The organism is Ruegeria sp. CDSA221 (genome assembly GCF_059611825.1).
Window position 1 is genome coordinate 286164 of sequence record NZ_JBXWPK010000001.1, and the last position, 57671, is coordinate 343834.

Here is a 57671-nt window from a genome sequence, read left to right on the forward strand (position 1 = left end):
TGTCGCCGGTGTCGATCAGGACAGGGCCGTCGAAACCGGTGTTCTTCATCATCAGCGATGCGTCGTGCTTGGCCCATTGGGCCGCGTCATCGCCCAGATATGCCTTCAGTTGTTTGCGGCCCCAATCGGCGCTTGTTGGGTTTGAAATCGGTGCAAATGCCGAAACCGATCGGAACCGGCCCGGTAGGTTCATTGCCAATGTCAGGGCGCCATGGCCGCCCATGGAATGGCCGGTAATGGCCTGGCGGTCTGCGTCGATTGCAAAGGTTTCAACCAGCAGAGCGGGCAATTCCTCGGCCACATAGTCCCACATGTTGAAGTGCGGTGCCCAGGGTGATTGCGTGGCATTCACATAAAACCCCGCGCCCTGGCCCAGATCGTAGTCCTCGTGATCGGCAACGCCTTCGCCGCGCGGGGATGTGTCAGGGAAAACAAGGGCGATACCCTGTTCCGCGGCCCAGGCCTGCGCCCCGGCCTTGGTCATGGCGTTTTCATGGGTACAGGTCAGACCAGACAGATACCATAGAACCGGAACCGGGCCGTCCTTTGCCTCGGCGGGCAGGAACAGTCCAAAAGTCATGTCGCATTGGCAGGCAGCCGAGGCGTGGCGGTAGACGCCCTGGACGCCTCCGAAACAAGCGTTTTCCGAAAGGGTTTCCATTTGGTTCCGTCCTTACGTTAGGTTCGCGCCATGGCTATCGTTACTCGGTCCGTGCGTAAAGTCTGTGTTCCTGCGGCCAGCGAGTATTTTCCCTATCTGTGGCTTAGAATGTTCCGGCTATGGCAATCACCAGCGGCAGTGTCAGGATGCTGACCACGGTAGACAAGAGAATTGCGGCCGAAGCCCGATGGGGTGCGACCCCGTAATAGGCCGCCAGCATATAGACATTCCCAGCGACAGGCAGTGCTGCCGCTGCAATGGCAACCGAAGCCGAGAAGCTTTCCGCCGGGATCAACCAGATTACGAAGACAGCAACGCAGAGCGGATGAATGATCAGCTTGCAAAAACTCAGCCAGGCAGCGATCTGAACACGCTCGGCGGATTTGCTGGCGAGCGATGCCCCTATCGCAAACAAGGCTCCCGGAGTGGCTGCCCCGCCCAGGATTGTCAGAAAATCGTTCAGTGGAACTGGCACGGGAATTTGGAAGGCTGACCACAAAAGCCCCGCTGAAATAGATACGATCATCGGGTTTTTGAGCAAACCGAGGCCAATCAACCGAAATGTTGCCGGCGTCAGCCGCCCATCGCGCCCGGCATTGATCAAAATCACAATCAGCGAGGAAAACACCACAAGGTCGACAGTCAATACCAGCATGACCGGGCCGATTGCTGCTTCGGTGAACAAAAGCGCAAGCATCGGCAGCCCCAGAAAGCCCACATTGCCGATCGCAGCGCATTGGGCCTCGACGGCAGAGGTTGGCATGTCAAGGCCGCGCATCCACGCGATCAGACTGGCCAGAGCATAAACCGTAAGCGTTCCCAGCAGATAGCCCGCGACCAATCTGCCGTCGAATATCTCGGCAAAGGGCAGGGTGGCGGCAAAGCGGAACAACATTGCCGAAAGTGCAAAATAGAACACGAATTTCGTCAGATAGGCCGTGGCTTCTTCCGAAAAGAACCGACTGCGCCCAGCCCAATACCCCAGGCCGATAATCGCAAAGAACGGCAGCGTACGCAGAAAAATATCAGCCATGGCCAGAGTGTTAGCACGGTTTTCTCTGGCGGCAACCCCTGGCCAATCAGGCCCCGCCGAACGACCTTCGCGGACTGACCTAACGGAAAAATTACCATAATCCCGCCTGCCCATGGCCGAAATCCTATGCGAATCGTTGTATCTGAACTGATCAGTTTATAGATTCGACGAATCCACCCCTGAAGGAGAGCGCATGTCCGAAGCAACTGCCATTTTGCGAACAGGCCGAAAATTTGATCAGGTCCTGCAAGGAGCCCGATCGGTGTTCATGGCAGATGGTTTCGAAGGAGCTAGCGTAGATGACATTGCGCGCGCGGCGGGTGTTTCCAAGGCGACATTGTACAGCTATTTCCCGGATAAGCGTCTTCTTTTCATGGAGGTCGCTCAGAACGAATGCTGCCGTATGGCCGAGAATGTCGTTTCGATGGTTGACGATACAAAACCCGCACGCGAGGTGCTGACCATCGCTGCGACCCAGCTGGCCGCATTTCTGGTGTCGGATTTTGCGCAGCAGGTGTTCCGCATCTGCGTGGCCGAGCAAGATCGGTTCCCCGAACTTGGCCGCGCCTTCTATGAGGCGGGGCCGCAAAATGGCACCCGGCAACTTGCAGAATATCTGCAAAAAGCGGTGAATAAAGGCGAATTGGTTATCGAGGACCTTCAATTTGCCGCTGAACAGTTTTCGGAATTGTGCAAGGTCCGCCTTTGGCCCCGATCCACATTCGGCATTCAAAGCAGCTTTTCAGAGGCTGAGATTGAAGAGGTCGCGCTGCAGGCTGTCGACATGTTCATGGCCCGTTACGGCGCCTGACATTTGGGTCGGATCGACTCGATTCAAGACATGGATGTGGAGGTCGATCCCTGAAGCCCGCGGCATTTAGGATTGATGGCATTCAAGAGTTCGGACGCTCCTGCCCGGTGGCTTCGCCACTGCTTGGCTCTAATCGCCAAAGAACCGAAATCAGTTAGAAAACAGGCTCGACCAGGCAAATCATAACGCTGTACCTGCCCTCTTTTTTACTTCCTGATCGCTGGGCGGTGAACTCAGTTGACAATGGATTTTGTATTTTGGATACATTGGGCAGGGATTTCGCGGCGGTGACAGTCATCAAAGATTGTTCTGACTAGAAATTAGAACAACGCGAAAATCTGAAGAAAAAACATTTCTGGGAGAAACTCATGAAACTTAGATTGATGGCCGCAACTGCAGCGATTGCGTTGTCCAGTGCTGCGGCCCAAGCAAATACTTTGGTATATTGCTCGGAAGGATCACCCGAAGGCTTTGACCCGGCGCTATTTACCGCAGGGACAACCTTTGATGCCTCGTCACACCCGATTTACAACCGTCTGCTCGAGTTTGAGACCGGTACTACCAATGTTATCCCCGGTCTGGCGGAAAGCGTTGAGGCCAGCGATGATGGTCTGGAATATACCTTCAAATTGCGTCAGGGCGTCAAATTCCATTCGAATGACGAATTCACGCCGACGCGTGATTTCAATGCTGATGACGTGATCTTCTCGTTCATGCGCCAGAAGGATGAAGGCCATGCCTATAATCAGGTATCTGGTGGTACCTGGGAATATTTCCAGGGCATGGGTATGCCGGACCTGGTCGAGTCGATTGAAAAAGTCGACGACTACACAGTGAAGTTCACCCTGTCCAAGCCTGAAGCGCCTTTTGTGGCCAACATGGCGATGGACTTCGCCTCGATCCTGTCTGCGGAATATGCGGATGCGATGATGGCCGCGGGTACGCCTGAGAAGCTGAACACAGCACCGATCGGGACTGGTCCGTTCTCGTTTGTAGCCTACCAGAAAGACGCGGTGATCCGCTATGCGCAGAATGCCGACTACTGGAAGGCCCCTGCGGATGTGGAGAACCTGATCTTCGCTATCACGCCGGATGCATCGGTTCGCTATCAAAAGCTGAAAGCGGGCGAATGTCATATCATGCCTTATCCGAACCCGGCCGACATTCAAGCGATGCAGGACGATGCAGATATCAACATGTTGGAGCAGGAAGGTCTGAACGTCGGCTACCTCGCCTACAACACCACCATGGCACCGTTCGACAATCCGAAGGTCCGCAAGGCGCTGAACATGGCGATCGACAAGAATGCGATCATCGACGTCGTGTTCCAGGGCTCGGGCCAAGTTGCCAAGAACCCGATCCCGCCAACCATGTGGGGCTATAACGACGCCATCACCGATGACGCGTATGATCCCGAAGCGGCCAAGGCGATGCTGGAAGCCGAAGGCGTATCCGACCTGTCGATGAAGGTTTGGGCTATGCCGGTACAGCGTCCCTATAACCCGAATGCACGCCGTATGGCCGAGCTGATCCAAGCGGATTTTGCCAAGGTTGGTGTCGACGTCGAAATCGTGTCCTATGAATGGGGTGAATACCTGTCGCGTTCGAAAGATCTGGACCGTGACGGAGCCGTTCTGCTGGGTTGGACCGGTGACAATGGCGATCCAGACAACTTCTTGGCGGTTCTGCTGGGTTGTGACGGACGCGAAGCCTCGAACCGGGCGCAGTGGTGCCACGAGCCCTTCGAAGAGCTGATCCTCAAGGCCAAGCAGTCCACCGATCAGGCCGAACGCACCAAGCTGTACGAAGACGCTCAGGTGGTCTTCAAAGAGCAGGCGCCTTGGGCAACGATCGCACACTCGGTGGTCTTTATGCCGATGCGCAACGAAGTGCAGGGCTATAAAGTGCACCCGCTGGGCGGCCACATCTTCTACGGTGTGAGCGTCGAATAATTCATCACTTACCGACCGGAGCCGCCCGCGTGGCGGCTCCGGTTTCTTATTGGAGGTCGGCCCTGATGCCGAATTTGTCCGAGTACCGTCAACTGGCAAAGGACATGTCAGTTGATGCCGTGGCCCTTGTGCCCGGCCCGAATTTCACCCGCGCATTGGGAAAACCTTTCATGAGCCACGAACGGCCCTTTGTGGTCGTGGTCCCCAGCGAAGGTTCTCCTGCGGCCATCGTTCCCAACCTTGAGCTCGGCAGTTGGGACCTGGTTGGATTTGAAGGCGCCGTTTTCGACTGGTTCGACCAGACCGGGTATGATGACGCCTTTGCAGCCCTCGCCAAGCATATGCCGCTGACATCGCTGGCTGTGGAAGGGCAGGTGATGCGAGTCTTTGTGTCGAAGGCGTTTACCAACGCGTTACCGGACCTGCAGATTGTCGATGCCGAGCGTGAAATTTCTGGCTTGCGCATTATCAAGACAGAAGACGATATCGCAGCGCTTCAAGCCGCGATCGACATCTCTGAGCGCGCGTTAGAGCGCGTGATTGCGGATGTGCGCGTCGGTCAGACCGAATTGCAGATTGAACAGGCCTTGATTCAGGCGCTGTTTGCGGAAGGCGCCGCCTCGCTGGCATTTTCGCCGATTGTTGCCGCCGGGGATAACTCGGCGCGGCCCCATGGTAAGGCGCGGGCGGATTACCAGATCAAACCGGGCGATGCGCTTTTGTTTGATTTCGGAGCCCGCAAACATGGGTTTGCCGCCGACATCACCCGGACATTCTTTGTCGAAGAGGTCTCGGACGAGGGCAGGGCGGTCTATGACACCGTTCTGCGCGCCAATCTGGCAGGGTTCAAAGCCTGCCGTCCCGGTGTCACGGCGCATGATATCGACGATGCCGTGATCAGCGTGCTCGAAGCGTCACCCTATGCCGATCGGATCCGCACTAAAACGGGCCACGGGCTGGGCCGCGACGTTCACGAAGCGCCGTATATCATGCGTGGAAACGACCAGAAAATCCTTCCGGGCATGGTTTGGACAAACGAGCCGGGCCTATACGCGCTGGACAATTTCGGCGTGCGCATAGAAGATGACGTGCTTGTTACAGGGGATGGCTGTCGGTCGCTGACCCACTTTCCCAAAGATCTCACAATCATAGGTCGCTGATGTTTGGCTACTTTCTTTCTCGTCTCGGTATGTTCATTCCGACATTCCTGGGTGTAACGCTTATCTCCTTCATGTTCATTCGGGTTTTGCCCGGTGATCCGATCATCGTCATGGCCGGTGAACGCGGAATGTCCGAGGAACGCTATCAGGAAATGGTGGTCAAACTGGGCTTCGACAAGCCGGTCCTCCAACAATATTGGGACTATCTGACCGGCGTTATGCAGGGCGATCTGGGCGAAAGCTTTGTCACCAAGAAACCGGTCTGGGACGAGTTTTTTGCCCTGTTCCCAGCGACGCTGGAATTGTCGATCTGCGCGATGATCTTCGCGGTGGCCCTTGGGTTGCCCGCCGGTGTCATTGCCGCAGTCAACCGGGGCAAATTCTTTGATCGGGCGCTGATGTCATCTGCGCTGGTGGGATATTCGATGCCGATCTTCTGGTGGGCGCTGCTGCTGATCATCGTGTTCTCGGGCAACCTGGGCTGGACGCCTGTTTCGGGTCGGATCGACCTTCTGTATTACTTCCCCAGCGTGACCGGCTTTATGCTGATCGACAGTCTTTTGTCGGGGCAACCCGGGGCATTCACGTCGGCTGTTCGGCATTTGATTCTGCCAACGATTGTTCTGGGGACGATCCCGCTGGCTGTCATTGCGCGTCAGACGCGCTCGGCGATGCTTGAGGTTTTGGGCGAGGACTACATTCGTACCGCGCGGGCAAAAGGCCTGTCACCCACTCGGATCAACGGGCTGCATGCTCTGCGTAATGCGTTGATCCCCGTGATTACGGTGATCGGCCTGTCGGTTGGAACTTTGCTGGCTGGTGCAATTCTGACCGAGACGATCTTTAGCTGGCCGGGCATCGGCAAGTGGATGGTCGACAGCATCTTCCGGCGCGATTACCCGGTGGTGCAGGGCGGTCTTCTGATGATCGCCGTGATCGTGATGCTGGTGAACCTACTGGTCGATGTCCTTTATGGCATCATCAATCCAAAAATCCGGAGGCGGTGATGGCTGAACTATCCGCAAACGCACCCAAAACCGAAGACCGCCCAAGCGCCTTGCGCGAATTCTGGTTTTATTTCAGTGAAAACCGCGGCGCGGTGATTGGCCTGTGGGTATTCGCCGCCTTTGTCTTTTGCGCTGCCTTCGCACCTTTGCTGGCCCCCTACGATCCAACCGAACAGTTCCGCGAGCATATCCTGCAGCCTCCGGCATGGCAGGAAGGCGGCAGTTGGGCCTTCCCGCTGGGGACTGATCCGCTGGGCCGGGATATGCTTTCGCGGCTGATTATGGGATCTCGCTATTCCTTCTTTGTCGGGATCGTCGTGGTTTGTGTGGCCGTGTCAGGCGGTGTGGTTCTTGGCCTGCTATCCGGGTTTGCACCCAAATGGGTCGATACGATGATCATGCGCGTGATGGATATTATCTTGTCCTTTCCGTCGCTGCTGCTGGCACTGGTTCTGGTCGCCATTCTGGGCCCGTCTCTGACCAATGCAATGATCGCCATCGCCATTGTGTTTCAACCACATTACGTGCGCCTCACCCGCGCCTCGGTTCTGGCCGAACGGCAAAAGGATTATGTGACCTCGGCTCGTGTGGCCGGTGCAAGCAAGGCACGCCTGATGTTCAAAACCGTGCTGCCGAACTGTCTGGCGCCGATCATTGTCCAGGCGGCGCTGTCCTTCTCGACCGCGATTCTGGATGCTGCGGCACTTGGCTTTCTGGGCATGGGGGCGCAGCCGCCAACGCCCGAATGGGGCACGATGCTGGCCGAAGCGCGCGAATTCATTCTGCGCGCCTGGTGGGTGGTAACTTTCCCGGGCCTGGCCATTCTGGTCACGGTGCTGGCAATCAACCTGATGGGCGACGGTCTGCGCGACGCGCTGGACCCCAAGCTGAAACGGAGCTGACGACATGAGCCTGTTGGAAATCCGAAATCTTTCGGTCGAGTTTGCTACTGCGTCGGGTGAGTTCCGCGCTGTGGATGGCGTTGATCTGTCTGTCAACAAGGGCGAGTTGATGGCCATTGTCGGGGAAAGCGGCTCGGGTAAATCCGTGTCAATGCTGGCGCTGATGGGGTTGCTGCCATGGACGGCGACAATCACTGCAGATGAAATGAGCTTTGAGGGTCGCGACCTGACCAAAATCTCGGCACGGGATCGGCGCAAGATCATCGGCAAAGATATTGCCATGATCTTTCAAGAGCCGATGTCTTCGCTAAACCCCTGTTTCACGGTCGGTTTCCAGATCAAGGAAGCACTGCGTATCCATTTGGGGCTAAATCGCAAAGACCGTCATCAGCGCGCGATTGAGCTGTTTGACCTGGTGGGGATCCCGGCACCCGAGAGCCGTCTGAATACATTCCCTCACCAGATGTCGGGCGGCATGAATCAGCGGGTCATGATCGCGATGGCGATTGCCTGCACCCCGAAACTTCTGATCGCGGATGAACCCACTACCGCGCTTGATGTAACGATTCAGGCGCAGATTCTGGATCTGTTGGTCCGATTGCGCGATGAGCAGGGGATGGGCCTTGTTCTGATTACCCATGACATGGGTGTTGTGGCAGAAACCGCCGAGCGGGTTCAGGTCCAATATGCCGGTCAAAAGGTCGAGGAACAGCCGGTACGCGATCTGTTCCGCACACCGCGCCATCCTTATACCTCAGCTTTGCTGAACGCTTTGCCTGAACGGGCAACTTCGAAATTGCTGCCGACGATTCCAGGTGTTGTTCCTGGTCAATTTGACCGTCCCAAAGGTTGCTTGTTCAGCCCGCGATGCCAATTCGCCGATGACTTGTGCCGGAACACACCACCCGCTCCGCATGGAGCAGATTTCGGCAAGGCCCGCTGTCACCACGTCAAGGAAATCACCGCTGGAGAATTGGCATGACCGCCCCGATCGTTCAGGCAAACGCGTTGGCCCGGCACTATGAGGTCAAAGGGGGATTGCTGTCGAAATCGGCAACGGTCAAAGCCCTTTCCGGTGTGGATTTTGCCCTAGAGCCTGGCAAGACGCTGGCCATTGTAGGAGAGTCCGGGTGCGGTAAATCCACCCTCGCTCGCGTCGTAACGATGATTGAAAAGCCCACTTCGGGAACGCTGACCATCGACGGCGTCGAAATCACCCCGTCAAAGTGGGCTGAGATGCGCAAAAACGTGCAGATCGTGTTTCAGGATCCCTATGGTTCGCTTAATCCGCGACAACGGATCGGTCAGATCCTGCAGGAACCTCTGATCATCAACCGGCCCGATATGACCGCTGCGGAACGGGAAACTCGCGCGCGCGAAATGATTGATCTTGTCGGTCTGCGCCCCGAGCATTATGATCGCTACCCCCACATGTTTTCGGGCGGCCAACGGCAGCGGATTGCGATTGCCCGAGCCCTGATGCTGAACCCCAAGGTTCTGGTTTTGGATGAACCGGTATCGGCGCTGGATGTTTCGATCCAGTCACAAATCCTGAACCTGCTGGTTGAACTGCAAGAGCGTCTGAACCTGGCCTACCTGTTCATCTCGCATGACCTGTCTGTGGTGAAGCATTTCGCTGATGACGTAATTGTCATGTATCTGGGACGCGCAGTCGAGAAAGCTCCGAAAGAACAGTTGTTCGCGGCGCCCCGGCATCCTTACTCCAAAGCGTTGTTGTCGACGACACCGCGTGCCGACCCCGAGGCGCGTAAGGAACGGATCAAGCTGGAAGGTGAGTTGCCCTCACCGATGAATATCCCCAAAGGATGTGCCTTTGCTCAGCGATGCTGGCTGGCAACTGACGAATGCCGTGCGGCACCACCCGATCTGCAAGGAACAACCCATCAGGCTGCGTGCCTGCATCCGCTGGGTTAGGTTAGCTCTCGGAACTGCGCGTTGCGGTGACCATCGCAAGCAAATGGTCTTTTGTGCGCCCAATATGTTGGGTCAACAGCGCGCAGGCTTCCTCAACTTGCCCATTCTCGGCCAGCGTCAGCAGTTGGCGATGGTCCTTTTTTGCGGGCTCGCGTTGTTCCATAACGCTCAGGTGCATACGGACATAGCGATCGGACTGTAGATTGATCCGTTGTAGTATATCATTGGTGATCCCACGGTCTGCTGCAGCGTAAAGCGCATTGTGGTATTCGTAGTTCAAACCACCCCACCGCCCGACATCATAGGCTTCGTAGGACGTTTCCATTTCGTCCAGAAACCTTTCGCATTCGGCAAAATTTGCCTCGGTCATCTGTGGAATTGCACGCCTGAACAGATCGACCTCCAACATTATCCGGAGGTCAAATATCTCACCGATTTCTGACAGCGAATGTCTTGTCACCGCAGCGCCGCGATTGTTGGTCAGCTGCACAAGACCCTCTGCATCAAGCCGTTTTAACGCTTCTCGTATGGGCATGCGTGACACGTCATAGTCTTCTGCCAATGCTTCTTGACGGATGGCTTCACCTTCTGCCATCTCACCGCTTAGAATCCGCTCGCGCAGGTCATTTGTGATGACATCGGGCAAACTTTGCCTGGGAATTGCGCGGGTTCTTGGCATTGTTACAGTCTCTGCTGGTGTAATTTTGTATCCAAAATACAAAATAGACACCGGTTTTCCAAGAGCCTTGCATTCACTAATGAATATAAAGTGTTGATTGATTTCAAGCCGCCTCGGCTGCCACAGTAAAAATGGTCACGTTCTATAAGGATTAAACATGAAAGAGGATCGTATGGATAATCCGCGCTTTTTGCCAAAAGGCGCAATTTCCGTGGACGTTTCCTATGACGGGCCGCCCAAGGCCTTCTATTTTCTGCTTTTACCCAACACGACGATGCTGGCTTTCAGTGCCGCGATTGAGCCTCTGCGCATATCAAATCAACTGTCCAGAAAGCAGCTGTTCGAATGGTACGTGCTCTCCACCGACGGAGAACCCGTGACCTGTTCCAACGGCATACGTGTTCAGGCGGATCACTCGGTTCATGACCTGGAGAAGGGAGCGTTTGTCTTTGTGTGTTCCGGAACGCAACCGATGAGGTCTTTCAACACAAATGTCTTGAACTGGATTCGGCGACAAAAGGCGCATGGATGTGAGTTCGGTGGGATTTGTACCGGTGCATTTGCCTTAGCAAAGGCGGGCGTGATCGGAACCAGAAACTTTACCGTCCATTGGGAAAACCGGCCTGGCTTTTGTGAGAACTTCCCAACAATGGAGCCGACCCAGAACCTCTATGAAATTGACGGGAAACTTAGAACATGCGGGGGCGGGCACGCCAGCACTGACATGATGCTTGAAGTTATCGAGGAATTGTTTGGCAACGCCTTGGCGAACAATGTTTCGGAAATGTGCCTGCACAGAAGGCTGGGAGAAGGCGGCAGCAAACAGGTATCGCCGGTTTCGGCGCTTTTGGGCACGCGAAATGCCAAATTGATCGAAGCGGTGCAAATCATGCGCGAGAATATTGAAACGCAGCTTAGCCTCGAGGCAATAGCGGATCAGGCGTCCCTGTCCCGGCGGCATATGGAGCGGCTATTCAGGCAGCACACTAACATGTCGCCGGGACGGTTCTATAATGAACTCAGGCTGGACCGTGCTTTTGCCCTGTTGAATGAAACAAACCTGAGCGTTTCTGAGATAGCCTTTGCATCCGGGTTTTCCAGTACGGATAGGCTTTCTGTGCATTTCCGGAACCGATTCAGAATATCACCGCATAATTTCCGGCGATCCTGGTCCGAGGAAACCCACCCAGAATGACTGGATGAGCACCACTTGATAGGTCCCAGGGACTACGCCTGTATGACGTTCTGACGTTGAACCCCCAGACCTTCGATCCCCAGTTCCATCTTGTCACCAGGTTTGAGGTAAACCTGCGGATTTTGCCCCAGACCCACACCGGGGGGTGTCCCGGTCGAGATCACGTCGCCGGGTTGCAGTGACATGAATTGCGACAGGTGCGAGATCACCGCTGTGACACTGAAATGCATCGTTCTGGTCGAGCCATCCTGATACCGATGCCCGTTCACCTCAAGATACATTGGCAGGTCTTGGGGATCAGGGATTTCGTCCCGTGTCACCAGCCAGGGACCGATTGGGCCGAACGTATCTGCGGATTTACCTTTGACCCACTGACCTGAACGGTGCAGCTGAAAATCCCGTTCTGACAGGTCATTGATCACACAATATCCTGCCACATGGGCCAGTGCTTCATCCTCCGAGATGTATTTTGCTTCTTTTCCGATGACGACGCCCAGTTCCACCTCCCAATCGGTCTTGACTGACCCGCGGGGGATTTCAACGGTGTCATCGGGGCCTATGATGGCGGATGTCGCTTTGAAAAAGACCACCGGCTCAGCAGGTAGGTCCATGCCGCTTTCGGCCGCGTGATCGGCAAAGTTTAAACCGATGCAGATGAACTTGCCGACACGTCCAACACAGGCGCCGATACGGCTGTCGGCATCGACGGGTGGCAGGGTTTCAAGATCCAGCGCGCGCAGCTGTGCAAGGGTTTCATCGCTAAGCGCTTCCCCGGCAATGTCGGCGACGATCCCCGACAGGTCCCGGATTGTGCCGTCTTTATCAACTATGCCCGGCTTTTCCGCGCCTGCTGGGCCGTATCGTAGCAATTTCATTTCACATTCCTCATTTGCTTCAGATCGTCCAGCCGCCATCAATGGCAAAGGGCTGTCCGGTTGTGTATTTGCTGGCATCGCTGGCCAGATAGAGCGCAAGTTCCGCGATCTCATCTGCGGTTCCGATGCGGCCCATGGGTTGCCGCGCGATAAAATCAGTCATTGCTTTCTCGTAATCCCCAGTTGCGCGCAACCGGTCGTGCAAGCTGGGGCTGTCGACAGTGCCGGGGCAGATCGCATTGCACCGGATTCCTTGAGTGACGAAATCGGCTGCGATCGATTTCGTCAGTCCGATTACGGCGGCTTTCGAGGCGCAGTATGCAAACCTGTTTGGAACGCCCTTCAACGAAGAGGCGACCGAAGACATGTTGATGATAGACCCGCCACCATGTTCCAGCATGGTTGGCAGGGCACATTGGATCAGCCGGTACATCGATTTGACGTTCAGCTCAAAACTGAAATCCCAGTCACGTTCATCACATTCCAGAATGGACCCGCCAGCCACATATCCTGCGCAGTTGAACAAAACATCCAACGGGGGCATGTCCGCGACGAAGGCCTGCACTGCCGCCGCATCGGTTACGTCAAGTTTTACCGACGTAACGCCTTGGATATTTTGCAACTCTGCCAGAGAGGTATCATTGATGTCGCTGGCAAAAACCTGTGCACCTTCGGCGGCGAACAATTCGGCTGTTGCACGCCCGATGCCCTGTCCCGCGGCGGTGATCAGAGCAGTTTTTCCAGCCAGACGGCCAAGGTTTTCGGATGATGTCATATCTATTTCACTCTCCTTCTAAAATCCAAGCTTCGGGGAACCACAACGGCAAAATCCCATCGGCATACAGCCTCGGAAAGATCAATCTAGTTCCTGAGGTCATAGGCTTGGGCAGCATTACCGCCCCGTATCGCCTGATGCTCGTGTGGTGACAGACCGGTTAACAGCGTATCGGTCGCCTCGAGCCATCGTTCATAACTGCTGTTTAATGTGCAAACCGGCCAGTCGCTGCCCCAGATCAGGCGATAGGGCCCGAATGTGTTCAGCAGGTGATCCACATAGGGCTTCAAGTCTTCTACCGTCCAATTCGCCCCGGCCTCGGTCACCAACCCGGAAAGTTTGCACCAGGCATTTGTATTTCGGGCCAATGTCGACATGTCTTCTTGCCAGCCCTCCATGACTCCCTCCCGAATCAGGGGCTTGGCACCGTGATCAATCACCGTGCGCATATGTGGGTGCCGATCCAGCAGCTGTTGAAGCGGCCCCAGATGTCGCGGCAGGGTCAGCGCATCAAAGGTAAGGTTCCACTGTTGCAGAGCGTCAAAAGCCGGTGTCAGCCCATCCTTGAGCATCCATAATGGGTCGGGAATGTCCTGAACCATGGGGCGCAAACCGACAAAGACCGGGTGGGCAGCCAGTCGTGCGATTTGTTCCGGTGCGTCGGCGGCCTCAAAATCAACCCATCCGACAACGCCTTTTATGAACGGGGCCTGCTCGGCGAGTGACAGCAGATATTCGGTCTCAGCAGCTGTCGGCGCAGCCTGTACCAAGACCGTACCGTCAATTCCCGTTCCTTTCAGCAATGGGGCCAGATCCGCGGGCGCGAAATCCGCGTAAATCGGCCCCAGATCCGGTGTCAGCCAGCCATAGTCTTCGCGCGCCAATGTCCAAAAATGCTGATGGGCGTCGATCTTCATCCAAGGACGCCCTTTTTCAGGATAATATTTCCATACAGCCGACGTTCGCCGGTTTGCACGATCGCAAAAGCTGTGGCCGCCCGGTCGTAAAAGGCGAAACGTTCAAGGCCTTGTATCGTGGCCGGGTGGTCTGCAATTTCGCTGATAATGGTCTGAAAATCGGCGATGGCCTCAGGTACAGCATCCGGATCGCCAACAACCTGCATGGTCAGGGCCGGGTCAGGGACAAATGTGTCCAACGGCATGACAGACAAAATAGCTCTTAGGATTTCGCTGGCGCTTGACCCGTCGGCACGTATGCAGCCCGGCCCAGAGCTCGAGCCGGGGAAATTCGCATCCGCAATCACGATTTCATCGCCATGCCCCATAGCGCGCAGGGTGTACAACAGGTCAGGCGACAGGATGGGATCAATATTACGCAGCATAGGCAGCCTCTCCGGGAAGGGGGGCGTCGGAACGGATCAATCCTTCCGAACACAGATCAGACCAAAGCGCAGCGGGGATTTGACGTTCGAGCAGGGCCGCATTGGCCTGCACCTCGGCAGCATTCACCGCGCCGGGGACAACGGTTTTGACGCAGGGATGGCCAAGGACAAATTGTAAGGCAGCAGCGATCAGTGGTGTATCATGGGCTGAGCAAACAGCCTCGATCTGGCGAACTCGGGCAAGGATGTCTTCGGGTGCATCAGCATAATTGTATTTCGCACCGGGAACAGCGCCGGTTGCGAGGATACCCGAGTTGTACGGCCCGCCAAGAATTATGCCCACGTCCCGCTTTTCGCAAAGGGGTAGAAAGCTGTCTAAAGCGTCTTGTTCCAACAGGGTATAACGGCCTGCCAGAAGAAACCCGTCAAAGTCGCCCAAGCCCAATAATCTTTCGCAGACCTGCCATTCATTTACACCGGCTCCAATGGCTGCGATTTCACCGGCGTCACGAAGTTCGACCAGAGCTTTGTATCCGCCGCCATCGAACAGTTCCCGGATCTTGGCATCAGATGCCTCCTGACTACCCTGACTGAACGCACAGACGTCATGCACAAGCAGGATATCGGCGCATGAGACACCCAACCGGTCGCGGCTGGCGTCGTAGGATCGCATGACCCCGTCATAGGTATAGTCGAAAACGATACGTTTCTGCGGCACATCAACAAAGGCTTCGGGTGTGACCTGATGCGGTGCGCAATCCAGCAGCAGACGCCCGATCTTGGTCGAAAGTTGAATCTCTTCGCGTCCGAACCGGGCAATAGCCTGGCCAAATCGTTGCTCGGAGCGGCCCAACCCATATTGCGGTGCGGTGTCAAAAAATCGGATACCCAAATCAAAGGCTGCCTGTAGCGCAGCCTGCGCATCCTCATCTGATACTTTGCGATAGAGATTCCCCAAAGGCGCGCCACCAAAACCCATCCGAGTCAGCGGAACGGGTCGCGCCGTGCGGCCATTTAGAAGCTCTGTTGCGGTAACTGTCATCCTGCCTCGCGTATTGGATGAGGGGAGTCCGTGAAAAGGTGGGACTGTTCCTGCTGCAAGCGTTGAATCCGAGGCATCAACTGCCCAAGATGACGTTGCATGGCGTCCTGTGCAGCTTTTTCATCTCTCTCAAGAATCGCGTTGAAAATGGCGCGGTGTTCGGCCAGCGTTTCCACCACCCGGCCCGGGGTGGGCAGCAGCAGCATTCGCGCTCTGGTCACTTGCAATGAAACGGTTTGCGCGACGTCGCTTAACCTGTTGAATCCTGTGAATTTCATTAGCAAGCCGTGGAATTCTTCATCCGCCTCGTAAAAGCCGGGGACATCTTCATCTTCGATCAGCAGCTCTTGCAGACGCATGTTGCGGCCCAGTATCTTGCGCTGATCCTCGGTCAAATCGCGCGCGACTTTGGCGACCGTCGCAAGTTCAAGTGCTTCACGCAGGAACATGCCCTCGCGAATTTCGGACATCGAGAAATAGGATACGCGCGTGCCGGATTGGGGCACGACATCCACCAGACCCTCGGAAGCAAGTCGGGCAATCGCCTCGGTCACGGGCGCACGCGAAACGCCAAGGCGTTCGCATATCGGCGCCTTCCTGAGGTTGTCGCCCGGCGCGAAGTCCAGCGACAGGATTGCATGCTTGATTGAGAGGTAAACGCGCTGAGACAACGAGCCCTCAGACGTAGAAATATCGTGCAGGTGCAGAGCGTTTATGTCCTGTGGTTTATTCATATTTGGTGGCCTAGCATACTAACATGTTAGTTGACAAGTGCGTGTCCGACGATTAGCAGTCGGGATCAGCAAACAGGAAAATGATGCAACCAGACCAAAAAATAAAGGCTTCTCAGCCCGCAGCGCGCGATACAGTCAGGTTGAACCCGGACGACAATATCGTCATTGCACTCCGAGATCTGAAGATCGGCACGCAGCCTTGCGGGCTGAATGTCCCGCTTCGGGATCAGGTTCTGCGTGGGCACAAGATTGCTATTGCCCCAATTTCTACCGGAGAAAACGTCATTCGCTATGGTCAGATCATTGGTCAGGCAAAGGCAGATATCGCAGCCGGAGATCACGTCCATGTCCACAATCTTGGTATGGGGGCCCATCAGCAGGACTATGCCCATGCGACCGCAAATACCCCTTTGCCGCATATCGACGAAGAGCGGAGTTTTCTTGGGTATCACCGGTCCGATGGGAAGGTTGGCACGCGCAATTATATCGGAATTCTGACGACAGTGAATTGTTCGGGTTCAGTAGCCCGGTTCATCGCCGAAGCGGCCTTAAAACGTGGGTTGCTTGACCCATATCCCAACGTGGACGGGGTGGTGCCCATCGTGCATGGCACGGGCTGCGGTATGTCGTCCAAGGATGACGGCTATGCTACGTTGATGCGCACCCTGGCCGGGTACGCCCAGCACCCGAACTTTGCCGGCATTCTGCTGATTGGGCTGGGATGTGAGGTCATGCAAGTGGCCAGTCTGGTTGATGGCCGCCCCATCCGCGAGGACGGTGCCTTGCGCTATATGACCATCCAAAACGAAGGCGGTACGCGCCGCACGATCGAGCGCGGGCTTGCCGAGCTGGAGGGGATCGCGCGGCTGGCCAACCATGCGGTGCGCAAGCCCGCTCCGATCAGTGCGATTACGGTCGGGATGCAATGCGGTGGCTCGGATGGTTATTCCGGCATCACTGCCAATCCGGCGCTTGGATATGCCTCTGATCTGCTTGTGCGCCATGGCGGAACGACAATCCTATCGGAAACCTCTGAAATTTATGGCGCCGAGCATCTTTTGACCCGGCGCGCAGAAACGCCGGAAATCGGCAAAAAACTGATCGACCGTATTCATTGGTGGGAAGATTACACCAAGCGCAATGGCGGCGAGATGGACAACAATCCAAGCCCCGGAAACAAGCGCGGTGGACTGACGACCATTCTTGAAAAGTCTCTGGGTGCGGTGGCCAAGGGGGGCACGGCCCCGATGCGCGACGTCTACAGATTTGGCGAAATTATCGACAAAAAGGGCTTTGTCTTCATGGACAGCCCCGGGTTCGATCCTTGCTCAGTCACGGGTCAGGTAGCAGCGGGTGCCAATTTGATCGTGTTCACCACGGGCAGGGGGTCGGTCTCCGGATATCAACCCACGCCCTGCATCAAGCTGGCAACAAATTCGGAAATGTACGCCCGCATGTCCGAAGACATGGATCTGAATTGCGGCGACATCGTCACTGACGGGGTCAGTATCGAGGCCAAGGGCGAAGAGTTGTTCGAAATGTTGATCCGTGTCGCATCGGGCGAACAAACAAAAAGCGAAGAGCTTGGTTTTGGGGGCGTTGAATTTGTCCCCTGGCAAATCGGCGCTGTTATGTAGCCGCAGGTTCGTCTGGGGTAGGGGCAAAATGGGAGGAGAGATGGAAAAACTGGTCGAAATGAAGGGGATCGAAAAGTATTTCCCCGGTGTGCACGCGCTGAAATCCGTGCAGTTCGATCTGTTTTCGGGCGAAGTCCACGCGCTTATGGGGGAAAACGGGGCGGGTAAGAGTACGTTGATGAAAATCCTGTCCGGGATCTATCAGCGCGATGGCGGCGACTTGGCCATTCAAGGCAAATCAGCCAGTCCCACATCCCCGCGTGAGGCTCAGAACCTCGGGATCGGGATCATCCATCAGGAACTGAGTCTGATGAACGATCTGACCGTAGCGCAGAACATCTTTATCGGACGCGAGCCCCGGAAACGTTTTGGTCGTCTGGACGAGGCTGCGCTGAACGCTCAAACCGCCGAAATCTTCGGGGCGATGAACCTGAATCTCGATCCCAAAGCACTGGTCGGCGGGTTGACCATTGCCAAGCAGCAGATGGTCGAAATTGCCAAGGCGCTGTCCTATCGCTCCAAGGTTCTGGTCATGGACGAACCGACCGCGGCCCTGAACGACGCCGAGATTGCCGAGCTGTTCGTCATCATCCGCCGCCTGAGGGCCGAGGGGGTGGGGATTGTCTATATCAGCCACAAAATGGACGAGCTGAAACAAATCGCCGACCGTGTGACTGTCATGCGCGACGGTGAATATGTTGGCACTGTCGGTGCCAGTGACACGCCGATCAGCAAAATCATTGCGATGATGGTTGGGCGCGAAGTATCAGAGGATCCCTTGGATGTGCCCAACCTGAGTGATGCCGAGGTTGCGTTGGAAGTCGTAGGGCTGACACGAGTCAACGATCTGAAAGACGTCAGCTTCTCGGTCCGAAAGGGCGAAATCCTGGGGTTTGCCGGGCTGATGGGGGCAGGGCGGACCGAGGTGGCCCGAGCAATCTTTGGCGCTGATCCCTTAGATGGCGGCGAAATCCGGGTACATGGGCAGATCGTGTCCATCCGTTCCCCTGTGGATGCCGTGCGTGCCGGGATCGGGTACCTGTCCGAGGATCGCAAGCATTTCGGCCTCGCCACGGGAATGAACGTCCGCGACAATATCGCTCTGGCTTCGATGGATAGGTTTACCAGTGCCACCGGTGTTCTGAACGATAGCGAAATCAGCTCGACCGCCAAAGGCTATATCGCCCAGCTTGGCATTCGCACGCCCTCGGATGTGCAAGAGGTGCGCCTGTTGTCCGGCGGCAATCAGCAAAAGGTAGTCATCGCAAAATGGCTGCTGCGTGATTGCGACATCCTGATCTTTGACGAACCCACGCGCGGTATTGATGTCGGTGCAAAATCGGAAATCTACAAACTGCTCGAAGAACTGGCCGCGCAGGGAAAGACGATCATCGTGATCTCATCCGAATTGCCGGAAATCATGCGCCTCAGCCACCGCATCGCCGTCATGTGCGAAGGCCGGCTGACCGGAATTCTGCCCGGCGGAAACAACACCACTCAGGAAGACATCATGCATCTGGCCACCCAACGCACGGCGGCGATGCAGGTCACAGGGACAGCAACATGACCACAGCAACGGAAATAGACAAGAAAAAGCCCCTGGCGGGCCTGTCGGAAAGCGGCGCGTATCAAAAGCTGCTGGCCTTTGCCAGTCTCATCGCCCTGTTGATCGGCTTTTCGATCGCATCGCCGAACTTCATGCAAACCTCGAACATGATTGCCATTCTGCAGGCAACTTCGGTCAACGGCGTACTGGCCGTTGCCGCAACTCTGGTGATCATCACGGGCGGAATCGACCTGTCGGTTGGCACTTTGATGACCTTCTGCGCCGTGATTGCGGGCGTAGCCCTGACTTATCTCGGCATGCCCCTGCTTTTGGGTGTTGCTGCAGCCATTGCAGCGGGTGCGTTTTGTGGTCTGTGTTCGGGCACATTTGTGGCCAAAATGAAAATCCCGCCCTTCATCGCGACGCTGGGCATGATGCTGATCCTCAAGGGTCTATCGCTGGTTATCTCGGGCACACGACCGATCTATTTCAATGACACGCCTGGTTTCGATCAGATCTCGCGCGGGTCTCTGATTGGAGAAATCGTCCCCTCGGTACCTATCCCGAACGGCGTGCTGATCTTGTTTTTGGTCGCGATTGCAGCATCCTATATCCTCAGCCGCACTGTTTTGGGCCGCTATACGTTCGCTTTGGGATCAAACGAAGAGGCGGTCCGCTTGTCGGGTGTCAACACCGACGCCTGGAAGATGCGAATCTACGCGCTGGCCGGGGGAATTTGCGGCATCGGCGGCATCCTGATCGCCTCGCGCCTGAACTCGGCACAACCCGCTTTGGGGCTGGGATACGAACTTGAGGCCATCGCGGCTGTGGTCATTGGCGGAACCTCTCTGTCCGGCGGGCGCGGCACGATCCTGGGAACACTCATCGGCGCGCTTATCATGGCTGTCCTGACCAATGGGCTGCGCGTTCTGTCTGTCGCGCAGGAATGGCAGACCGTTGTCACTGGCGCGATCATCATTCTGGCCGTCTATGCCGACATGGCGCGGCGCAAAAAGACCGGGTGAACAATTTTTAGGACCAAAGAAGATAACGACCAACTGGAGGAGAATATCATGTTAACACGTCGTTTCGTTCTGGGGGCGCTCAGCGCAGCCACCCTCGCAGCTCCGGCCTCGATGGCCATGGCGGAAGAAATCTATATTCCGCTGGTATCCAAAGGGTTCCAGCACCAATTCTGGCAGGCGGTAAAGCAGGGCGCCGAACAGGCAGCCGAAGAGTTTGACGTCACAATCACATTCGAAGGACCGGACAACGAAACGATGGTCGACCGTCAGATCGACATGCTGGCCGCAGCTCTGGCAAACAATCCAAAAGCCATCGGCTTTGCCGCACTCGACAGTCAGGCCGCCATTCCGTTGCTGAAGCAGGCAAATGACAAGGGTATCCCGATCATCGCTTTTGACAGCGGTGTCGACAGTGATATTCCTGTTTCTACTGCCACAACCGACAACCTAGCTGCAGCGGGGCTTGCCGCTGACAAAATGGCCGAAAAGATTGGTGGAAAAGGCAAAGTTGCAGTGGTAGCCCACGACCAGACCAGCCGCACTGGCATTGACCGCCGCGATGGATTTGTGAACCGCATTGCGGAAAAATACCCTGATATCGAGGTTGTCACCGTTCAGTACGGGCAAGGAGACCATCTGAAATCAACCGAGGTGACAAAAGCGATCCTCACTGCAAACCCCGATCTGGATGGTATTTTTGGCACCAATGAAGGCTCTGCCATTGGTGTCGTGAACGGGGTACAGGAATTGGGCACCGAAGGCCTTGTCATCATTGGCTATGACAGCGGCAAAGCCCAAAAAGACGCGATCAAAAGTGGTCTGATGACCGGGGCAATCACCCAGAACCCGGTTGGTATCGGCTATGAAACGGTCAAGGCGGCCGTCGCGGCGATGAAAGGCGAAGAAGTCCCGGCCCTAATCGACACCGGCTTTTACTATTACGATGCTTCCAATATTGACGATCCGAAGATCGCGGCAGTTCTTTACGACTAAGAGCCTGACAGCTTAATACGGACCGGTTCGCCCGATCGGCGGACCGGTTTTTTTGTTTTACTGGGTTGCAACAATCATCTTTTCTGTTTGTGGCGTTTTCATGCTATCCTCTACGGGTTATTTTTTTGATGTTTATTGAAGGTTGAAATTCCGGTGAAAAAAAAGCCCAGCAACAAGACCTATGTCCTGCGTCCCCTGGAAAAATCCGATCTTGAGACAATTCTGCCCTGGTTTCAAAATGTAGAGGATTTAGCCAAATTCGAACGCGTGTCCCGCATCCCTCTTAATCTTGCACAGACAGAGGAAAGCTGGAGCGACATGTTCACCGGCTCAGCCATCGGCCGCAGGTGTTGGTTCGTTGTTGAGAATTCGGCGGGAAAACTGGTCGGCATGAGCGGCCTCGAGGGGATATCGCCGATCAATCGCGATGCTGTCGTTGCGATGTTCGTCGATCATTCGGTGCGCCGCCATGGTGTTGGTATCAGGGCGACGGCTTTGGTCGCCGATTTCGCCTTTCGACAACTGGGGCTGAACCGGCTGACTTCGTATTATAGGGCGGATAATGTCAGCAGCAGAGACCTGGTTGCCAGACTGGGGTGCCAGATCGAGGGGTCGATGCGTCAGGCCTGGTTTGCAGATGGTCAATTTCACGATATGGTTGTGGTCGGGTTGCTGAGCAGCGATTGGTTCGAAAACCGAAATTCACTGGCGAAAGAATTGGGCGGTGAAACCATCGTTAAGCTTGGCAATAATGCCTCGGATTGCTGGTGTTGGCCCCCGCAAGAGACTGGGTCGGACTAAGAGACGTTATTACCAATCATTTCAAATCTTTTTTTGTTATACAAAAGTTAGGGTTCGTTCAGAACTCAGGAATCGAGTACCGCCAGTGAATACAGTTAACCCGAATTCATCAATCACTCAGAAGCTGGGTGCAGTCTTATTTGCAGATGTCGTCGGCTATTCTCGCCTGATGAGTGAGAACGAACTCGACACCTACAACGCTTTGAAGACACTTCTATCGCAGATCGAAGCCGCATGCGCCCGTTATCAGGGGCGTGTTGTCGAAGTGCGCGGTGACGGCATCCTGGCCCTGTTTGAAACAGCGACCAGCGCGGTCGAATTTGGTGTTGAGCTGCACCAAATTTCTGCCCAGCACAACGATTCAGGATCAGATCAACAGCAAATCAAGTTTCGCGTTGGCATCCATCTTGGAGAGATCCTGATAGATGAGCGTGGAATTCATGGCGACAACGTCAACATTGCAGCGCGATTGCAAGAAATTGCGGAACCCGAGCGGGTCTATGTCAGCTCTGCGGTGTATGATCAGGTTTGTAACCGGTTGCGGTATGGGTACGAATTTCTCGGTCCGCAGCAGCTGAAGAACATTCTTTCGCCGGTTTCTACCTACTGTGTCCGCAGCGAGGTTGCCGGTGCTACTTTGGCGGGCACCATGCGTCCCGACGCTATTGTCGATCTGTTGGAACGCCCGGACACTCCGTCGGTCGCTGTGCTACCGTTCAGCATCAGCGGTGGGGATGAGTCTGACGGCTGGATTGCCGATGGTCTGACCGACGACATCATTCTGAACCTTTCCAAATTCAGAAACCTTTTCGTCATCGCCCGAAACTCATCATTCTTCTTCAGGGCGCAGTCCATGCCACCGAAGGAAGCCGCAAGAAAGCTGAATGTCCGGTATATCGCCCGTGGCAGTGTGCGTCGCTCTTCCAGTCGAATCCGCATTACTGCGGAACTGGTCGATGCAAACACTGAACGCACGATTTGGGGTGAGCGGTTTGATCGAAACATTGACGATATATTTGATATTCTGGACGAGGTGACTGAATGTATCGTCGCGGCCACGGCCGTAATGATCGAATCCCATGAGCGCCAAGTTATGGTTCAGGCCGTTCCTTCAGATCTGGAGGCATATGGCTCTGTCCTGCAGGGGCAGCAGCACATCTTCAAATACACGCGCAACGACAACCGCAAGGCACAGAATTTCTATCAATCTGCGCTGGAACGGGACGGCAACTATGCCCGTGCCGCCGCCGCCTTGTCCCGAACGTTGAATCTGGATTGGCGATACTCGTGGACCGAAGATCCAGGCAGTGCTTTCGAGCAGGCGCTGTCTTTGGCACAGCGGTCGATCGAATTGGACCCAACAGACGCACGGGGATTTGGCGAGCTGGGATTTGTCCATCTGTATCGCAAGGAACATAGTGCGGCGCTACAGTCTTACCAACGTGCTTTGGCTCTCAACCCCAATGATGCGGATATGCATTCGGATTTCGCCGATGCGCTTGCACATTCAGGGGAAAATGAGACTGCCATCACGCATCTGCAACAGGCCATGCGTCTGAACCCGTACTTTCCGGATCAGTATCTCTGGCACCTCGGCGGCGCCTATTACAATCTCAGGCGCTATGAAGATGTTATCGAAACCGTCAACAAGATGAACAATCCGACCGAGGGTCAACGGATGCTGGCCGCCAGCCATGCGCAGCTGGGCAACATGGATATGGCACGTATGATTGCTGAAAAGCACCGCGCCGCACACCCGAACTTTTCTTTGTCACGCTGGGCCAAGGTGCTGCCCGACCGTCTGGAAGACGACACGCAGCACTTTGTCGAAGGGCTGAAAAAAGCGGGATTTTAGAACGGAAAAAGGCGCGAGAACCCGCGCCTTCTTTGCTGACTTTGTCCGAAGATCAGTCGCCGCCGCGTACTTTGGCTCCGCTAACCTTGGCGCCACTGACCTTGGCTCCGCTGACTTTCGCGCCACTGACCTTGGCGCCACTTACCTTGGCACCGCTGACCTTTGCACCGCTGATAGCAGGGCTGTCAAAGCCAAAATAGAGGTCTAGAAGAACCTGTTCGAACTGGCCTGTCGTGACATCCATTCGCATGGTCTGATCGGACTTATCATAACTCCAGAACTTGATACCGTCAGCGACCTGATAGTCCGCCGCCGCAACACCGCCGATCGAAGGATCCGTGGGCGCGCGCGAGGCCTGGTTTGGTGGCTCGCCCTTCTTGGCGACGTCTTGACCATTGCCGTGAACCAGGAAAATCACCGGCTCGGGCAGGTCGTAGTAGGTGCCTTCATAGGCAAACCCGTAAATCTTGGCAAATTTTGCTTCGTCATTTCCTGAACTCGCGAGTTGCTCATCAAGATGTTTGTTGTTGCCTTTGCCTCTGCTTTTCTTTTTCGCAGGGTCGTAATCCAAATCGTCGATAACTCTGCCGTAAATCAACACTTCCGAAAAACTGAGCAAGGATTCCGCCATAAACTCATCTCCCAAATATGGGTTCATCACCCGAACCCCCTTCGATTAAATCCCGAGGATGACCGCATCGGTGTCTCCTCAAAAATCACCCCGCCTCTAAATGCCATAAATCTGCCGAAAAAAAAAGAATTTTGCTGTCATCAGTCTGGAACCTGCGTGCGGACGGAGTGTGCGTGACTGTCTTCATCGGGGTCCGGCAGCCGCGGACCGGCAGTTGCCACCCCGATATCACGCATCCGAAAGTTACCTTCGATGATCCGACGGAAGGCACCCCCGGTAATTTCCTGATCCACCGCCAGCATGGCCTTTTCGACACCGAAATAGCTGAGCATATCGGCGTCCAACATGCTCCAGGCGTCGGCCAGATAGGTGCCCAGGAAATCGCGCGCCTCCAGAAGTGCTACGCGGAATCCATCAGGGTTTTCGGCATATCGCTTGTCAAAAATACCCTGCATGACCGCGCTGTAATCGGGTGAATCCTCTAGCTGATCGGACAGATCTTCCTCGGCCTGTGTGATAAGGTCATGAACCAACAGGCGCTCATGATAGATGTCCACCAAAATGTCGAACATTGCACCTGTCAGTGGCTCGGAAAGTGCATGTTCACTGGACCATCCGGCAGCGAATTCCGATAGTGACCGGTTGTTTGCGGCCGTTCTAATCTGTGCATTTTCCGAAAGCTCGGCAAAGCGATTCAGCCGGTTGAAGCTGTAGAGATTGCCTTTGGTGTTTTCCAACAGCGCCTCTACCACCGAGCCAAAATGCAAAGAGGCCAGAAGCGCCACCATATCGGCGGCTGATTCATGGAACCCGTAATATTCACCCGAGACATCTCCGTCGGTGGGCATGCCCACGACGCTGTAAATGATTGAGTGGCCGATTTCATGTGCGACCACGTCGAAATTCAGGCTGTAGGGGCGATATTCGTCCCCGTGTTCGTGGGTGCCCCCGGTTTCAAGGAAACCCCAACCGATATGCGCATTGTCCAGGCTTGGCAGCAGCGACAGTTCCAGTCGGTCAAAATCGCGGGAGAAATGCCATGGGATTGGTCGGTCAAAATAGCCCTGCCAGACATCCATCGTGAAATGCGCCGAGCCAAACAGATGCGCTGCCTCAAAAGCCGGGTCCGACGGGCCAATATGGATAAAGTTACCGAACTCATCAGGCATTGCCGGGGGATGGATATATCCGTTCCAGGGCGGCAGATACATTCCCGGACCATCCGGTCCGGGCACGATGGCCCCATAGGGTGTAGTCTTTCCGACAGGGTTAACCGTGTACATGCGCGGACCCGATGGACCAGGGCCGATACTGCCCTGCGGGGCCGATATTTCGACTAGCTCAAGCTGGGGGTCCTCTTCCAGAAAAGGGGATTGCGGATACAGCAGAAATCGCGTTCCAGGCTCTTCTTCATCAAGGTGATCTGGTAAGTTCACAATACCCCCCTTTCAGGCCACGCCTCGGATCCGCCTTGGGGCGGCTAGTCAACGGTACTATTTAATCCGGCATCCGCGTGACAAAACAAATACTCTGCTTCTATCAAATCAAAAAATGCTTCCCGCCCGGCCAATCCAAGTGAAACTGCATATGATTCAAGATCATCCGGCACTGGTTGGTCAAGCTGTGTTTCAAAATACCACATAACCATAGGTAGGCGCCCGCTTGCGGGACCGCCTCGGGCAGTCAATGATTCAGCTCCCCTTTGTGCCTTGCGATGGGCACGATCCCGCAATTCGGCATAGCTCCCGTCACGGCGCAACTCGCGCAAAAGCGATGACTCAAGGACCGAAGCCCGAGAGGTAATGTGGCCATGCACCCGAGCAGCATCGGCCAGCATCGCCTCGTATTCCTCGACACTCAGATCATTCTCGTCCAGCCATGCCATCAAAGCGGCGCGGCGCGACAGGCCGGCTTTTTGCCGGTGCGCATCCATTTGTGCCATCAGGGCAGGGCGGTCGGGCTCTTCATCCCGCCGATCAGCCTCTTCCCGCGCCAGCAGAGTCAGCGCGGCCCGTTCACGCAGCCGCGTATACATGTCCGGGTTCAGCCTGACTTCGTCGATAACCGCCTGATCGGCCTTCTGATCGGCATCCACTCGGGCACGCAGCCCTTTCCACATCAGCGTTTCTTCGGTCGGTTGCTGCGTCGCCGGGAAGGGAAGTTCGTTTGCCAGATCTTCGGCCATACGCCCAAGCATCTCAATGGCATCACGTGCTTTTGCATCAACCTTGCCGTTTGGCAGCCAGTCCACAAAGCCCTGGATATCAGAAAGCCCGTTCAACGCGTCAATTATGTTGGGCCAACTGCGCTGACGATAGTTCATACCCTTGGCAATCTGCAGAACTTCAGCGGCACGTTCAGCGACCAACATGCCTAGATTTTGCGCCTCCTCAACCGTTGCTCGGACCGAGACCATGGGTTCGCTCAATGGCAAATAGCCCAATTCTGCCGGGCTGTGCAGGACCGCAACTTCGTCGTCATCCTGCAGGGTTCGGCTGTAGAAATCCTCAAAGATTCGACCCACGCCGATCATACCGAAATCAGCCAACTCTGCCGCGCGTAAAGCACCCATGCTGGCACTGCCATAAACGGGGATTCCCTGATCCATCGCCCAAAGAATCTCTTTATGCCAGACCGACGGGACGCCCTCAAAAAAGCCGTCTATTATGCCGATCGCACGCGGACGATCACGTGCCACGCGATATACGTCCCCCTGCCGGACCGGGGGCAAGATCACAGGGTCCAAGCATTGGGCCACAGCATCAGCAGTCAACGTCGGGCCCACAAAAATAACGACACTCATCCGTAAGTTTCCATTACACGCTGCGCGCGTTCCCCGGCGATATAATCGGGGTCGTCATGAGGCGCTTCAAGCCCAGGTATGACAGCTCGGACAACGGCGATCTCATATTCCGGGCGCGATAGATCGACCGTGATCACCTGCGAAATACCTACAGTTTCGAGGCGGGTAGTCAGCAAGTTCAAATCCTCTTGGAATGATCCGGTGGCATATGTCGGAGTATTCGAAAAATCCTGCGTCGCGTCCGAGCTGTCAATCTGATTGCGAATATAGGCACATCTTTCTATCTGCGCCTGGTCAGTAAACTCTTCTGGGTCCAGATCATCACGCGCGCCAGAGATATAGGTGAGGCGGGTTTGTGCCGCTTCGGTCAGGGCCCGCAACAAAGCAATGGCGCGATCTGGATGGCAGCCATCACCGATACCGATGTGGCCGTTCTGCCCGTCCGGCTCGCAGATCGTACAGCGGAAACAGGCGATTCCGATGTCCGAGGTGGTGTCCCAGATGCCCAGGGTCAGGCCCGCCGCTTCAATCATGCTTATTGCGTCCTTGCACCTGTCATCATCTATAGTGTCTGGGTGGATCCGTGCTGGCGCGGACTGAAATTGCCACAATGTGGTGGCATCGCGTTCGATGAGTTCAAAGATCGCATGGCAACTGGCTTCAAACAGGTTGTTGCCGGATGCCAAACCATTTGTCGTTCTGGGAAAGGCTACCTGCCCACCCATCGGCAAAGACGTATAATCGGTATCGACCATCTCCATTGGAACCCAACGGGCGCAAGCGGAATTCAAATCCCGACCCTCTACCCACAATCTGTTCGCATCAGGATCAAATCGGCCACCAGTTACCCGAGGTAGCTTATCAACATCCACCACCGGCGCATCGCGCGCTATATCGGTAAATCGTGCCAGACGTTGAGGCGCCGTTACCCGTTCCGCGTGCCAGCTTTCGATCGCTTCCATAACCCCCGACGCTTGCGCGGCCGGGACTGACAATCCCTTGCCGAGCGACACCGAAACCGATCGGGAATTCGGGCGCGCAACCATGACCGTGGGCAATCCGATACGATCCAGGCCGGTTAAGTTCGCAATTCGAGTAATGCCCATTTCACGCAAATAGGGCGTTACGATTTCCAATGTTTGGCTGGGGCTTCGCAGGCGATGAGTATCAAGCACATATTGCTTTTCCGATACGTCAGACATGATGCAACCTTGCCAAAAACAAAAGAAATTGGCCACCAGGCGAAAATACTTGCCGGTGACCGGATCAGCTCAGGATGGGGGATGATTTCATATGGGTCAACTCTGCCGCCCATAATTGTCTCAACACGACAATCTACTTGCTGGACAATGATAAGCGCGGGCTGAACCAACTGTATCCAGCAGCCAGCACCTAGAATCGAATTGCAGCTACGATATTCAAAGGATGTCGCATTATTTTAACATAATCTTCATTCTGCGATATTTACTGCGGGACCGGAAACCCAAAATGTCTCGAAAAGCTGTCGGAAGCGCGCCTTCTTTCGTGCGAAGGTCTCAGGGCAATCGGGAAAGTTGCTCTATTGGGTCTAATTTATAAAATATAATCAATGCAATACACTGAACTATGGTGCGGGTGGAGGGACTTGAACCCCCACGCCTTGCGGCGCCAGAACCTAAATCTGGTGCGTCTACCAATTTCGCCACACCCGCACGACCAGCAGCAGCTGCCGGAATGCCGCTCAATAGCAAAGCTTTTGAACGAGTGCGAGAGGGAAATTGTAGTTTACACGAAGATTATTGATGCCCGTTTCAGAACAAACCCAACCTCTGCTTAGAGGCACCACACGCCCCGAAAAGATATGAAAGACCGCACGACGACACCGACCGGAAAGGCCAATGGACTTTCAGCTGACCAAGCTTTGCCTGACGCCGCCCAAAACAGAAATCTCGCAGACCAGGTAGCCCCCAAAAAAGACTATGTGAAACATAGCGTCCTGTTAAAATTCACCATTGATGAACCTGCCAAATTTAAACACCCTCACGTTGTGCCGTGTTGTTGTTGCCTTTCCCGAAAGCGCACTTTGTTTGGGCGATGGATTCTGTCTCATGACAAGATTTTGCCAAATATGGAGCTGACCACATGTATGTAAAACTATAATTTAATAAATAGTTACACCCCATTTGGAGACCAGCTATCAAATTTGGCAGGCTGTGAACTTCAGCCGATATGCTCATATTTTTATACGCTTTTTAGTTTAGTAGTGGGCCCGGGCAACTCCGCAGCCATACTTGCGCCACAATTCAAACGCCAAAAAATCTTATTCGCGTCAAAATAAGACCGCCTTGCCAGTAGTTGATGGGTGGAAAGGAGTTAATGAGTCTTTTGCCTTCGGGCGTCTTACCAGTTCGTTCGCTCAACTCCAGTACAAGGGTCTTTACCATGACCAACATGATGAACTCTGCATCTGCCGAGCAAGACGCGATTGGTCTTGCACGCGAAAGTTTTCTTGGTGAACTCAAAACCCTGAATCGCGAACACCCGAATACCGGGTTTGGCATCTCGCTGCGGACGCATTCTGGCGGGCATTATTTGCTTGCCAATTCCCGAATGCCCCTGCCCGAGGTCAAATCCCAGGGTTTCCCAACAGGGCGCAGTGTTGCGTGCCTGGAAAATAGCGACTGCTTCAGCTCGATCGAAGTGCTGGCCGATGCCCGCGCATTTGAATCGATCACACCAAGCGCCGAAGCCGCAATTTTGGGCAACGCCCTGAACCTGATCGCCCGGATTGATACGCTGACTAGCGCACCTCACGGGCAGATCGAACCTCATATCGCCGCTACAGGAACCGGAGGCTAACCATGGCGCGTAACGATCATCTTTTGTCTGTTGGAAACGAAGCGCTGACCCCAATGACTTCGGCCATGTCGGCATTGACGACACAGATTGACCAACTGACAGAGGTGGCGGACGCACGCTCCTCGGCACGTCTTGCGACGCTCAAGACACGCATGGAGAATTTCACTGCCAGCGTCACGCTGGTCGGTCAGGTCAAGGCGGGAAAATCTTCGCTTGTGAACATTCTGTCCGCACGCCCTGCCCTGCTGCCTTCGGATGTGAACCCTTGGACCTCTGTGGTTACCACGCTGAACATCAACACTAGAACCCAAGGTGATACAAAATCCCGGTTCACTTTCTTCGAACAAGAGGAATGGGACAATTTGATGGTTGGCGGCGGCCGGCTGGGAGAGCTGGCCAATCGGGCTGGCGCCGACGATGAAATGGACGATATCCGCCGTCAGATCGGCGAAATGAAAGCTAAGTCCGAGGAACGACTGGGTAAGCATTTCGACCTGATTCTGGGGCAAAGCCATCAATACGACTATTTCGATGAGGAACTGATCCAAAGGTATGTGTGCCTGGGTGATGAAGACGACCCGGACATCAACCCCAAGACCGGTCGTTTTGCGGATGTGACAAAGTCGGCTGAGCTGTACATGGACATCCCCCAGTACCCGATTTCCCTCAAGCTGTGCGACACACCGGGTGTAAACGATACGTTTATGGTGCGTGAACAGATCACCCTGCGCAGCCTGCGCGGGTCCGAAGTCTGCATTGTGGTTCTTGCAGCCAGTCAGGCTCTGACCACAATGGACATGGCGCTGATGCGGATCATCGCTCAGTTCGAAAATCGTCAGATTATCCTGTTTGTTAACCGAATTGACGAACTTGCAGATCCGGTCACTCAGGTTCCTGAGATTCGGGATCGGATTCTGGACACGCTGAAACAGAACAATATCGACACCAAAGCAAGTGTCGTGTTCGGCAGCGCCCTGTGGGCCGAGGCCGCGATAACTGGCAATCCCGATATTCTGTCCGAGGAATCCCGGAAAGCCCTTAACACGTTCTATCTGGCGGCCGGGTTTGGCGATCAAGCCCCGTCACTGGACAAGATTTGGGCGTTGTCCGGTTTGCCCGACCTATTGCTGGCGATGAATGAACGCATTGCCGAAGGCGCAGGAACTCGACTTCTGGACCGTGTACGCCACCGGGCGCGCAACATCGCCAGTCAGATCCGGGCGACCGCCGTGGCTAAAAAACTATCCGACAGCGAAGGGATCGTGCGAGAGCTGAACGGGGTAGCACCCGAAGACGCCGTGGCCGAGGTCAACGCAGAATATGAAAAGAAGGCCGCTGAGCTTACTGCTTCCTTGCGCGCGAAAGTGCTTGAGCGTCTGAGCTCGGCCGAAGCCAACTTTGTCAAACGTGCCACCGATTCTCTGATCGCGCATCTTGAGCAAAATGGCGAGCAAGGAACGTGGCAGTACGATCCTGCCGGGCTGCGGACCTTGCAAAAAGCGGCCTATTTTAGCTTTGCCCGGTCGATGCGCAAAGAAGTTGGTGCGTTGTATTCAGCGGCAGCCGCTGACATCGAAGCGTTGTATCAAAGCTTGCTGGGCAACCATCTGGGAGAGTTCAGCATCGAGGCACCAATCGTCCCGCGGGTACCACCTCCACTGGGTATCGGACGCACGATTGCCCTGGACTTGCAAAGCACATGGTGGCGCCGCTGGTGGCAACGCCGCAATGGTTTCGAGGCCTATGCGGCGGATTATACGCGCCTGATCACATCAGAGGCGAATTCGATCACCAAGGATATCGAAGAAAACCAGATTGCAGCAGTTCTTGAAAATGTCCGCGCCGCCCTTTCCGACTTTATGCGCGAGCAAAAGGAGACTCTGTTGAACATTTCGGCCTCGGCCGAAAAGGACCCCGGTCGCAGTGCAGCGCTGATGGAGGGGCTGGCCCCTCAGAAATCCCGCGACGATATCCTCGGCGATATCCTGAAAGATCTTAGTAACGAGGCAGCATAAGTAGCGATATGGCAAAAGATTCACAAACCCGCTTCGTCTCTTCAAAAGCATGGGACCGCATTGAGAAATGGTCCCGCAGGAAACCTGTTTTCGCACTTATGGGGGAATTCAGCGCCGGCAAATCAACCTTGATGAACTTTCTGCTGCGCTCGGAGGCACTGCCTACACAGGTTACAGCCACACAGCTGCCACCAGTTTGGTTCAGTTGGGGTAGAAGGTCGGCCTATGTACAACGCCCTGACGGAACTCGCGAAAACATTGACCTGGACCAGCTGGAACAAGTCGGGGTGAATGATGCCCAGTTTATTCGCATATTTCTGGAATCCGACATTCTTGAAGCCGTCGACCTGATTGACACTCCGGGTATTTCCGACCCCAAGATTTCTACTGATGTCTGGCGACGGGCTGTCGGTCAGGCAAATGGCGTTATTTGGTGTACGCACGCCACGCAGGCATGGCGCGAAACGGAACGGGCAACCTGGGTTTCCCTGCCCGAACGGTTGCAACATAATTCATTGCTGCTGGTCACACGTGCAGACGTTTTGGATGTCAAGGATCGCCAAAAGGTCCTTCGTCGTGTGAACCGCGAAGCAGGTCACCTGTTCAACCGTTCGATCCTGTTTTCAGCCCGTGATGCCATCATGGCCCGCGACAAAAGCGGGGACGCCGAATTGTGGACCCGCAGTGGCGGTGGCAAGATGGTCGACAGCTTCCTTGAAATCACAGAACTGATCATGGACAGCCGCGCTCATCAGCTGGCGCGTTATCAAATTGACACCAGCTTGTCCGATGCTCCTCAGGTACACCCGCTGCGCCCGCGGCGCAATTTCTCGAATGTACAGGGAACCGCTCCGCTGAAGCTGGTAAATCCGCTGCATGAGGGAACAGAGCCCGAGGTGGTGACGCAATTCCCCGTGCGCCCTGCCCGGGTCGAACTGCGCCCTGATGAGGTTGAACGTGCCCCGCGCATTGACCCACAAGAGGCCGAACGTCTGCGCGCCGACATGACCTCGGGCGCCGAGATCGTAAAAGAAGAAAAAGAAGACGAATTGCGGGCGTTCTTCCGGGAGACCACTCCCGAGGACTTGGACGTTGCCGACCTGTCCGTTGCTCTTACCGAGGATGATGAAACAGACCCACAGGCCGTATCCGTCATTGATGAAACTGACATTGTTGAAGTTCAGCCACTTTCTGCGGAAGCCGAAGTTGCTGAAGAAGAAAACCTGTTCAGTGACGAAGACGAAGCTGACACATTCATGGCCTCTTTGGAGGACCAGCTTACAGATGTTCCTGAGCCCGAAGAGACCGCTCAGGCAGAGCCGGAAGAAACCCCGGTCGAACTTTCCGTGTCCTCGATCACAGCGTTGATGGCTGAACAATCGGATGATCCCGAGGATGAGTTCGAACCAGAGCCGGAAACCAATGGCCTGATGAACACTCAGGTTGTCGCCATGCCAGAGAGCAGACCGGAAATCGCGGGCTCGTTTGAAGGCATTGTGAACGTGTCCGTCGACACCCCGCTTAGCGCGGCGGCGATGTGGCGCGAGGTCACGGATGGCGAAGACATGCCCACCAACCCAGAAGCGTTGAAGAAGGTATTTCAAGCATTTCTTGAGGAGTTTGACCAAATCACGGCCGAACACAATGCGCGAAAATCAGATAACGCGGTAAGGCCCATGGCCAATACCTCTGAAGACACGGGTGTTGAACGACATGTACTTTAGCGGTGAGAAACCTAGGAGACAGGGCAACTGATGTCTATCGAAACAGCATTAAACGATGCGATGGCGACCATACCCGACTGCATAGCAGCCGGGTATGTCGACATGAAGACAGGTATGTTGCTAGGCACCCATGTCACAGACTCGGAAAGTGCCGAAGCCTTGGATACTCTGGCCATTGCGGTGGCCAACCTTTTTCAGGGGCGCGGTGTGATCGCGTTTGAGAATCTGCTGCGTTCGACCGACGCCGACGATACGGAAAATCCTGGGTTTGGCGAAATCGCAGTGTTTTCAAAGGATCGGCTGAATATCTTCCTGCGGACCCCGGACTACCCGGACCATGTGGTCTGCTACACCTGTCGCGACAGTGCCAATGTGGGGCTGGCACTTACTAAATCGCACATAAGCCTGGGGCCGGTTACGGCCGCTGTATAACGGGACCAGAGGGGGTCACGGCATGATGGATACTGACATACTGGACATGCTCGAAGACATCGGGCGGTTGTCGGTCGCCCGTTTGAATCCGACGGTTACATTAGCTGCTGAGACGACTGAGATTCGTCGTGAAAAGATCCTGCGTACAATTCGCGGAACCATTTTGCCGCGTCGGCTGGAATTTACCGCGGCCAATGGTGATTGTCTGGCAATGGAGGTCAACAGCTCGCGGGTAACTGATGTTTTCCGGGTCCGCTCGGGCATGATACCGGATTTTGAAACTACTCCGCGTGAAGAGCTTGCGACCCGCTTGGCCGAATTGGTGTCCGATATTGCAGCAGCCCCTGCCCCGTTGGAGCTGCTTTCTCTGCAACCGGACACGGCGCTTGAGGTCGATGATGTCGGTGTGACTTTCAGCGAGATTGCAAAGGCTTGCGGCACTATCGAACTGCCGCCCGAGACGGTCGTTTCTTTGGTTCCCGACACGCCTGCCCCGCAAGAAACAGATATTCCAGCGCCCGCCGCCGAGGCGACAGCAGAAACCATTGCCAGCGCGTTTTTTGATGGCGCTGAACGGTTCGCATTGGGACGCGCCGAAGTCGCCTTGGACGGTGCAGCCATATCGCGGCTCGAAGGAGTATGCGACGTCGGGCAACCCATGCACGCCGATCAGGATCTGGTTCGTCAGTTTGCACAGGATCTTGTTGGGTGGGACGGTGACGCCGCCATCGCGCTGGATCATCCTCAGCTGATTGTAATGCGGCCTTCAGGGGGCAAAGGGGATGCGCTTGCCGTTCTGCATGACGGGTCACATTTTGCGCTGGCCATTCATGAAGCGCGCAAACTGGGAGCCGTCGTAAACCTTTGGAAATCAGTTACGGGATCGGAAAAATGATCCGGTGCCAACAGTTCAATTTTTCAACGAATTCGATCCGTGAAATTAAGTAGTCAGGGTATGTGTTATGAGTGAGAATAATCGTCGCGAGTTACTTCGAATAGCCAACGAGATGAAAGGCGTCAGCAATGACGAAACCGGGCAGTTTATCTCTCGGATCATTGGTGATCTTTCGAACCTGAAGCCCTCGATTGCTTTTGTTGGTCAGATCAAGGCCGGCAAATCCCGACTGATCAATGGTTTTACCGGACAGGCCGAATATCTGCCGTCGGATGTGAACCCTTGGACAACCGTAATCACTGATATGCATTTCGGCCACCCGTCGGGCCGGACGCAAGGTGCCGAGTTCCATTTCTTCGACAACCGTCAGTGGCAGTCCCTGATTGCCGAAGGCGAAGAGCTGCGCAACATGTTCCCCGATGACGAGGACAGTTATAAGCGCGAGATGATCGAAGAACAGGTCGACGCAATGAAGACCCGCGCCAAGCTTCGGCTGGGCGATAGCTATGAACAGCTGCTGGGCCAACATCATGATCTGGAAGACCTGAATTCGGATGATTTGGCACGTTATGTTTGCGCAGGCGATGACCCGACCGAGGGTGGGACACATGATCCGGCATCGGACCGGGGCCTTTACAGCGACATCACCCGAAAGGCCGAGGTCTATTTTGACATCGGACATTTCCCATTTCCGCTTACGGTCACCGATACGCCCGGCGTAAATGACCCCCTGTTGATCCGCGAAGAGATCTCTCGCCAATACCTCAAAGAGTCCGACTTCTTTGTGGTTGTCCTGTCGGCGCATCAGGCGCTTTCTCGGGCGGACTTGAAACTGTTCCGCCTAATGCAAGCGCTGGAGTTGGGCCAGATCGTGGTTTTTATCAACCGCGTGGACGAATTGGGAAATGGTGCCGAAGATGCCTTCAAGGTGCGGGCCGATGTTCTGGACGGGCTTGAGAAGGCGCTTGGAAACTCGAACATTGACGTGCTGACCGGCAGTGCCCAATGGGCGCATTACGCCCTGACCGGTGACGAAGCCGGTATCAATCACGACGATGTCCTGGCCTGGCTGCGCGCGCATCCCGATCAGATGAAGCAATATCTGGACGGTGTCGAAGAGATCAAACAAGGCCCCGGCCCGATCAGCCGCGAAGGTGTTTTGCGCTTTGCCGCTATGATCGCCTCCGGGTTGCCCGATCTGCGCCGGCATGTGACCCGAGCGCTGACAGAAGGCCCGCGCGATGAACAACTGCGTATGGCCTGGCAGCATCTCAACAGCTTTGCCCAAGGTGAATTGGACCGGTCCAAAGCGCATCTGCGCGCGATCGAGAACGACACCACAACCTCGGCAGAAGACGCTGGTGAAAACAACAGGATATTGGCCGATCTGCGGAACTCGGTCAGCGACAAGACCACCAAGATCATTGACGAAATGGATGACGTCCTGGCCAACCTGAGAGGCGTAATGGATGACACCGTGGCCGAGGCGGTGTCGGGCGTTGTTCGCGGCCCGAACGGAGATTCTCCGCTGTTGTCGAAAACCGGAGAAACCGAGCTGAATTTCACTCCGCTGCGTGACCGCATGCGCGAACTTGTTCAGGGGGCCACCCAAGTTGTCCGCCAAAGAATGCTGAGCGAGCTCTACGCAATCGACATGCAAAGCAATGCCACGCTGCGGGCTCTGCCCGGCTGGCAGGACGCAACCGACAACCGGATGAACACCAGCGCAGTTCGCTGGTTCCGTCCGGACACGTCCGCTTTGACCCGTGGCATCACTGTCGAACTTCGGGTAAACTGGTTGTCCCGGCTGATTTCGCGTAAAAGTGTCGTGTCCCGTGCCGAACGCATGATCGTTCAGGAGTTTGAGATGATCGGAGATGATCTGGTGGATACCGCCCGCGGTGATTTGACCGAGCGGCTTAATACCGTGCTGGACCATTATCTGGCCCTGCTCGCCACACATCTTGAACATCGTGCCGGAACCGGCGAAACAAATGCCCGGGCCGAGGCGCAAGCCGCCTTCAACCACGCACAACATATTTCTGACGAGCTGGGCACCCTATTCAGCCAGCATCAAACAGATGAAATACTAGCAGAGGCAGCGGAATGATCGAATTTCCCGGAACCGACAAGGAAGTGAGGCAGCTCGAGCGCTTTCTGACCGCGACCGAAAGCCTGCCGAGCGACGTGGCGCTCGAAGATATGCGCGCCCGCGCCTTGGCGCATGCCGAACGCTTGTCAAACGCGGTCAATATTGGATTCGCCGGAGAATTTGGGGCGGGAAAATCCAGCCTGGCCAACATGTTGGCCGGCGCAGATATTCTGCCTACCGGGCCGCAACATCTGAAACTGCCGCTCGTTATTGTGGCATATTCCGAAACCCCCGAAACAACTGTCGGGTGGTGGGACCGTGAACCTAAGGTCTATTCCGGAATTGCACTTGAAAAGGCCGCCAAAGACGAACCCGACTTTATCTCTGTTGGATTGAACACCCCTGCCCTGCAAGAGATATCGCTCTACGATCTGCCTGGGTCAGGCGCTTTGGATGATACCTATAAACCGACGCTCGATCTGCTCAAATTTGTGGATTGCGCAATCTGGTGCACCAACGGCACAAATGCATGGCGCGAAACGGAACGCCATCTTTGGGCCAAGGTTCCGGAAGAGTTGCGAGCAAACAGCATATTGGCTGTGACACATACAGATTTGCCTCCGGTACGCGACGCGCTTGACCGGGTATTGGCTCGCTTGAACAAAGAAAAGCGCAATATGTTCCGCTCGGTTGTGCCGATCGGCACCCCAGTGGCTGTCCGTGCCATGGCGCAAGAGCCAGAACCGGATTTCGCCCTTTGGGAAACCTGCGGTGGACAGGGGCTGGCCGAACAGGTGCTTGATATTGCTTCGAACCGGCGACAGGCAGACCTGAGTTCGGCGCGCGAAGATCTGGAACGGCACTTTCTGCCCTATCTGAAATCGATTGACGTTCAGGTGCCGGACATAGCCGCCCTCGACGCGCCCTCTATGCAGGCTACGCTGGAAAACGTGCTACCCCCTATCGACAATCCGATCCTGGAAGACTGGCTTGCCGCGATTGCCAGTATCTATGAAGACCTGCGGGAAACCTCAAATATGGAGCCTGCGGCTTTCCTGCAAAGCTGTCAGGAAATCGTTGAGGACTTTGCCGAGCGCCTGGAAAACGATGGCGAGATTGACCCGACGGCGGATTGGATTCCGGGTGAGTTCGAAAAGGCCACGGACTTGTTGCTTTTGCTTCAGTTCGAAAGCGGCGTTGCGCCACTGAAGGATGCGATTAGCATTCTGGCACAGCTGAGTGACAACCTTGCTTGGGCCGGCAGCCGGGTTGAATCGGCACAACCAAAGACCGGAACCTGAAATTTTCGCTCAAGGCTGAGCGGCAATTCCGCGAATCGTAGAAGCGATTCCTACGAATCTATTGTTTCGAATTTGTAGACCAATCCTTAAGAATTTGTTTTTAGCTTTCGATTTTTTCACAATATATTTCTATATGTAGTATAAACTGTCAAATAAACACTACATATAGATCAATCGCAAAAACGATCCTTAGTGAAGCCATCAGGCGGCCCCAATAAAGTCAAATTTGAATCGTCTAACCGACTTGAGTGTCCTGCGGTTGTTTTTGGTTGTGTGTTTGCGGGCTATTTGCCCAGGTTTTTTGCCGCAAAACGATTAGAACGGGCGGAATGAAATGAGCCATAACCAGGCTGTCGGTGCAACGCACGACGAACCTAAGATTGAGGGACTTGAACCTGGCGCAAAGCTGTTGCGCGGGCAGTATGAGATCCTTCGTTTCCTCAGCAATGGCGGGTTTGGGATTACCTACCTGGCCCGCGACAGCCTAGAACGCGATGTCGTGATCAAAGAGTGCTATCCGGGCGCTCTGTGCCGTCGGAATGGTGACGCGGTTGAACCCATCAATCCCGACCACAAAGAAGATCTGCGCGCGATCATCGATCTGTTCATTCAGGAAGCGCGCAATCACGCCCGACTGGTTCATCCCAATATCGTTGACGTACATCAGGTCTTTGAAGACAACGATACGGCGTATATCGCAATGGACCTGATCCGGGGTTGCGATCTTCTGGATTATTCCGAGAACCCCGAAAACGACGCGGGCCCGGATTTCATTGTCCAAGTTACCGAGAAAATGCTGTCGGCCGTTTCGTTCATCCACCAAAGCGGAATGCTGCATCGCGATATCTCACCGGACAATATTCTGATTGACCAAAACGGAGACCCGGTCCTCATCGACTTTGGTGCCGCGCGCGAACAGGCAGCCAATCAATCTGCTGCCCTGTTGACTTTGCGCGTTATCAAAGACGGCTATTCCCCGCACGAATTCTATGTACGCGGCGCAGATCAGGGACCCAGCAGCGACCTCTATGTTCTTGCGGCGACGCTTTACCACGCCATCAGTGGCGAACGTCCGATCGACGGGCAAACCCGACTGAATGCCTTCAACAATGGCCAGGATGATCCCTATGCGCCCCTCGCAGGTCAGTACAGCGGCTATCCCGATGGGTTCCTTGAAGCGATCGACAAAGCGATGGAAGTTCACGCAACAGATCGTCTGCAAACGGCCTTGGATTGGCTGCGGATGTTCCGTGGTCCCGGCGTCATGTTTGACTCGTTCGCCTATCGTCCGGTTTCGGTCATCGTAGCGATGGACCGTAAGGACGAAGTCGAAGAGCAAGCCCGGATCAAAGCCGAAAGTGAAAATGCCGAGGCGGTGGTGACTGCCTTGTTGGCTGGGAACCCTGACATTGCCCTGGGTAATGAGGATAAGTCCGAGGGCGATCTGGCCAAGTTTGCACAAAAAGAAGAGGCCGCGGTTGCGGTCGACACGATCGTCAAGAACGGATCAGGCGGCAGCGGTAAAGTCATCGCAGGCGCTGCTGCGGTGGTGGTTGCCTTGGCTGCAGGCGGATTCGTTTTGTTCAGTGGCAGCGAAGAAACCCCCGAACCGACAGCAGCGCCGGTCCAAGTGACCGAGACAGAGGCACCAGCCTCGGAACAGCCGGAAGAAGTCGTGGAAACGGCGGCACCGGCCGCTGCGGAAGAGGTCGTGGAAACGGCAGAACCGGCCGCTGCGGAAGCTGAAGCACCAGAACAAGAAGTCGCAAGCGCAGAACCTGTTGAGCAGACGGATACCCTCACGGCGCAAAACGCCGAAGCGCAACCTGTCGAGGCAGCCCCGGTTGCTGCTGACCCGGTAGAAATCAGCGCTGCTGCTGGCCAACCGGCCGAAACGCAGATTGCGTATTCTCATTGGGATGTGGAAATACCGTTCCAGACTTCGAAACGCCGCGCCTCGACTGGCAGCGTCGTTGTCGTGACCGGCATTGACCCCACGCTGGATACTTCCGTGATCGGAGAATGGGTGCAGCATGGGGCGTCAATTTATACTGTGAACGGAGTGCCGGTCCAGGCAGATGCAAGTTTTGCCGCCCAGATTTTGGATGACCTGAAGGTCGATCCGGATGGGTATATCCGCATCACTGCCCGTTATCGGGAACTCGGGAAAACCCGTGCGCAGAACGGATTGCTGGCCCTGCCCGCCATTCGCATGTTAGGTCTCGAGAATGGTTATGTGTTCACTATCAGGAACAGCAATGGAAACGGCTGGGCAACTGTTGTTGACACTGCACCAGACGCGCCCGCAGCAGGCAGCCTGCGCAAAGGCGATGTACTGATCTCGGAAAATCATACCGGTCAGAACATTACCAACCCTGAAGGGCTGGACGCGCTTTTGCAGCTCCTTGTTTCTGAAAACCAGTCCGAAGCCCGCTTTACAGTTCTGCGCAACGGTACTGAAACGGGTGCGGTTATGCCCCTGGTACAGGAGTAATGATCCGGTCTGATTGTGATCTGCCTGTGTGTGTTTGCTGAGAGTGAAGCGAAAGCCATCACTCTGACGGGGACCGGCCCGTCGCAGAAGGTAAATGAGTTTTTTGTTCCCAATCATCAGTGCCTGTGTGCCGAACGTGCAGAGGTGAGTAGCAGCCCCATGGGACGTAGTTCCTGTGCCAAGAAACAAAGGTGTCGACACCATGTTTAAATATAAAAGCCCCCTTAGCCGGCTTCTCGAAGGTGCCGGCAAACCTCAAGAGACCGAAACCGAGGAGGTCGCGGCACCTGAGTCTGATAACGCTGAACCGATTGCGGATTTCAACGCACTTCGTAATGCACTGGCAGGCGGCAACATTGCTGCTGATAGCTACGATGAAAGCGAAGAACTATTACCCGAAGGCAAGATGCCGGTGTTCTCCGAAGCTGAACAAGCCACTGCCGATGAGATTATCGTCGAGGAAGTGGTCGCCGAAGTGCAAAGCGCCACCGAGGTTACAGTTGATGCCGACCCAAAGGACGACGAACCGGTTGTGACACTGCATGTGTCAACCGAAGAACTGACAGCCACGATTGAAGATCCCGCGCCTGAAATGGCGATGGAAGAACCGGTCGTAGACGTAGTCGTCGAGACAGTTGATCCGGAACCAGAAGCGCCTTCTGCCCCAGAGGTCGAGGCACAACCTCAGCCTGCTCCTGCGGCAAAAGAAGACAGACGCAGCCGTGTGAAAACCACCTTCCTGGGCTTCGAGCGCGCGGATACGCATGTTCAGGACCTGATGGAAACAGCCGAGCCGGTGGCTATAGCCAAGACCGAGGCCGCGCAGGCGACATTCCCGGTAGGATGGCTTGTTGTAACTTCCGGCCCCGGCCGCGGTTCCAGCGTTACGCTGACAGAAGGCCTGATGCAGATTGGGCGTAATGATGACCAGGCGATCCAGCTGGACTTTGGCGACACTGGGATTTCCCGCAGCAACCATGCGGTAATTGCCTATGATCCGGAAGACCGCAAATGCTATCTGGGCCACGGCGGCAAGGCCAATCTGGTGCGCCTGAACGGCAAACCCGTTCTCAGCACAGTTCCACTCTCCACAGGCGATCTTATCCGGATCAGTGAAACCTCAATCCGTTTTGCAGCCTTCTGCGATGACGGCTTTGATTGGCGGGATGTTTAATTGATGCTGGCGACCCCGGCATATGATCTTGCGCTGATCCTGGATCAGGGTCAGCGCGACACGCAGGAAGACGCGGTCGCGTCGCGTATGTTCGACGCGGCGGATGCGGGCTATGTCATCGTCGCGGACGGAATGGGTGGGCATGCGGCAGGAGAAGTGGCATCCGAGCTGGTGGTCAAAGCCTGGCGCGATGCACTGGATACCGAACTTGAAGCAGACGCTCCGGCTGAGACTGCGCTGATCGACGCCTTACCCTTGGCAGCCATGCAGGCAAATGCCGCGATTTCGACTTACTGCGAAGAGCAGGGTGAAGATTTCAACATGGGATCAACCATGTTGGGAGTTTTGCTGCTGGAAAAACGCGTCTTCTGGATTTCGATTGGCGACAGCCCCCTTTATCTCTATCGCGACCGTACCCTCAGCCAAATCAACGAAGACCATTCGATGGCTCCGATGATTGATGCTCAGGTTGCTGCAGGTACCCTTACGCCAGACCAGGCGTCGTCTCACCCCGACCGAAACCAACTGACTTCGGTGATAATGGGCGCCGCAATTCCCAAGGTCGATTGCCCGGAAGAACCATTGGGTCTTAGCACCGCGGATGTGCTGATCGTGGGAAGCGATGGGCTGCAATATCTGAGCAACACAGAAATTCAGGCAATTCTTGAGGAAAACGAGGATGCGCTGGCTCAAGATATTGCGGATGCGCTGTTGCGGGCACTGAGAACCAGGAACGACCCGGATCAAGACAATACGTCGATTGGCGTCATCAAACTCAGAAGAAACGACTAGAGGCAAAGCAACCGGACCAATGAAACTCCATCTGATCATATCCAGCCTGGCACTAGCTGCCGCGACGGGCGCTGCTTCGGCACAAGAAGCATGCTCAACCTATGAAATCCAGCGAGGCGACAGCCTGCGGGAACTGACCATCGCAGTCTATTCGACCGAAGATTTTCGGATCATCTTCGAGGCAAACCGCGATGTAATCGGAAATAATCCCAATGTCATCCGCGTCGGCGACGTTTTGACCCTGCCCTGTTTGGAAGATATCGGGCGCGCGGCTACCGTGCCGCAGACAGAGGCCGAAGCAATGGCCGCCGAAATGGCCGCCGAACTTGTCAAGGCTGCGGAAGATCGCGCTGCCAAAGCTATCGCCGAAGCCGAGTCCCGCGTGGCCGAAGCCAAAGCAGAGGCGGTCATCGCCGCCAAGGCTGCGGCCAAGGATGAGATCGAGGCCGCGCGTGCTGAAGGTGCTGCCCTAATCCGCAATGCAGGTACCGGTGAACGTCCTGAAATCCGGGACCGTCAGTTGATTTTGATCACTGGCGGCAACTATTCCCCGTTCACGGATGAAGCTCTGCCGCATCGTGGTCTATATACAAATCTTGTTGAAACCGCGATGTTGCGCGCAGCGCCGGAACAGTCCTACAAGATCCAGTTCGTCAATGACTGGTCTTCACATCTGGATCTGTTGATGCCGACGCTGGCATTTGACGCAACCTTCCCGTGGTCGCGTCCAGATTGTGACGACGCAGATGCACTGTCTGAAAATGACCGTTCACGTTGTGAAACCTACAATTTCTCGAACCCGTTCTATGAAGTTGTGGACACGTTCTTTGCTCGCGAAGGTTCGGGCTATGAAGAGACCCTGACATATGCGGACTTTGCCGGTGCAACCATCTGCCGACCCGAGGGCTGGTCCCTGTCGCATATGGACGCTGTGGGGCTGTACGAGCCCGCGATCACGATGCTGCGCCCGGTTTCGCCGGATGAATGTTTCCATGCATTGATGGATGGAACCGCCGACATCGCCGCAATTGAGGCCCATCTAGCCGTCGAGGCAATCGGTCGGCTGGGTTACGAGCATCGCATTGTAGAAAACCCCAACCTGGCAGCAATCAAGTCTCTTAACATCATGACTCACAAGGAGAATCCTGATGGAGAAGCGATCCTTGAAACGCTTAATCAGGGTCTGGCGATCATGCAGCAATCAGGCGAGTGGCGCGACATCGTCTCAACCGCTCTGCGTTATCAAATGGAAAATGGCTAAGGCCCTTATCGGCCTAAACTCAAAAAAGTCTGGAGGAAGTGGACATGTATAAATTTAACCTGAAGAAAGTCGTGATTTCGGCCACCGCCGTCACCGCACTGAGCGCCGGAGCTGCCGCAGCACAGGAAGCCTGTAGCAACTATACCGTCGCGGATGGTGACACGATGGCGACCATCGCCATCGCGGCTTATGGCACCTCGAACTATCAGCCGATCTTCAACGCCAACCGCAACATCATCACCAACCCAAACGCGCTGGCGCCTGGATTGGTTCTGTCCTTGCCCTGTGAAGACGGTAGTCTGCCGAATGGCCAATCAGCACAGGAGCTGATCGCAGCAGAAGAAAAGCGTGCGGCCAGTGTGAAACGTTCGAACGTCTACGCCCCGCCAATCAAGCTGGTAGCGGGTAACGGATGGGAGCCATTCACGACCGAAAGTCTGAGTGGTGGTGGGATCATGACCCGCCTGGCGACCACAAGTCTTCAGCGTGCCGGCAACAGCCGTGATTTCTCGGTCAGCTTTGTCGACGACTGGACTTCGCATTTGGAAACTCTCTTGCCGCTCGGCGCATTCGACATCTCGATCGCCTGGACAGTTCCAGATTGTACAAATCACACCTATGAGTGGTCTGCAGCGACTGAATCCCGGTGCAACGAGTTTGTTGCTTCGGTTCCGGTCTATGACATCGTCGGCGGTTTCTTCACTCTGCCGGAAAGCGAATACTCACAAGCGACGGCCTTCGAAGACCTCAAAGGTGCAACCCTGTGTCGTATGGACGGCTGGAGCATGGTTGTACTTGAAGAAGTTGGCTTGAATTCCGATAACCTGACGTTGGTTCACCCCAGCTCGGCCCGCGAGTGTCTGGATGCCGTTTTGACCGGCTCAGCCGATGTGGCCGCGTTCGAGGTCGATCTTTTCGCTGCAACCATGAAGGACATGGGCCTGACCTCGGAAGATATCGTAGAAAACCCCTATGTTTCCACGCTGTCCTCGATGAGCTTCCTTGCGCACCGCACCAACCCGTTTGCACGCGAATACATCGCTATGGTCAACAAGGGCCTGAACGAAATGCGTGAATCCGGCGAATGGTACGCGATCATCTCGGACACGCTGCGTGAACAGAACGAAAAGCTGAACGCCGCGTCAAACTAATACCGATACATATGAACAGTCGCAGGGCCGGTCTTTGGACCGGCCCTGTCTTTTTTCAAGATCCAAAGATTTTTGCGACAGGAATGAGAGTCCGAATAATGGCTGCCGCGGTTTGATGCCTAAAAGGGCCGACCTTCCCTTCGAAGCCGAAACAACTTGGTCCCGGTGGCACTATCTGCCGGCGTTTGATCCAAAAGACTCGACTCTGTAAAAGCGGAAGCATAAAAAGAACAAATCAAGAACATATTGGTATCTGGCATGTTCGATGGAATGCAGCGTCGCGTCGTTTCATTGTGGTTTCCTCGGTTGGCAAGCGACCGGGTTCTGCGTCGACGCCTGGTGAATGGGCCCTTTGTCCTGACGCTCAAACAACAGAATGCCAATCGTATTTATTGCCTGAACGCTCAGGCTGCGGAACAGGGGCTGCATCAGGGCATGTCCTATGCGGATGCGCGCGCCTTTTGCCCCGCTTTGCAAAGCTGCACAGCCGATCCTCAGGCCGATATGCGTTTCCTGCACATCCTGCGTCGCTGGGCAACGCGCTATTGCCCCTGGGTGGGGATGGAAGGCGAGGATGGGCTGGTGCTTGACGTCACCGGGTCAGCCCATCTCTTTGGCGGCGAAGAGGCGATGTTGGCTGATATGCGCGGACGGTTTGCGCGCGCAGGGCTCTGGGTGCAGATCGGGTTGGGGGATACGCGCGGTGCGGCTTGGGCGCTTGCCCGTTATAACGAGGGGGTCGCAGCCTCTGGCAATATGCTGACGGCCCTAAAGTTGCTGCCGGTGGCGGCCTTGCGTCTGGATGAGAAGACCTCGGTCGCCTTACAGCGCATGGGCCTGCGCAAAATTGGTACATTGGCGGCAGCACCGCGCGCACCGCTGACACGGCGTTTTGGTCCCGGTCTGCTGCTCAGGCTGGATCAGGCTCTGGGCGCGCAACCCGAAGCAATCACGCCGCTGTCCGATCCCCCCCATTACGCGGTGCGCATGACCCTGCCGGACCCCATCGGATTACTGTCGGACGTGATGGCTGGTACCGAACGGCTGTTGGCCCAGCTCTGCGCCAAGCTGAAGGCGCAAGAGATGGGCGCCCGGAAACTTTGCATGACATTGCGTCGGGTGGACCAGGACTGCCAGCAGGTTGAACTGCGTCTGGCCCGACCTCTGCGCGATCCTCAGCGTATCCTGTCTTTGTTCGAACGCGGTTTGGGGGAAATAGATGCCGGTTTTGGCATTGATCAAATGCGGTTGGAGGCCACCGGGGTTGAAGCGCTGCCAGTACAACAAATCAGCCATGTGTCGGACCACAGCAAGAGCCGGCTGGATGACCTGATCACCCGGCTGGGCACCCGGGTCGGGCTTGAAAACATTCAGCGTTTCCTACCTGCGGACAGCCATATTCCCGAACACAGTTTCAGCATCGCGGCCGCCGCCTATTCCAACCCCTCCAGCGGCTGGAGCAGCCTGAACCCACGCCCGCTCTACCTGTTTCCACCCGAACCGATTGCGGCAACCGGCCCGCATCCGCCCGCGCGGTTCCGCTGGAGACGTATGTCCCTGACAACCGGCCATGCCACGGGCCCCGAACGCATCGCGCCCGAGTGGTGGCATCAGGATGAAAGCTGGCGCTCTGGCCTGCGGGATTACTGGCGAGTGGAAACCACGCAGGGGCGCAGGCTCTGGCTGTTTTACACGCCTCAGAATCCGGGCTGGTTTGTACAGGGAGAGTTCGCATGATCACAGCAAACCGCCCGACAGACGCCCTGCACCGCCATATGCCAAAGCCCCATGCACAGGGGCTGGGTTATGCCGAACTCTGTGTCACCACGAATTTCACCTTTCTGACCGGGGCCTCCCACCCCGAAGAGCTTGTCCTGCGTGCCGCCGAGCTGGGATTGTCGGCAATAGCTATCACGGATCACAATTCGTTGGCAGGGGTTGTGCGCGCATGGTCGGCACTGCGAGAGCTTAAACGACAGACCAAACAGCCCCTTCAAATCAGATCTGAATATCGGGTTGATTCCTCCTCCCGGCAAGAGGTTGGCCACAGGCAGGCGCTTGCGAAACCGGACTGCACTGTTCTGCCTAAACTGATTACCGGCTGCCGGCTGCTGCTGCGCGACAGTGCGGTAGATTGGGTGGCGTTGCCCTGTGATCTGGCAGCCTACAAACGCTTGGCCCGCCTGCTGACTCTGGGCAAACGGCGTACAGATAAGGGCGATTGCGAGCTCTATACGCAAGACATGCTGACGGCCTGCAAGGGTATGATCCTGATCGCCCTGCCCCAGACCACCCTGTCAGAGGCCGCATCGGATATTCAAACCGTGCGGCGACGATTTCCCAATCATGTTTTTCTGGGCGCAGTGCCACGCTATGACGGCAGCGATCAGGCCTATCTGGCCGAATGCGCCCAACTGGCGCAGAAAAGCTGCGCCCCCATGGTGGCGGTCGGGGATGTTCTGATGCACCGCGCCCACCGCAAGCAACTGGCCGATATCCTGACCTGCATGCGTGAAAACATCACGATTGATCAGATCGGCACCCGCGCATTCCCCAATGCCGAACGCCGCCTCAAATCCGGCCAGGATCTGGTCCGGCTGTTCCGCCATCACCCCAGCGCCTTGCGGCGCACGATGGAGATTGCCGACAGGTGCAGCTTTGATCTGGCGGAGCTTTCGTATGAATACCCCGATGAGATTGCAAGCGGGGAACATCCGCAAACGCGTCTGGAACGTCTGGCACACGAAGGGTTGCAGCGCCGGTACCCCGAAGGGCCGCCCGACACGGTGGTCGGGCTGATGCGCAAGGAACTGGCGGTGGTCGCGGATCTGCAGTTTCCCGCTTATTTCCTGACTGTACATGACATCGTACAATATGCCCGGTCGCAGGGCATTCTGTGTCAGGGGCGCGGGTCCGCGGCCAATTCGGTGCTCTGTTACCTCTTGGGCATCACGGATGTCAGCCCCGACCAGATCGCCATGGTCTTTGAACGGTTCGTGTCCAGATACCGGGGCGAGCCGCCGGATATTGATGTCGATTTCGAGCATGAGCGGCGTGAGGAGGTGATCCAGTGGATTTACGAGAAATATGGCCGCGAACGTGCTGGTCTTTGCGCAACTGTCATCCATTTCCGCACCCGTGCAGCCATTCGCGAGGTGGGCAAGGTCATGGGGCTGTCGCAGGATGTAACCGCTAGGCTGTCGAGCCAGATCTGGGGCATGAGCAATGGCGGCGTTGATCTGGACCGTATTCGCGAGCTGGGGCTGGACCTCAGCGACCGGCGCCTCATGCAAACCATTCATCTGATTGGCGAAATCATCGGCTTTCCCCGCCATCTGTCCCAGCATGTTGGTGGTTTTGTGATCACCAAAGGACGCCTGGACGAGCTTTGCCCGATTGAAAATGCCGCAATGGAAAACCGCACCGTCATCTGCTGGGACAAAGATGATATTGATGCTCTGAACATCCTGAAAGTCGATGTGCTGGGGCTTGGTATGCTCAGTTGTCTGCGCAAATCCTTTGGCCTGCTGCAACAGCATGAAGGCCAGACCCTGAGCATCGCCAAGGTGCCTCAGGACGACACCGCCACATATGACATGCTCTGCCGGGCGGATGCGATCGGCGTCTTTCAGGTCGAAGGTCGGGCGCAGATGAATTTCCTGCCCCGGATGCGCCCCCGCGAGCTTTATGACCTGATAATCGAAGTTGCCATTGTGCGCCCTGGCCCCATTCAAGGGGATATGGTGAAGCCCTATATCCGGCGACGCAATGGGCTGGAAAACCCCGAACCCTTTGGCCCGAAACTGGAACAGGTGACAGCGCGCACATTGGGCGTCCCCCTGTTTCAGGAACAGGCCATGCAGATTGCCGTGGTCGGGGCCGGATTCACGGCGGAAGAGGCCGACCATCTGCGCCGCTCATTGGCTACGTTCCGGCGAATGGGCACAATCGGCACATTCCGGGATAAATTCATCAATGGGATGCTGGGCAACGGCTATGACATCAAAGTAGCTGAGCAGTGTTTTTCCCAGATCGAAGGCTTTGCCGATTACGGGTTCCCGGAAAGCCATGCGGCGGCCTTTGCCATGCTTGCCTATGTCTCGGCCTGGCTGAAACGCCATCACCCGGCGATCTTTGCCTGCGCGCTTTTGAACTCTCAACCCATGGGGTTTTACGCGCCCGCTCAGATCGTGCGCGACGCCCGCGAGCATGGGGTCGAAATCCGCCCTATCTGCGTCAATCATTCCGAGTGGGACAATATACTGGAACGCCGCCCCGATGGCGCGCTGGCGCTGCGGCTGGGATTCCGCCAGATCAAGGGGTTCAGGGAAGAAGACGCCGGCTGGATTGAGGCCGCCCGCGGCAATGGATATCAGGATCCAGAGGCGCTGTGGCTGCGTGCGGGGCTGCGGCCTGATGTACTGACGCGCTTGGCCGAGGCAGACGCTTTTTCCGATATGGGGCTGACCCGGCGCGATGCACTCTGGCAGGTCAAAGCCATTCAAAGCCCCAAACCTCTGCCCTTGTTCAATGATCCGATTGACGGGGAAACGGTTCACGAACCCCTGGTCAACCTGCCCGCCATGCAGCTGGGCGAAGAGGTGGTCGAGGATTATGTTGCCACCCGCCTGACCCTGCGGGCCCACCCGATGGAACTGCTGCGCCCCTCTCTGCCAGGGCTGACCACACATGTCGCCTTGCTAGAGGTGCCCCTGGGGCGGCACAGCGTTTGTGGTCTGGTTATCACCCGTCAGCGGCCGGGCACGGCGTCGGGTATAATTTTCCTGACGCTAGAGGATGAAACCGGGGTCAGCAATGTGGTGGTCTGGCCCAAGGTTTATGAGCGTTTCCGCCGGGCCGTGATGGGCGGGCGCCTGCTGCGGATCACAGGGTATCTGCAGCGTGAAGGGATTATCGTGCACCTGATCGCCCAGGACGTTCAGGACATGTCACATAAGCTTTCCGAATTGGGGCACCCGCAACCAGAGGTCCTAAGCACCGAAGGGTCCCGCACTGATGATACACCGAAGAAATCCCGCTATCCTGCCAGGGCAATGCACCCACGGGATCAGGCAAAGCGGCTGTTTCCAAGCCGGGATTTTCATTGAACCGCACTGCTGCATATCTCTGGCAGGGTCCGCACTGTCGGATTGCCGCAACTCAAAACAATATTGAGGCAAACTCACCCCTACCCCGTTCACAGGGCAAGACACCCTGTGCTAGGTTAAGCACGTATAATTGTTTATGAATTGGTGAGTTTCCGATGGCGCGAAAATGTCTGGCAATCCTGATTACGTCGGCGGGTCGCCGTGTTGGCTTGTTGCAATGCTTCAGGGCGGCTGCGGAACGTCTGGATGTTGATCTGACCATCATCGCCTGCGACCTGAACCCAAATGAAAGCGCGGCCTGTGCACTGGCCGATCACGCCGCCGCCGTGCCGCGATGTGACAGCCCCGATTATGCAACCTCGATCCTCGAGATTGTGCGTCAACACGGGGTCAGCTTGGTGATCCCCACAATCGACCCGGAACTGATGCCCCTGGCACAGGCCGCACCCGCCTTTGCCAATCTGGGCGCGCGAGTCCATGTCTCGCCGGTGAACGTGATCGAGGTTGTCCGGGACAAGCGCCTGACAATCCAGAAACTGTCCGAAGCCGGGGTTCCAGTTCCGCGCACATTGGATCATCAGGAATTGCTAGAGCGGCCACAGGACATCAGTTGGCCCATCTTTGCAAAGCCAAGTGGCGGCAGTGCAAGCCGGGGGCTGGACGTATTCGAAACCCTCGCTGATGTCCCCTCTGAATTCCCCGAACCGATGATCTTTCAGGACAAGCTGAACGGACCGGAATACACAATCAACATGTTTGTAGATGCCTCGGGTCAGCTCTGCACGGTGATCCCGCATCTGCGCATTCAAATTCGCGCCGGTGAGGTTGAAAAGGGTGAAACCAGGCGACGCAATGATCTGCAAACCATCGCCGAAGGCATTGCACAGGCCCTGCCCGATCTGCGCGGTGTCGCCTGTTTTCAGATCATCGATGACCCAGAACATGGCCCCGCAGTGCTTGAGATCAATGCGCGTTTCGGGGGTGGCTACCCTCTGGCCGATCATGCGGGCGCACAGTTCGCACAGTGGCTTTTGGAAGAGGTCGCCGAATTACCGTCAACCGCTCATAACAACTGGCGCGATGGTGTGAAAATGATGCGATATGACAGTGCGGTGTATCAGGGCTGATGCTGGTATTTGATCTGGACGACACCCTGTATCTGGAGCGAGATTTTGCCTTTAGCGGCTATAACTGGCTGAACGGTTGGGTCCACGAAAAAACCGGCGTTGAAGGGTTCGGACAACAGTGTCAGGCCGCGTACAATGCGGGGGAAAGACGACGCATATTCAATGTGGCTTGCGCGCAGACCGGCCTTGATGCGACCGATGCTTTCATACAGGACCTGATCACCAAATACCGGTCACACCCGCCCCTCATTTCGCTGTGCGAAGACGCCGAGCGGTTTTTGACAAACGCAGATCAGCCAATGGGGTTGATCACCGACGGGCCCGAAAAGATGCAGCGCAACAAGATCGCCGCGCTGGATCTGGACCGCTTTATTGCGCATATACGCCCGACCGGCGCCTGGCCGGATGGCTACGGGAAACCGCATCCCCGCGCCTATGAAGAGATGGAATTGGCCGCGCAAAACCCGCGCAGAATGGTCTATGTAGCAGACAATCCGGCCAAGGACTTTATCACCCCGAATGCCCGAGGCTGGCGGACGGTTCAAATCCTCCGACCCGGGGCTGTGCATGATCCGATTCCACCCAGTTCTAAGCATGCCGCATATGCCACGGTCACCAGCTTAGGCCAGCTTACAGAAGTTCTGTCAGACCTTTAGCCGTGCCGGCTTTGGCAGCAACTCCGATTTGCACATTGGCAATCAAAGAATCCCAGTCCGACAGGACGTGCTGCGGTTCCAGCCATTCCCTGTTATGGCGTGCATTCTGACGCATTTTATGCAGTAAGGCATCATCCTTTGACAGGCTGACAATCGCCTTAGTCAGACCGGCAACATCCTCGGCCGGAACAAGCAATCCGTTTTCCCTGTCGCGGATCAATTCCCGTGGTCCATAGGCGCAATCGAACGATATGACCGGCAGACCTGTGACCGTGGCTTCGGCAACCACGTTCGGAAACCCTTCAAAGCGGGAGGGGAATACCAGAATATCCGCGTCTTGCATCCAGTCTCCGGGTTTTGGGCTGGCGCCGGGCAATGAAACGATATCCGACAAATTCGCCGCCGATATCTGCTGTTCCAAGGCGCCGCGCTCGGGGCCCTCGCCAAAGATCGTCAACCGGATGTCTGGGTTGTTGCGCAGCACTTCGGGCATTGCCCGCAGCAGCATATCGAACCCCTTTTGACGATCCAAACGCCCGACAGCCACAAGCCGGGTCTGTCCGGACCCGATGTGAATCCCCCCCAGCGGAGCACATGGATTGGGGATTACACTGGCCTTTGGGATCAGGTCCGCAGGCAAATCCAAACGCGCACGTTCGGTCTGCATGACAATTCCGGACGCCCCCCGCGCAAGCCTGTTCACCGCTTTCAGCCACATGGGATTTCCGCTTTGGACCAGTGGATTGTTCCGCTCGGAAATTACAACCGGCACCCCGGTTCCACGCGCGGCCAACATGGTCAGCACATTCACCTTGGTCAGAAACGAGATGATCAGATCGGGACGCACAGCCCGGATGACCTTGCGAATATGCAAGTAGCGCCGTGCCTGCGTCAGTCGCCGCGAAATCTTTAGCGGCTGAATCATGTGCAAATGCGCGCACTCAGGATAGGCGAAGTAGGAACCAGAATCCTCTGTCGCCATCCCGGCAACGTGAACCTCATCCCCGGCCGAGATCCGATGCGCGGCGATCATTGCGGCGATCTTTTCCGCACCGCCTGCTCCGAACCCAGCTTGCACCAATAACAGTTTCATTTTTCACTCAGCGGCGCTTTTTACACGATCAGCTTGCTGTACCAGATCCAGAGTTTCCGGACGGTTCAACTCTTGTTCGACAATGGGTCGATTCAAGTCTTTGGACTGCAGGAAAATCCGCCCAATATATTCGCCCATTATTCCCAGGAACATCGCATTCAAGGTCATCGACAGCAGCAACAGGATGGTGGTCGTGGCAAAACCGCCCGGCCAGTTCTGGCCAAAGAACAGCTTGCCGATCACATATCCGATCATCAACAAAAACGTCCCTGTGCCAACCGTCAGACTGATCATCGAGGCAAGGCGCAAGGGCAGAAGCGAGTGGTTGATCAGCCCGTCGACAGCAAGCGACAGCATGGCCCGAAACGGAAATTTCGACTCGCCAGCGGTGCGCGCATTGCGATCATATTCAAAGCCGATCTGGCGGAAACCCATCCCACTGATTAACCCGCGAACATAAGGAGAGCGATCATCGACCCGGCGCAGCTCGTCCAGAATACGCCGGTCAGTCAGCCGAAACTCGCCCGCATTTCTCGGCAAATCATCATTGCTGATCATATCGATCAACGCATAAAAGCCGCGCCGCGCGGCAGCGACGATGGGTCCGTCCGGCAGGCTACGGCGAATGCCGTATACCACGTGATATCCCTGCCGCCAGGTATCCAGCATCTGCGGGATCAGTTCGGGCGGGTCCTGCATGTCGCAATCCAGTTGGATCGAACAGGCCCCGTTTGCGGATCGATAGGCCGTCAGAACTGATGACTGATATCCCATATTGCGGGCAAATCGGATAACCCGGACACGGGGATCAGCAGCAGCAATATCCGACAGGATTTCAAATGTACGATCCGTGGAATGGTTGTCAGTGAAAATGATCTCGGGCTCATAAGAGGGCAGATCGTCAAACACCTTGGTCACACGTTCATAGGCCGTGCGAACGTTATCTTCTTCGTTCAAAGCGGGGATCAGGATTGAAACCAAAGTCACGCGTTTATCTCCGCTTGTTGTGACTGTTTTGTCCATTGAACCGTCCTTTCAAGGCCTTCACGCAAAGCGATTTTTGCCGACCAGCCATAACGTTTCGCCATCTGTGAAGGATCCGAAACCAACAATACCGGGTCATCCTTCGGCGGCGCAGAGGAAACCATATCCGGAGCTGCTCCGGTCAACACCTGCAACTCTCCTGCGACCGCGGCCATATCCGGAGCATCGCCAGTGACAACATTAATGACCGACCCCGCCTTGTCCGGTGCGTCAGCAATCAGCAGCAGCGCTTCGACTATGTCGTCAATATGTATCAGATCACGCCGATCATGTGGACGATGAAGGAAAACCGGGGCTTTCCGCAACAGGCGGCCAATGGCGTGGGGTATGAAGAAATCTTCTGACTGTCCGGGACCATAGGTCAGCGCCAACCGAGCCGTAACAGCCTTGAACGGCAGCCGGGGCTGAGCCATTTCAATATAGTGCGTTCCGGCCACCAGAGAGGCGCCATAGGAATTTCGCGGGTTCTCTCGCGAAGTTTCGACATAGGGCAGCTTGATATCACCATATTCCGCAATGGATCCGGTGCGCACAAACGCTTTGGGCGGCTGATCACAGATGGCCAAAGCCGACAGGATCGCAACCAGCCTCGAGAGATTTTGCAAAATACTGGCATTCAGATCTGCCAGGTCATCAGTCTCGGCAAATTTTGTCTGCGCGGCGGTGTGCAGAACTACCTCGGGTCGGAACGCATTCGCGACGCGTTTGATCGCGGCAACATCCGAATACCCATCGGTGAAAAAGCGGATTCCCGAAGCACCTTGCAAACGGTCCCGAGAGGAACCCGGCCGCGTAAGCACAGCGACCTCATCGCCCCGGGCCAAGCAGGCCCGAACCAGATGAGAGCCAATGAATCCGCTGGCTCCGGTGATCAATACGCGCGTCATTGTTTCCCCTTCAGGGAATAACTACTGGCATTGGCAAAGGCACGATGAACTTGCCGCCAGCGGCTTCGAAATCAGCCATCTGCTCGCGGATTTCGTCAAAGAAGTTCCAGGCCAAAACCAACAGGTAATCAGGTTTGCGTTCCATGACCGCTTCGGGGGCCAATACAGGAATAAGCTTGCCCGGCGAATACAGGCCCTGTTTCAACGTGTTCCGGTCAACCAAAAAATCCAGAGTTTCCGTGCCGATATCAAAGTAGTTCAACAGCGTGTTACCCTTAGCGGGCGCGCCGTAGCCAGCGATCGTTTTACCCGATGCCTTGAGGTCGGCCAGCATGGAAACAAGGCTGTCCTGCATCACGTGAACACGCTCGGCAAATGCTTCGTATGCCTCTTTGTTGGTCATACCCGCGGCATCTTCGTCAGCCAGCATATCAGCAACAATCGGCGCCGGGGTTTTGTTCAGCGCGGCGGGTTGCATGAACACGCGCATCGAACCGCCATGAACCGGCAGTTTTGTGACATCCACTACATCGAGCCCAACGGACTGGCCCAGTTTGACGACGGACAGAAGGCTCAGTTCAGAGACATGTTCGTGATAAACATTGTCGAACTCGTTGGTCTCGAGGATCATCTTGCCCCAAGGCACTTCGATGATGAAGACGCCGTCATCTGTCAACAGGTCCAGAACACCTTCGGTAAAGCCGTGCAGATCGTCTATATGGTTGAAGGTATTGGTCGTCGTGATGACGCTGGCCGGCCCTTCGGTTTCACGAATCTGCTGCGCGGTGGCGCGGTTGAAAAAGTCCACATGGACCCGAACGCCCCGTTCGCCGGCAATCTTGGCAAGGTTGGCCGCCGGGTCGATGCCCAATGTGCGCCCGCCCTGATCGTTGGCATGGGACAGCATCAGCCCGTCATTACAACCGATATCAATGATCAGCCCACCTTGCGCACGCTCTACTGCGACCGAGGCGAGTTCGGCGAAATGCGTATGCATTGTTGCCGCACCGGACGGGACATAAAGATAGTCCGTAAAGAAATCAGCAGGCACCTGATCTGCAACCTGGATCAAGCCACAATCCAGACAGGCCTGAGTATTCAGCGGGAAAGCCGGTTGCGGAACATCCTTTTGCTCGGGCCGTGCGAACATATTGGCGGGCGGGTGATCGCCCATCGGCAGCACAAGCATAAGGTTGGTAGACCGGCAGGTCCGGCAGGTCGTGCGAACAGACGTATTGATGCTTTGATCGTTCATCAGACCAGTGCTCCTTGGAATTTCAATGCAAATTCTTCAAATTTTGCATGCATATAATCGATTTGCGCTTGTATCAGACCATGGTGACAAGCCAGCAGGATACCCCCGCGCATAACCGCATCGGAATTGGGATAGCCCGCGGGATCTGCACGGTATTCTACTTGCTTCATGGCAGGCTGACGCAGAATGTTTCCGGTAAAGACGGGCCGAGTTTGAATGTCCGAAGTCTCAAGGAATATCTGCATCTCGCGCCGTGTGAATGGGGCACCTTCGCGCAATGTCAGCGGGAAGGCCAGCCAACCGGTGCGCGAGTTCGGCAGTTGTTCAGGCAGGATGAACCAGTCTTCATAGCGGGCAAAAAAGGCGCGATGAGCAGCGAAGGCCTCTTCGCGCACGCGGATGTTGTTGTCCAGTTTGCTCAGCTGCACCAACCCGAATGCCGCGCTGATTTCCGAAGGTTCAACGTTATAGCCAAGATCCTCGAACAGAAATTTGGCATCATACTCGATCCCGTCCAGTTTGACGTTGAACCGGTTCTCGATGGCCTCGGATTCCACAAACAGCGAGGACGACCGCCCCCAGGACCTCAGCAAAAGCGCCTTGCGGCCAAGCTCTTCGTCATTCACGCACAACATGCCGCCATTCCCGGCGCCATTGATGACGTGGCTGCCGTAAAAGCTGGTGGTAGAGACGTCGGAATAGACGCCCGTGCTTGTACCGTCGATGGTTGCGCCCAGCGTGTCAGCGCTGTCTTCAATTACCTTCAGACCATGCGCATCGGCCAGCTCGCGGATACGGCGCCAATCTGGCAGGTTTCCGATCAGTGACGGGATCATGACGGCAGATGTATTTGGCGTGATCATGCGTTCGATCGCGTCTACGTCTATATTATAGGTCCCGACCGCGGCATCCACAAATGTCGGGATCAGGCCCTGACG

General features: G+C 55.8%; 48 protein-coding genes and 1 tRNA gene (2 of these 49 cut by a window edge). 30 read left to right on the top strand and 19 right to left on the bottom strand.

Annotation, left to right across the window (positions count from 1 at the left end):
• Both fghA and AC2FJ5_RS01330 read right to left on the bottom strand, forming a co-directional pair.
• Positions 1-661 carry the 5' portion of an S-formylglutathione hydrolase gene (fghA, locus tag AC2FJ5_RS01325; protein WP_142636325.1) on the bottom strand. The gene continues 173 nt to the left of window position 1, outside the view, so only the first 661 of its 834 coding nucleotides appear in the window; the start codon lies at positions 659-661; its stop codon lies beyond the left edge, outside the window.
• A 103-nt stretch (positions 662-764) separates the two neighbouring features.
• Positions 765-1694: an AEC family transporter gene (locus AC2FJ5_RS01330; RefSeq protein WP_496792117.1), complete on the bottom strand. Its 930-nt coding sequence runs from the start codon at positions 1692-1694 to the stop codon at positions 765-767.
• A gap of 193 nt (positions 1695-1887) precedes the next feature.
• Here AC2FJ5_RS01330 and AC2FJ5_RS01335 point away from each other — a divergent pair, with 193 nt between their 5' ends.
• The 7 genes from AC2FJ5_RS01335 to AC2FJ5_RS01365 all read left to right on the top strand — a co-directional run bounded on the left by AC2FJ5_RS01335 (position 1888) and on the right by AC2FJ5_RS01365 (position 9461).
• Positions 1888-2505 (top strand): TetR/AcrR family transcriptional regulator, encoded by a 618-nt coding sequence (locus AC2FJ5_RS01335; protein ID WP_142636321.1) that lies wholly within the window; start codon positions 1888-1890, stop codon positions 2503-2505.
• A gap of 368 nt (positions 2506-2873) precedes the next feature.
• Entirely contained in the window at positions 2874-4457 is a 1584-nt protein-coding gene (locus AC2FJ5_RS01340; RefSeq protein WP_142636319.1) for an ABC transporter substrate-binding protein, read from the top strand.
• Positions 4458-4522: 65 nt separating this feature from the next.
• Positions 4523-5617, top strand: a complete 1095-nt coding sequence (locus AC2FJ5_RS01345) for a M24 family metallopeptidase (protein ID WP_496792119.1) — start codon at positions 4523-4525, stop codon at positions 5615-5617.
• Positions 5617-6624 carry an ABC transporter permease subunit gene (locus AC2FJ5_RS01350; protein ID WP_142636316.1) on the top strand — a complete coding sequence of 336 codons (1008 nt, stop codon included), beginning with the start codon at positions 5617-5619 and terminating at the stop codon, positions 6622-6624. The genes AC2FJ5_RS01345 and AC2FJ5_RS01350 overlap by 1 nt, the downstream gene beginning before the upstream one ends.
• A complete protein-coding gene (locus AC2FJ5_RS01355; RefSeq protein WP_185956667.1) occupies positions 6624-7526 on the top strand; it encodes an ABC transporter permease subunit in 903 nt (300 codons plus the stop codon). The genes AC2FJ5_RS01350 and AC2FJ5_RS01355 overlap by 1 nt, the downstream gene beginning before the upstream one ends.
• Positions 7527-7530: 4 nt before the next feature.
• A complete protein-coding gene (locus AC2FJ5_RS01360; protein ID WP_142636312.1) occupies positions 7531-8508 on the top strand; it encodes an ABC transporter ATP-binding protein in 978 nt (325 codons plus the stop codon).
• Positions 8505-9461, top strand: coding sequence for an ABC transporter ATP-binding protein (locus AC2FJ5_RS01365; protein WP_496792121.1), 957 nt, complete (start codon positions 8505-8507; stop codon positions 9459-9461). Before AC2FJ5_RS01360 ends, AC2FJ5_RS01365 begins: the two co-directional genes overlap by 4 nt.
• Before the next feature lies 1 nt (position 9462).
• On the opposite strand, the gene AC2FJ5_RS01370 is transcribed toward AC2FJ5_RS01365, so the two are convergent.
• Complete coding sequence (locus tag AC2FJ5_RS01370) at positions 9463-10140, bottom strand: GntR family transcriptional regulator (protein ID WP_142636309.1); 678 nt, start codon at positions 10138-10140, stop codon at positions 9463-9465.
• 157 nt (positions 10141-10297) lie between these two features.
• Here AC2FJ5_RS01370 and AC2FJ5_RS01375 point away from each other — a divergent pair, with 157 nt between their 5' ends.
• Positions 10298-11335, top strand: coding sequence for a GlxA family transcriptional regulator (locus tag AC2FJ5_RS01375; RefSeq protein WP_246097212.1), 1038 nt, complete (start codon positions 10298-10300; stop codon positions 11333-11335).
• Between the two features lie 32 nt (positions 11336-11367).
• On the opposite strand, the gene AC2FJ5_RS01380 is transcribed toward AC2FJ5_RS01375, so the two are convergent.
• The 6 genes from AC2FJ5_RS01380 to AC2FJ5_RS01405 form a co-directional block, all read right to left on the bottom strand.
• Positions 11368-12210: a fumarylacetoacetate hydrolase family protein gene (locus tag AC2FJ5_RS01380; RefSeq protein WP_496792123.1), complete on the bottom strand. Its 843-nt coding sequence runs from the start codon at positions 12208-12210 to the stop codon at positions 11368-11370.
• Between the two features lie 19 nt (positions 12211-12229).
• Entirely contained in the window at positions 12230-12985 is a 756-nt protein-coding gene (locus tag AC2FJ5_RS01385) for an SDR family oxidoreductase (RefSeq protein WP_496792125.1), read from the bottom strand.
• Between the two features lie 86 nt (positions 12986-13071).
• Positions 13072-13902: an amidohydrolase family protein gene (locus AC2FJ5_RS01390; protein ID WP_496792127.1), complete on the bottom strand. Its 831-nt coding sequence runs from the start codon at positions 13900-13902 to the stop codon at positions 13072-13074.
• Entirely contained in the window at positions 13899-14327 is a 429-nt protein-coding gene (locus AC2FJ5_RS01395) for an RbsD/FucU family protein (RefSeq protein WP_496792129.1), read from the bottom strand. The genes AC2FJ5_RS01390 and AC2FJ5_RS01395 overlap by 4 nt, the downstream gene beginning before the upstream one ends.
• Complete coding sequence (locus tag AC2FJ5_RS01400) at positions 14317-15369, bottom strand: aldo/keto reductase (protein WP_496701872.1); 1053 nt, start codon at positions 15367-15369, stop codon at positions 14317-14319. The genes AC2FJ5_RS01395 and AC2FJ5_RS01400 overlap by 11 nt, the downstream gene beginning before the upstream one ends.
• Positions 15366-16103, bottom strand: coding sequence for a GntR family transcriptional regulator (locus AC2FJ5_RS01405; RefSeq protein ID WP_496792131.1), 738 nt, complete (start codon positions 16101-16103; stop codon positions 15366-15368). Before AC2FJ5_RS01405 ends, AC2FJ5_RS01400 begins: the two co-directional genes overlap by 4 nt.
• Positions 16104-16186: 83 nt before the next feature.
• Between AC2FJ5_RS01405 and AC2FJ5_RS01410 the strand changes: the two genes are divergently transcribed.
• From AC2FJ5_RS01410 to AC2FJ5_RS01435, 6 genes are all read left to right on the top strand, one after another.
• Positions 16187-17740: a UxaA family hydrolase gene (locus tag AC2FJ5_RS01410; RefSeq protein ID WP_496792133.1), complete on the top strand. Its 1554-nt coding sequence runs from the start codon at positions 16187-16189 to the stop codon at positions 17738-17740.
• 40 nt (positions 17741-17780) lie between these two features.
• The gene (locus AC2FJ5_RS01415; protein ID WP_496792135.1) at positions 17781-19307 is read left to right on the top strand and encodes a sugar ABC transporter ATP-binding protein; all 1527 of its coding nucleotides are present in this window, start codon (positions 17781-17783) and stop codon (positions 19305-19307) included.
• Positions 19304-20311 (top strand): ABC transporter permease, encoded by a 1008-nt coding sequence (locus tag AC2FJ5_RS01420; RefSeq protein ID WP_496697017.1) that lies wholly within the window; start codon positions 19304-19306, stop codon positions 20309-20311. The genes AC2FJ5_RS01415 and AC2FJ5_RS01420 overlap by 4 nt, the downstream gene beginning before the upstream one ends.
• A 48-nt stretch (positions 20312-20359) precedes the next feature.
• The gene (locus tag AC2FJ5_RS01425; protein ID WP_142636294.1) at positions 20360-21304 is read left to right on the top strand and encodes an ABC transporter substrate-binding protein; all 945 of its coding nucleotides are present in this window, start codon (positions 20360-20362) and stop codon (positions 21302-21304) included.
• A gap of 153 nt (positions 21305-21457) precedes the next feature.
• Entirely contained in the window at positions 21458-22105 is a 648-nt protein-coding gene (locus AC2FJ5_RS01430) for a GNAT family N-acetyltransferase (RefSeq protein WP_246097210.1), read from the top strand.
• Between the two features lie 85 nt (positions 22106-22190).
• A complete protein-coding gene (locus AC2FJ5_RS01435) occupies positions 22191-23960 on the top strand; it encodes an adenylate/guanylate cyclase domain-containing protein (RefSeq protein WP_271948845.1) in 1770 nt (589 codons plus the stop codon).
• A 52-nt stretch (positions 23961-24012) separates the two neighbouring features.
• On the opposite strand, the gene AC2FJ5_RS01440 is transcribed toward AC2FJ5_RS01435, so the two are convergent.
• The 5 genes from AC2FJ5_RS01440 to AC2FJ5_RS01460 all read right to left on the bottom strand — a co-directional run bounded on the left by AC2FJ5_RS01440 (position 24013) and on the right by AC2FJ5_RS01460 (position 29085).
• A complete protein-coding gene (locus tag AC2FJ5_RS01440) occupies positions 24013-24591 on the bottom strand; it encodes a hypothetical protein (RefSeq protein WP_496792137.1) in 579 nt (192 codons plus the stop codon).
• A gap of 140 nt (positions 24592-24731) precedes the next feature.
• Positions 24732-26027, bottom strand: a complete 1296-nt coding sequence (locus tag AC2FJ5_RS01445) for a gluzincin family metallopeptidase (protein ID WP_496691610.1) — start codon at positions 26025-26027, stop codon at positions 24732-24734.
• Positions 26028-26071: 44 nt separating this feature from the next.
• Complete coding sequence (locus AC2FJ5_RS01450; RefSeq protein ID WP_496788852.1) at positions 26072-27394, bottom strand: TfuA-like protein; 1323 nt, start codon at positions 27392-27394, stop codon at positions 26072-26074.
• Entirely contained in the window at positions 27391-28596 is a 1206-nt protein-coding gene (locus AC2FJ5_RS01455; RefSeq protein WP_496792139.1) for a YcaO-like family protein, read from the bottom strand. The genes AC2FJ5_RS01450 and AC2FJ5_RS01455 overlap by 4 nt, the downstream gene beginning before the upstream one ends.
• 404 nt (positions 28597-29000) lie before the next feature.
• Positions 29001-29085: transfer RNA gene (locus AC2FJ5_RS01460), tRNA-Leu, on the bottom strand.
• A gap of 730 nt (positions 29086-29815) precedes the next feature.
• On the opposite strand from AC2FJ5_RS01460, the gene AC2FJ5_RS01465 reads away from it, so the two are divergent.
• From AC2FJ5_RS01465 to AC2FJ5_RS01540, 16 genes are all read left to right on the top strand, one after another.
• Positions 29816-30232 carry a hypothetical protein gene (locus AC2FJ5_RS01465; protein ID WP_496792141.1) on the top strand — a complete coding sequence of 139 codons (417 nt, stop codon included), beginning with the start codon at positions 29816-29818 and terminating at the stop codon, positions 30230-30232.
• A 2-nt stretch (positions 30233-30234) separates the two neighbouring features.
• Complete coding sequence (locus tag AC2FJ5_RS01470; RefSeq protein ID WP_496709010.1) at positions 30235-32247, top strand: dynamin family protein; 2013 nt, start codon at positions 30235-30237, stop codon at positions 32245-32247.
• A gap of 8 nt (positions 32248-32255) precedes the next feature.
• Entirely contained in the window at positions 32256-33971 is a 1716-nt protein-coding gene (locus tag AC2FJ5_RS01475) for a dynamin family protein (RefSeq protein ID WP_496792143.1), read from the top strand.
• Between the two features lie 30 nt (positions 33972-34001).
• Positions 34002-34403: a hypothetical protein gene (locus AC2FJ5_RS01480; protein ID WP_496792145.1), complete on the top strand. Its 402-nt coding sequence runs from the start codon at positions 34002-34004 to the stop codon at positions 34401-34403.
• A gap of 22 nt (positions 34404-34425) precedes the next feature.
• Positions 34426-35298: a hypothetical protein gene (locus tag AC2FJ5_RS01485; protein ID WP_496792147.1), complete on the top strand. Its 873-nt coding sequence runs from the start codon at positions 34426-34428 to the stop codon at positions 35296-35298.
• Between the two features lie 67 nt (positions 35299-35365).
• Entirely contained in the window at positions 35366-37408 is a 2043-nt protein-coding gene (locus AC2FJ5_RS01490; RefSeq protein WP_496792149.1) for a dynamin family protein, read from the top strand.
• Positions 37405-38691, top strand: coding sequence for a dynamin family protein (locus AC2FJ5_RS01495; protein WP_496709014.1), 1287 nt, complete (start codon positions 37405-37407; stop codon positions 38689-38691). Before AC2FJ5_RS01490 ends, AC2FJ5_RS01495 begins: the two co-directional genes overlap by 4 nt.
• A gap of 334 nt (positions 38692-39025) precedes the next feature.
• Positions 39026-41185, top strand: a complete 2160-nt coding sequence (locus AC2FJ5_RS01500; protein WP_496792151.1) for a serine/threonine protein kinase — start codon at positions 39026-39028, stop codon at positions 41183-41185.
• Positions 41186-41387: 202 nt separating this feature from the next.
• The gene (locus AC2FJ5_RS01505) at positions 41388-42359 is read left to right on the top strand and encodes an FHA domain-containing protein (protein ID WP_496792153.1); all 972 of its coding nucleotides are present in this window, start codon (positions 41388-41390) and stop codon (positions 42357-42359) included.
• Between the two features lie 3 nt (positions 42360-42362).
• Positions 42363-43151 (top strand): PP2C family protein-serine/threonine phosphatase, encoded by a 789-nt coding sequence (locus AC2FJ5_RS01510; RefSeq protein ID WP_281995081.1) that lies wholly within the window; start codon positions 42363-42365, stop codon positions 43149-43151.
• 19 nt (positions 43152-43170) lie between these two features.
• The gene (locus tag AC2FJ5_RS01515) at positions 43171-44412 is read left to right on the top strand and encodes a peptidoglycan-binding protein LysM (RefSeq protein ID WP_496792155.1); all 1242 of its coding nucleotides are present in this window, start codon (positions 43171-43173) and stop codon (positions 44410-44412) included.
• A 44-nt stretch (positions 44413-44456) separates the two neighbouring features.
• Entirely contained in the window at positions 44457-45563 is a 1107-nt protein-coding gene (locus AC2FJ5_RS01520) for a transporter substrate-binding domain-containing protein (RefSeq protein ID WP_142636241.1), read from the top strand.
• A gap of 258 nt (positions 45564-45821) precedes the next feature.
• Entirely contained in the window at positions 45822-47300 is a 1479-nt protein-coding gene (locus tag AC2FJ5_RS01525; protein ID WP_496792156.1) for a Y-family DNA polymerase, read from the top strand.
• A complete protein-coding gene (locus tag AC2FJ5_RS01530; RefSeq protein WP_496792158.1) occupies positions 47297-50671 on the top strand; it encodes an error-prone DNA polymerase in 3375 nt (1124 codons plus the stop codon). The genes AC2FJ5_RS01525 and AC2FJ5_RS01530 overlap by 4 nt, the downstream gene beginning before the upstream one ends.
• Before the next feature lie 155 nt (positions 50672-50826).
• On the top strand, positions 50827-51798 hold the full coding sequence (locus tag AC2FJ5_RS01535) for an ATP-grasp domain-containing protein (RefSeq protein ID WP_496703175.1): 972 nt from the start codon (positions 50827-50829) through the stop codon (positions 51796-51798).
• The gene (locus AC2FJ5_RS01540; protein WP_496792160.1) at positions 51798-52454 is read left to right on the top strand and encodes an HAD family hydrolase; all 657 of its coding nucleotides are present in this window, start codon (positions 51798-51800) and stop codon (positions 52452-52454) included. The genes AC2FJ5_RS01535 and AC2FJ5_RS01540 overlap by 1 nt, the downstream gene beginning before the upstream one ends.
• On the opposite strand, the gene AC2FJ5_RS01545 is transcribed toward AC2FJ5_RS01540, so the two are convergent.
• The 5 genes in view from AC2FJ5_RS01545 to AC2FJ5_RS01565 are tightly spaced (at most 10 nt apart) and all read right to left on the bottom strand, a layout consistent with a single transcriptional unit that may run on beyond the window.
• The gene (locus AC2FJ5_RS01545; RefSeq protein ID WP_496792162.1) at positions 52429-53547 is read right to left on the bottom strand and encodes a glycosyltransferase family 4 protein; all 1119 of its coding nucleotides are present in this window, start codon (positions 53545-53547) and stop codon (positions 52429-52431) included. The genes AC2FJ5_RS01540 and AC2FJ5_RS01545 overlap by 26 nt on opposite strands.
• Positions 53548-53550: 3 nt before the next feature.
• The gene (locus AC2FJ5_RS01550) at positions 53551-54570 is read right to left on the bottom strand and encodes a glycosyltransferase family 2 protein (RefSeq protein WP_496792163.1); all 1020 of its coding nucleotides are present in this window, start codon (positions 54568-54570) and stop codon (positions 53551-53553) included.
• Positions 54531-55478 carry an NAD-dependent epimerase/dehydratase family protein gene (locus AC2FJ5_RS01555; RefSeq protein WP_496792165.1) on the bottom strand — a complete coding sequence of 316 codons (948 nt, stop codon included), beginning with the start codon at positions 55476-55478 and terminating at the stop codon, positions 54531-54533. Before AC2FJ5_RS01555 ends, AC2FJ5_RS01550 begins: the two co-directional genes overlap by 40 nt.
• 10 nt (positions 55479-55488) lie before the next feature.
• A complete protein-coding gene (locus AC2FJ5_RS01560; protein WP_496709020.1) occupies positions 55489-56733 on the bottom strand; it encodes a class I SAM-dependent methyltransferase in 1245 nt (414 codons plus the stop codon).
• Positions 56733-57671 carry the 3' portion of a DegT/DnrJ/EryC1/StrS family aminotransferase gene (locus AC2FJ5_RS01565; RefSeq protein WP_142636227.1) on the bottom strand. 264 nt of this gene lie beyond the right edge of the window, so 939 of the gene's 1203 nt are visible here — the last part of the coding sequence; the start codon falls outside the window, past its right edge; the stop codon is at positions 56733-56735. Before AC2FJ5_RS01565 ends, AC2FJ5_RS01560 begins: the two co-directional genes overlap by 1 nt.

Excerpts from the sequence above, each read along its gene's own strand:
- AC2FJ5_RS01330 (WP_496792117.1), bottom strand. The coding sequence starts at position 1,694 with ATGGCTGATATTTTTCTGCGTACGCTGCCGTTCTTTGCGATTATCGGC.
- AC2FJ5_RS01335 (WP_142636321.1), top strand. The coding sequence starts at position 1,888 with ATGTCCGAAGCAACTGCCATTTTGCGAACAGGCCGAAAATTTGATCAG.
- AC2FJ5_RS01340 (WP_142636319.1), top strand. The coding sequence starts at position 2,874 with ATGAAACTTAGATTGATGGCCGCAACTGCAGCGATTGCGTTGTCCAGT.
- AC2FJ5_RS01345 (WP_496792119.1), top strand. The coding sequence starts at position 4,523 with ATGCCGAATTTGTCCGAGTACCGTCAACTGGCAAAGGACATGTCAGTT.
- AC2FJ5_RS01350 (WP_142636316.1), top strand. The coding sequence starts at position 5,617 with ATGTTTGGCTACTTTCTTTCTCGTCTCGGTATGTTCATTCCGACATTC.
- AC2FJ5_RS01355 (WP_185956667.1), top strand. The coding sequence starts at position 6,624 with ATGGCTGAACTATCCGCAAACGCACCCAAAACCGAAGACCGCCCAAGC.
- AC2FJ5_RS01360 (WP_142636312.1), top strand. The coding sequence starts at position 7,531 with ATGAGCCTGTTGGAAATCCGAAATCTTTCGGTCGAGTTTGCTACTGCG.
- AC2FJ5_RS01365 (WP_496792121.1), top strand. The coding sequence starts at position 8,505 with ATGACCGCCCCGATCGTTCAGGCAAACGCGTTGGCCCGGCACTATGAG.
- AC2FJ5_RS01370 (WP_142636309.1), bottom strand. The coding sequence starts at position 10,140 with ATGCCAAGAACCCGCGCAATTCCCAGGCAAAGTTTGCCCGATGTCATC.
- AC2FJ5_RS01375 (WP_246097212.1), top strand. The coding sequence starts at position 10,298 with ATGAAAGAGGATCGTATGGATAATCCGCGCTTTTTGCCAAAAGGCGCA.
- AC2FJ5_RS01380 (WP_496792123.1), bottom strand. The coding sequence starts at position 12,210 with ATGAAATTGCTACGATACGGCCCAGCAGGCGCGGAAAAGCCGGGCATA.
- AC2FJ5_RS01385 (WP_496792125.1), bottom strand. The coding sequence starts at position 12,985 with ATGACATCATCCGAAAACCTTGGCCGTCTGGCTGGAAAAACTGCTCTG.
- AC2FJ5_RS01390 (WP_496792127.1), bottom strand. The coding sequence starts at position 13,902 with ATGAAGATCGACGCCCATCAGCATTTTTGGACATTGGCGCGCGAAGAC.
- AC2FJ5_RS01395 (WP_496792129.1), bottom strand. The coding sequence starts at position 14,327 with ATGCTGCGTAATATTGATCCCATCCTGTCGCCTGACCTGTTGTACACC.
- AC2FJ5_RS01400 (WP_496701872.1), bottom strand. The coding sequence starts at position 15,369 with ATGACAGTTACCGCAACAGAGCTTCTAAATGGCCGCACGGCGCGACCC.
- AC2FJ5_RS01405 (WP_496792131.1), bottom strand. The coding sequence starts at position 16,103 with ATGAATAAACCACAGGACATAAACGCTCTGCACCTGCACGATATTTCT.
- AC2FJ5_RS01410 (WP_496792133.1), top strand. The coding sequence starts at position 16,187 with ATGCAACCAGACCAAAAAATAAAGGCTTCTCAGCCCGCAGCGCGCGAT.
- AC2FJ5_RS01415 (WP_496792135.1), top strand. The coding sequence starts at position 17,781 with ATGGAAAAACTGGTCGAAATGAAGGGGATCGAAAAGTATTTCCCCGGT.
- AC2FJ5_RS01420 (WP_496697017.1), top strand. The coding sequence starts at position 19,304 with ATGACCACAGCAACGGAAATAGACAAGAAAAAGCCCCTGGCGGGCCTG.
- AC2FJ5_RS01425 (WP_142636294.1), top strand. The coding sequence starts at position 20,360 with ATGTTAACACGTCGTTTCGTTCTGGGGGCGCTCAGCGCAGCCACCCTC.
- AC2FJ5_RS01440 (WP_496792137.1), bottom strand. The coding sequence starts at position 24,591 with ATGGCGGAATCCTTGCTCAGTTTTTCGGAAGTGTTGATTTACGGCAGA.
- AC2FJ5_RS01450 (WP_496788852.1), bottom strand. The coding sequence starts at position 27,394 with ATGAGTGTCGTTATTTTTGTGGGCCCGACGTTGACTGCTGATGCTGTG.
- AC2FJ5_RS01455 (WP_496792139.1), bottom strand. The coding sequence starts at position 28,596 with ATGTCTGACGTATCGGAAAAGCAATATGTGCTTGATACTCATCGCCTG.
- AC2FJ5_RS01465 (WP_496792141.1), top strand. The coding sequence starts at position 29,816 with ATGACCAACATGATGAACTCTGCATCTGCCGAGCAAGACGCGATTGGT.
- AC2FJ5_RS01470 (WP_496709010.1), top strand. The coding sequence starts at position 30,235 with ATGGCGCGTAACGATCATCTTTTGTCTGTTGGAAACGAAGCGCTGACC.
- AC2FJ5_RS01475 (WP_496792143.1), top strand. The coding sequence starts at position 32,256 with ATGGCAAAAGATTCACAAACCCGCTTCGTCTCTTCAAAAGCATGGGAC.
- AC2FJ5_RS01480 (WP_496792145.1), top strand. The coding sequence starts at position 34,002 with ATGTCTATCGAAACAGCATTAAACGATGCGATGGCGACCATACCCGAC.
- AC2FJ5_RS01485 (WP_496792147.1), top strand. The coding sequence starts at position 34,426 with ATGATGGATACTGACATACTGGACATGCTCGAAGACATCGGGCGGTTG.
- AC2FJ5_RS01490 (WP_496792149.1), top strand. The coding sequence starts at position 35,366 with ATGAGTGAGAATAATCGTCGCGAGTTACTTCGAATAGCCAACGAGATG.
- AC2FJ5_RS01495 (WP_496709014.1), top strand. The coding sequence starts at position 37,405 with ATGATCGAATTTCCCGGAACCGACAAGGAAGTGAGGCAGCTCGAGCGC.
- AC2FJ5_RS01500 (WP_496792151.1), top strand. The coding sequence starts at position 39,026 with ATGAGCCATAACCAGGCTGTCGGTGCAACGCACGACGAACCTAAGATT.
- AC2FJ5_RS01505 (WP_496792153.1), top strand. The coding sequence starts at position 41,388 with ATGTTTAAATATAAAAGCCCCCTTAGCCGGCTTCTCGAAGGTGCCGGC.
- AC2FJ5_RS01510 (WP_281995081.1), top strand. The coding sequence starts at position 42,363 with ATGCTGGCGACCCCGGCATATGATCTTGCGCTGATCCTGGATCAGGGT.
- AC2FJ5_RS01515 (WP_496792155.1), top strand. The coding sequence starts at position 43,171 with ATGAAACTCCATCTGATCATATCCAGCCTGGCACTAGCTGCCGCGACG.
- AC2FJ5_RS01520 (WP_142636241.1), top strand. The coding sequence starts at position 44,457 with ATGTATAAATTTAACCTGAAGAAAGTCGTGATTTCGGCCACCGCCGTC.
- AC2FJ5_RS01525 (WP_496792156.1), top strand. The coding sequence starts at position 45,822 with ATGTTCGATGGAATGCAGCGTCGCGTCGTTTCATTGTGGTTTCCTCGG.
- AC2FJ5_RS01530 (WP_496792158.1), top strand. The coding sequence starts at position 47,297 with ATGATCACAGCAAACCGCCCGACAGACGCCCTGCACCGCCATATGCCA.
- AC2FJ5_RS01535 (WP_496703175.1), top strand. The coding sequence starts at position 50,827 with ATGGCGCGAAAATGTCTGGCAATCCTGATTACGTCGGCGGGTCGCCGT.
- AC2FJ5_RS01540 (WP_496792160.1), top strand. The coding sequence starts at position 51,798 with ATGCTGGTATTTGATCTGGACGACACCCTGTATCTGGAGCGAGATTTT.
- AC2FJ5_RS01545 (WP_496792162.1), bottom strand. The coding sequence starts at position 53,547 with ATGAAACTGTTATTGGTGCAAGCTGGGTTCGGAGCAGGCGGTGCGGAA.
- AC2FJ5_RS01550 (WP_496792163.1), bottom strand. The coding sequence starts at position 54,570 with ATGGACAAAACAGTCACAACAAGCGGAGATAAACGCGTGACTTTGGTT.
- AC2FJ5_RS01555 (WP_496792165.1), bottom strand. The coding sequence starts at position 55,478 with ATGACGCGCGTATTGATCACCGGAGCCAGCGGATTCATTGGCTCTCAT.
- AC2FJ5_RS01560 (WP_496709020.1), bottom strand. The coding sequence starts at position 56,733 with ATGAACGATCAAAGCATCAATACGTCTGTTCGCACGACCTGCCGGACC.